The 55,021-nt window shown below is 74.1% G+C and carries 59 protein-coding genes (2 of these 59 running past the window's edge); 29 read left to right on the top strand and 30 right to left on the bottom strand.

Annotated features, from left to right (window positions below; genetic code table 11):
- Positions 1 to 605, top strand: partial view of a phosphotransferase enzyme family protein gene (locus tag AB1207_RS13565; protein ID WP_367638904.1) — the 3' portion only. 163 nt of this gene lie to the left of the window's left edge; only the last 605 of its 768 coding nucleotides appear in the window; its start codon lies beyond the left edge, outside the window; its stop codon occupies positions 603 to 605.
- A gap of 277 nt (positions 606 to 882) precedes the next feature.
- Here AB1207_RS13565 and AB1207_RS13560 read toward each other — a convergent pair whose 3' ends face one another.
- Positions 883 to 1,701 carry an Rv1486c family protein gene (locus AB1207_RS13560; protein WP_367638903.1) on the bottom strand — a complete coding sequence of 273 codons (819 nt, stop codon included), beginning with the start codon at positions 1,699 to 1,701 and terminating at the stop codon, positions 883 to 885.
- A gap of 34 nt (positions 1,702 to 1,735) precedes the next feature.
- On the opposite strand from AB1207_RS13560, the gene AB1207_RS13555 reads away from it, so the two are divergent.
- Complete coding sequence (locus tag AB1207_RS13555; RefSeq protein ID WP_367638902.1) at positions 1,736 to 2,518, top strand: ABC transporter ATP-binding protein; 783 nt, start codon at positions 1,736 to 1,738, stop codon at positions 2,516 to 2,518.
- 466 nt (positions 2,519 to 2,984) lie between these two features.
- Here AB1207_RS13555 and AB1207_RS13550 read toward each other — a convergent pair whose 3' ends face one another.
- Together AB1207_RS13550 and AB1207_RS13545 are read right to left on the bottom strand one after the other, a co-directional pair.
- Positions 2,985 to 3,650, bottom strand: coding sequence for a pyridoxine/pyridoxamine 5'-phosphate oxidase (locus tag AB1207_RS13550; RefSeq protein ID WP_367638901.1), 666 nt, complete (start codon positions 3,648 to 3,650; stop codon positions 2,985 to 2,987).
- An 87-nt stretch (positions 3,651 to 3,737) separates the two neighbouring features.
- Positions 3,738 to 4,514: a phosphotransferase gene (locus AB1207_RS13545; protein WP_367638900.1), complete on the bottom strand. Its 777-nt coding sequence runs from the start codon at positions 4,512 to 4,514 to the stop codon at positions 3,738 to 3,740.
- Positions 4,515 to 4,625: 111 nt separating this feature from the next.
- Between AB1207_RS13545 and AB1207_RS13540 the strand changes: the two genes are divergently transcribed.
- Together AB1207_RS13540 and AB1207_RS13535 are read left to right on the top strand one after the other, a co-directional pair.
- Positions 4,626 to 5,132 carry a sigma-70 family RNA polymerase sigma factor gene (locus AB1207_RS13540; RefSeq protein WP_367638899.1) on the top strand — a complete coding sequence of 169 codons (507 nt, stop codon included), beginning with the start codon at positions 4,626 to 4,628 and terminating at the stop codon, positions 5,130 to 5,132.
- Positions 5,132 to 5,926: an anti-sigma factor family protein gene (locus tag AB1207_RS13535; protein ID WP_367638898.1), complete on the top strand. Its 795-nt coding sequence runs from the start codon at positions 5,132 to 5,134 to the stop codon at positions 5,924 to 5,926. Before AB1207_RS13540 ends, AB1207_RS13535 begins: the two co-directional genes overlap by 1 nt.
- 36 nt (positions 5,927 to 5,962) lie before the next feature.
- On the opposite strand, the gene AB1207_RS13530 is transcribed toward AB1207_RS13535, so the two are convergent.
- Positions 5,963 to 7,150, bottom strand: coding sequence for a lytic transglycosylase domain-containing protein (locus AB1207_RS13530; RefSeq protein ID WP_367638897.1), 1,188 nt, complete (start codon positions 7,148 to 7,150; stop codon positions 5,963 to 5,965).
- Between the two features lie 168 nt (positions 7,151 to 7,318).
- On the opposite strand from AB1207_RS13530, the gene AB1207_RS13525 reads away from it, so the two are divergent.
- Together AB1207_RS13525 and AB1207_RS13520 are read left to right on the top strand one after the other, a co-directional pair.
- A complete protein-coding gene (locus AB1207_RS13525) occupies positions 7,319 to 8,554 on the top strand; it encodes an EAL domain-containing protein (protein WP_367638896.1) in 1,236 nt (411 codons plus the stop codon).
- Positions 8,551 to 8,721, top strand: coding sequence for a DUF1059 domain-containing protein (locus AB1207_RS13520; protein WP_367638895.1), 171 nt, complete (start codon positions 8,551 to 8,553; stop codon positions 8,719 to 8,721). The genes AB1207_RS13525 and AB1207_RS13520 overlap by 4 nt, the downstream gene beginning before the upstream one ends.
- A 4-nt stretch (positions 8,722 to 8,725) precedes the next feature.
- Here the strand turns inward: AB1207_RS13520 and AB1207_RS13515 are convergent, their stop codons facing one another.
- Positions 8,726 to 9,193: a PPOX class F420-dependent oxidoreductase gene (locus AB1207_RS13515; RefSeq protein WP_367638894.1), complete on the bottom strand. Its 468-nt coding sequence runs from the start codon at positions 9,191 to 9,193 to the stop codon at positions 8,726 to 8,728.
- A gap of 60 nt (positions 9,194 to 9,253) precedes the next feature.
- Here AB1207_RS13515 and AB1207_RS13510 point away from each other — a divergent pair, with 60 nt between their 5' ends.
- Genes AB1207_RS13510 through AB1207_RS13495 form a run of 4 tightly spaced genes read left to right on the top strand, consistent with a single transcriptional unit; the run spans position 9,254 to position 13,285 of the window.
- The gene (locus tag AB1207_RS13510) at positions 9,254 to 10,684 is read left to right on the top strand and encodes an amino acid permease (RefSeq protein WP_367638893.1); all 1,431 of its coding nucleotides are present in this window, start codon (positions 9,254 to 9,256) and stop codon (positions 10,682 to 10,684) included.
- 2 nt (positions 10,685 to 10,686) lie between these two features.
- Entirely contained in the window at positions 10,687 to 11,904 is a 1,218-nt protein-coding gene (locus AB1207_RS13505; RefSeq protein WP_367638892.1) for a sensor histidine kinase, read from the top strand.
- Entirely contained in the window at positions 11,901 to 12,611 is a 711-nt protein-coding gene (locus AB1207_RS13500) for a response regulator (protein ID WP_367638891.1), read from the top strand. Before AB1207_RS13505 ends, AB1207_RS13500 begins: the two co-directional genes overlap by 4 nt.
- Complete coding sequence (locus AB1207_RS13495; protein ID WP_367638890.1) at positions 12,608 to 13,285, top strand: response regulator transcription factor; 678 nt, start codon at positions 12,608 to 12,610, stop codon at positions 13,283 to 13,285. The genes AB1207_RS13500 and AB1207_RS13495 overlap by 4 nt, the downstream gene beginning before the upstream one ends.
- Here the strand turns inward: AB1207_RS13495 and AB1207_RS13490 are convergent.
- Complete coding sequence (locus AB1207_RS13490) at positions 13,258 to 14,760, bottom strand: sensor histidine kinase (RefSeq protein WP_367638889.1); 1,503 nt, start codon at positions 14,758 to 14,760, stop codon at positions 13,258 to 13,260. The two genes, AB1207_RS13495 and AB1207_RS13490, sit on opposite strands and share 28 nt — an antisense overlap.
- A gap of 123 nt (positions 14,761 to 14,883) precedes the next feature.
- On the opposite strand from AB1207_RS13490, the gene AB1207_RS13485 reads away from it, so the two are divergent.
- Complete coding sequence (locus AB1207_RS13485; RefSeq protein WP_367638888.1) at positions 14,884 to 16,791, top strand: ABC transporter ATP-binding protein; 1,908 nt, start codon at positions 14,884 to 14,886, stop codon at positions 16,789 to 16,791.
- On the opposite strand, the gene AB1207_RS13480 is transcribed toward AB1207_RS13485, so the two are convergent.
- The gene (locus AB1207_RS13480) at positions 16,781 to 17,290 is read right to left on the bottom strand and encodes a GrpB family protein (protein WP_367638887.1); all 510 of its coding nucleotides are present in this window, start codon (positions 17,288 to 17,290) and stop codon (positions 16,781 to 16,783) included. The genes AB1207_RS13485 and AB1207_RS13480 overlap by 11 nt on opposite strands.
- Positions 17,291 to 17,323: 33 nt before the next feature.
- Here AB1207_RS13480 and AB1207_RS13475 point away from each other — a divergent pair, with 33 nt between their 5' ends.
- The 3 genes from AB1207_RS13475 to AB1207_RS13465 all read left to right on the top strand — a co-directional run bounded on the left by AB1207_RS13475 (position 17,324) and on the right by AB1207_RS13465 (position 19,737).
- Positions 17,324 to 17,983 (top strand): maltokinase N-terminal cap-like domain-containing protein, encoded by a 660-nt coding sequence (locus tag AB1207_RS13475; RefSeq protein ID WP_367638886.1) that lies wholly within the window; start codon positions 17,324 to 17,326, stop codon positions 17,981 to 17,983.
- 71 nt (positions 17,984 to 18,054) lie between these two features.
- Positions 18,055 to 18,843: a DUF4190 domain-containing protein gene (locus AB1207_RS13470; RefSeq protein ID WP_367638885.1), complete on the top strand. Its 789-nt coding sequence runs from the start codon at positions 18,055 to 18,057 to the stop codon at positions 18,841 to 18,843.
- Between the two features lie 102 nt (positions 18,844 to 18,945).
- Positions 18,946 to 19,737, top strand: coding sequence for a DUF4190 domain-containing protein (locus tag AB1207_RS13465; protein WP_367638884.1), 792 nt, complete (start codon positions 18,946 to 18,948; stop codon positions 19,735 to 19,737).
- 1 nt (position 19,738) lies between these two features.
- Here the strand turns inward: AB1207_RS13465 and AB1207_RS13460 are convergent, their stop codons facing one another.
- From AB1207_RS13460 to AB1207_RS13445, 4 genes are all read right to left on the bottom strand, one after another.
- Entirely contained in the window at positions 19,739 to 20,170 is a 432-nt protein-coding gene (locus tag AB1207_RS13460) for a MarR family winged helix-turn-helix transcriptional regulator (protein ID WP_367638883.1), read from the bottom strand.
- The gene (locus AB1207_RS13455) at positions 20,163 to 21,260 is read right to left on the bottom strand and encodes an LLM class flavin-dependent oxidoreductase (RefSeq protein ID WP_367638917.1); all 1,098 of its coding nucleotides are present in this window, start codon (positions 21,258 to 21,260) and stop codon (positions 20,163 to 20,165) included. The genes AB1207_RS13460 and AB1207_RS13455 overlap by 8 nt, the downstream gene beginning before the upstream one ends.
- Positions 21,261 to 21,338: 78 nt before the next feature.
- Positions 21,339 to 22,808: an amino acid permease gene (locus AB1207_RS13450; protein WP_367638882.1), complete on the bottom strand. Its 1,470-nt coding sequence runs from the start codon at positions 22,806 to 22,808 to the stop codon at positions 21,339 to 21,341.
- 20 nt (positions 22,809 to 22,828) lie between these two features.
- Positions 22,829 to 23,101 (bottom strand): DUF5703 family protein, encoded by a 273-nt coding sequence (locus AB1207_RS13445; protein WP_367638881.1) that lies wholly within the window; start codon positions 23,099 to 23,101, stop codon positions 22,829 to 22,831.
- Between the two features lie 56 nt (positions 23,102 to 23,157).
- Between AB1207_RS13445 and AB1207_RS13440 the strand changes: the two genes are divergently transcribed.
- A complete protein-coding gene (locus AB1207_RS13440) occupies positions 23,158 to 23,472 on the top strand; it encodes a primosomal protein (protein ID WP_367638880.1) in 315 nt (104 codons plus the stop codon).
- Positions 23,473 to 23,624: 152 nt separating this feature from the next.
- Complete coding sequence (locus tag AB1207_RS13435; protein ID WP_437178937.1) at positions 23,625 to 24,467, top strand: undecaprenyl-diphosphate phosphatase; 843 nt, start codon at positions 23,625 to 23,627, stop codon at positions 24,465 to 24,467.
- A 22-nt stretch (positions 24,468 to 24,489) separates the two neighbouring features.
- Here AB1207_RS13435 and AB1207_RS13430 read toward each other — a convergent pair whose 3' ends face one another.
- The gene (locus AB1207_RS13430; protein WP_367638878.1) at positions 24,490 to 25,533 is read right to left on the bottom strand and encodes a magnesium and cobalt transport protein CorA; all 1,044 of its coding nucleotides are present in this window, start codon (positions 25,531 to 25,533) and stop codon (positions 24,490 to 24,492) included.
- 141 nt (positions 25,534 to 25,674) lie between these two features.
- Here AB1207_RS13430 and AB1207_RS13425 point away from each other — a divergent pair, with 141 nt between their 5' ends.
- The 4 genes from AB1207_RS13425 to mshC are packed head-to-tail and all read left to right on the top strand — an operon-like array spanning position 25,675 to position 29,084.
- Entirely contained in the window at positions 25,675 to 26,403 is a 729-nt protein-coding gene (locus AB1207_RS13425) for a histidine phosphatase family protein (protein WP_367638877.1), read from the top strand.
- A 10-nt stretch (positions 26,404 to 26,413) separates the two neighbouring features.
- The gene (locus AB1207_RS13420) at positions 26,414 to 26,962 is read left to right on the top strand and encodes a DUF3090 domain-containing protein (protein ID WP_367638876.1); all 549 of its coding nucleotides are present in this window, start codon (positions 26,414 to 26,416) and stop codon (positions 26,960 to 26,962) included.
- Complete coding sequence (locus AB1207_RS13415) at positions 26,890 to 27,807, top strand: SCO1664 family protein (protein ID WP_367638875.1); 918 nt, start codon at positions 26,890 to 26,892, stop codon at positions 27,805 to 27,807. The genes AB1207_RS13420 and AB1207_RS13415 overlap by 73 nt, the downstream gene beginning before the upstream one ends.
- Positions 27,808 to 27,830: 23 nt before the next feature.
- Positions 27,831 to 29,084, top strand: a complete 1,254-nt coding sequence (mshC, locus tag AB1207_RS13410; protein WP_367638874.1) for a cysteine--1-D-myo-inosityl 2-amino-2-deoxy-alpha-D-glucopyranoside ligase — start codon at positions 27,831 to 27,833, stop codon at positions 29,082 to 29,084.
- Here the strand turns inward: mshC and AB1207_RS13405 are convergent.
- The 6 genes from AB1207_RS13405 to AB1207_RS13380 all read right to left on the bottom strand — a co-directional run bounded on the left by AB1207_RS13405 (position 29,081) and on the right by AB1207_RS13380 (position 33,808).
- A complete protein-coding gene (locus tag AB1207_RS13405; RefSeq protein WP_367638873.1) occupies positions 29,081 to 30,097 on the bottom strand; it encodes a dipeptidase in 1,017 nt (338 codons plus the stop codon). The genes mshC and AB1207_RS13405 overlap by 4 nt on opposite strands.
- Positions 30,094 to 30,867 carry an AIM24 family protein gene (locus AB1207_RS13400; protein WP_367638872.1) on the bottom strand — a complete coding sequence of 258 codons (774 nt, stop codon included), beginning with the start codon at positions 30,865 to 30,867 and terminating at the stop codon, positions 30,094 to 30,096. Before AB1207_RS13400 ends, AB1207_RS13405 begins: the two co-directional genes overlap by 4 nt.
- Positions 30,867 to 31,535: an AIM24 family protein gene (locus AB1207_RS13395; RefSeq protein WP_367638871.1), complete on the bottom strand. Its 669-nt coding sequence runs from the start codon at positions 31,533 to 31,535 to the stop codon at positions 30,867 to 30,869. Before AB1207_RS13395 ends, AB1207_RS13400 begins: the two co-directional genes overlap by 1 nt.
- Entirely contained in the window at positions 31,535 to 32,164 is a 630-nt protein-coding gene (locus AB1207_RS13390) for an AIM24 family protein (protein ID WP_367638916.1), read from the bottom strand. The genes AB1207_RS13395 and AB1207_RS13390 overlap by 1 nt, the downstream gene beginning before the upstream one ends.
- A gap of 137 nt (positions 32,165 to 32,301) precedes the next feature.
- Positions 32,302 to 32,814 carry a DUF805 domain-containing protein gene (locus AB1207_RS13385; protein ID WP_367638870.1) on the bottom strand — a complete coding sequence of 171 codons (513 nt, stop codon included), beginning with the start codon at positions 32,812 to 32,814 and terminating at the stop codon, positions 32,302 to 32,304.
- 121 nt (positions 32,815 to 32,935) lie between these two features.
- Entirely contained in the window at positions 32,936 to 33,808 is an 873-nt protein-coding gene (locus AB1207_RS13380; RefSeq protein ID WP_367638869.1) for a PAC2 family protein, read from the bottom strand.
- A 25-nt stretch (positions 33,809 to 33,833) separates the two neighbouring features.
- On the opposite strand from AB1207_RS13380, the gene AB1207_RS13375 reads away from it, so the two are divergent.
- A complete protein-coding gene (locus AB1207_RS13375; RefSeq protein WP_367638868.1) occupies positions 33,834 to 34,568 on the top strand; it encodes an HAD family hydrolase in 735 nt (244 codons plus the stop codon).
- 44 nt (positions 34,569 to 34,612) lie between these two features.
- Positions 34,613 to 35,407 carry an alpha/beta fold hydrolase gene (locus AB1207_RS13370; RefSeq protein ID WP_367638867.1) on the top strand — a complete coding sequence of 265 codons (795 nt, stop codon included), beginning with the start codon at positions 34,613 to 34,615 and terminating at the stop codon, positions 35,405 to 35,407.
- A 28-nt stretch (positions 35,408 to 35,435) separates the two neighbouring features.
- On the opposite strand, the gene AB1207_RS13365 is transcribed toward AB1207_RS13370, so the two are convergent.
- Complete coding sequence (locus AB1207_RS13365) at positions 35,436 to 36,332, bottom strand: RecB family exonuclease (protein ID WP_437178931.1); 897 nt, start codon at positions 36,330 to 36,332, stop codon at positions 35,436 to 35,438.
- A gap of 106 nt (positions 36,333 to 36,438) precedes the next feature.
- Here AB1207_RS13365 and AB1207_RS13360 point away from each other — a divergent pair, with 106 nt between their 5' ends.
- Together AB1207_RS13360 and AB1207_RS13355 are read left to right on the top strand one after the other, a co-directional pair.
- Positions 36,439 to 37,575, top strand: coding sequence for a M50 family metallopeptidase (locus tag AB1207_RS13360; protein WP_367638866.1), 1,137 nt, complete (start codon positions 36,439 to 36,441; stop codon positions 37,573 to 37,575).
- Between the two features lie 25 nt (positions 37,576 to 37,600).
- On the top strand, positions 37,601 to 38,626 hold the full coding sequence (locus tag AB1207_RS13355) for a tRNA (adenine-N1)-methyltransferase (RefSeq protein WP_367638865.1): 1,026 nt from the start codon (positions 37,601 to 37,603) through the stop codon (positions 38,624 to 38,626).
- A gap of 45 nt (positions 38,627 to 38,671) precedes the next feature.
- On the opposite strand, the gene AB1207_RS13350 is transcribed toward AB1207_RS13355, so the two are convergent.
- Positions 38,672 to 39,400 (bottom strand): ThuA domain-containing protein, encoded by a 729-nt coding sequence (locus tag AB1207_RS13350; RefSeq protein WP_367638864.1) that lies wholly within the window; start codon positions 39,398 to 39,400, stop codon positions 38,672 to 38,674.
- Positions 39,397 to 40,482 (bottom strand): Gfo/Idh/MocA family protein, encoded by a 1,086-nt coding sequence (locus AB1207_RS13345; protein ID WP_367638863.1) that lies wholly within the window; start codon positions 40,480 to 40,482, stop codon positions 39,397 to 39,399. Before AB1207_RS13345 ends, AB1207_RS13350 begins: the two co-directional genes overlap by 4 nt.
- A gap of 70 nt (positions 40,483 to 40,552) precedes the next feature.
- Between AB1207_RS13345 and AB1207_RS13340 the strand changes: the two genes are divergently transcribed.
- Positions 40,553 to 41,176, top strand: a complete 624-nt coding sequence (locus AB1207_RS13340) for a histidine phosphatase family protein (protein WP_367638862.1) — start codon at positions 40,553 to 40,555, stop codon at positions 41,174 to 41,176.
- On the opposite strand, the gene AB1207_RS13335 is transcribed toward AB1207_RS13340, so the two are convergent.
- From AB1207_RS13335 to AB1207_RS13325, 3 genes are all read right to left on the bottom strand, one after another.
- Positions 41,061 to 42,329 (bottom strand): HNH endonuclease, encoded by a 1,269-nt coding sequence (locus AB1207_RS13335; protein ID WP_367638861.1) that lies wholly within the window; start codon positions 42,327 to 42,329, stop codon positions 41,061 to 41,063. The two genes, AB1207_RS13340 and AB1207_RS13335, sit on opposite strands and share 116 nt — an antisense overlap.
- A gap of 146 nt (positions 42,330 to 42,475) precedes the next feature.
- A complete protein-coding gene (locus AB1207_RS13330; protein WP_367638860.1) occupies positions 42,476 to 43,324 on the bottom strand; it encodes an aminoglycoside phosphotransferase family protein in 849 nt (282 codons plus the stop codon).
- Positions 43,321 to 44,163, bottom strand: coding sequence for a sulfurtransferase (locus tag AB1207_RS13325; RefSeq protein ID WP_367638859.1), 843 nt, complete (start codon positions 44,161 to 44,163; stop codon positions 43,321 to 43,323). The genes AB1207_RS13330 and AB1207_RS13325 overlap by 4 nt, the downstream gene beginning before the upstream one ends.
- Before the next feature lie 53 nt (positions 44,164 to 44,216).
- Between AB1207_RS13325 and AB1207_RS13320 the strand changes: the two genes are divergently transcribed.
- Positions 44,217 to 45,566, top strand: a complete 1,350-nt coding sequence (locus AB1207_RS13320) for a M20/M25/M40 family metallo-hydrolase (RefSeq protein ID WP_367638858.1) — start codon at positions 44,217 to 44,219, stop codon at positions 45,564 to 45,566.
- A gap of 10 nt (positions 45,567 to 45,576) precedes the next feature.
- Positions 45,577 to 46,563: a bile acid:sodium symporter family protein gene (locus AB1207_RS13315; RefSeq protein ID WP_367638857.1), complete on the top strand. Its 987-nt coding sequence runs from the start codon at positions 45,577 to 45,579 to the stop codon at positions 46,561 to 46,563.
- On the opposite strand, the gene AB1207_RS13310 is transcribed toward AB1207_RS13315, so the two are convergent.
- The 4 genes from AB1207_RS13310 to AB1207_RS13295 all read right to left on the bottom strand — a co-directional run bounded on the left by AB1207_RS13310 (position 46,474) and on the right by AB1207_RS13295 (position 50,819).
- The gene (locus AB1207_RS13310; protein WP_367638856.1) at positions 46,474 to 47,514 is read right to left on the bottom strand and encodes a YihY/virulence factor BrkB family protein; all 1,041 of its coding nucleotides are present in this window, start codon (positions 47,512 to 47,514) and stop codon (positions 46,474 to 46,476) included. The two genes, AB1207_RS13315 and AB1207_RS13310, sit on opposite strands and share 90 nt — an antisense overlap.
- A gap of 76 nt (positions 47,515 to 47,590) precedes the next feature.
- Positions 47,591 to 48,712: an alpha/beta hydrolase gene (locus tag AB1207_RS13305; RefSeq protein ID WP_367638855.1), complete on the bottom strand. Its 1,122-nt coding sequence runs from the start codon at positions 48,710 to 48,712 to the stop codon at positions 47,591 to 47,593.
- The gene (gene kynA, locus AB1207_RS13300) at positions 48,712 to 49,560 is read right to left on the bottom strand and encodes a tryptophan 2,3-dioxygenase (protein ID WP_367638854.1); all 849 of its coding nucleotides are present in this window, start codon (positions 49,558 to 49,560) and stop codon (positions 48,712 to 48,714) included. The genes AB1207_RS13305 and kynA overlap by 1 nt, the downstream gene beginning before the upstream one ends.
- The gene (locus tag AB1207_RS13295; protein WP_367638914.1) at positions 49,557 to 50,819 is read right to left on the bottom strand and encodes a kynureninase; all 1,263 of its coding nucleotides are present in this window, start codon (positions 50,817 to 50,819) and stop codon (positions 49,557 to 49,559) included. Before AB1207_RS13295 ends, kynA begins: the two co-directional genes overlap by 4 nt.
- A 239-nt stretch (positions 50,820 to 51,058) precedes the next feature.
- Between AB1207_RS13295 and arc the strand changes: the two genes are divergently transcribed.
- Positions 51,059 to 52,744: a proteasome ATPase gene (arc, locus tag AB1207_RS13290; RefSeq protein ID WP_367638853.1), complete on the top strand. Its 1,686-nt coding sequence runs from the start codon at positions 51,059 to 51,061 to the stop codon at positions 52,742 to 52,744.
- Here the strand turns inward: arc and AB1207_RS13285 are convergent.
- Both AB1207_RS13285 and AB1207_RS13280 read right to left on the bottom strand, forming a co-directional pair.
- Entirely contained in the window at positions 52,741 to 53,808 is a 1,068-nt protein-coding gene (locus tag AB1207_RS13285) for an acyltransferase family protein (RefSeq protein ID WP_367638852.1), read from the bottom strand. The two genes, arc and AB1207_RS13285, sit on opposite strands and share 4 nt — an antisense overlap.
- Before the next feature lie 38 nt (positions 53,809 to 53,846).
- Positions 53,847 to 54,383 (bottom strand): NUDIX domain-containing protein, encoded by a 537-nt coding sequence (locus tag AB1207_RS13280; RefSeq protein ID WP_367638851.1) that lies wholly within the window; start codon positions 54,381 to 54,383, stop codon positions 53,847 to 53,849.
- Between the two features lie 126 nt (positions 54,384 to 54,509).
- Here AB1207_RS13280 and AB1207_RS13275 point away from each other — a divergent pair, with 126 nt between their 5' ends.
- On the top strand, positions 54,510 to 55,021 hold the 5' portion of the coding sequence (locus tag AB1207_RS13275) for an efflux RND transporter periplasmic adaptor subunit (protein ID WP_367638850.1). Its footprint extends 916 nt past the window's final position; 512 of the gene's 1,428 nt are visible here — the first part of the coding sequence; the start codon lies at positions 54,510 to 54,512; the stop codon falls past the right edge of the window.

Below are 55,021 nucleotides of genomic sequence, written 5' to 3'. Positions count from 1 at the left end.
TCCCGGGCGATGCCGGACAGGACTGCTGGCCCCACCAGCTCGGTCTCGACGGTGTTGCCTCAGCCGGTCACCTGCTGCGCCGCGTGCACGAGGCCACCCGGACGTGGGTGCCACCCGCCGACGCCGTCTGGGCGGTGCCCGAGGAGCCTGCGGTCAGTGGCTCGGAGCGGGTCATCTGTCACGGGGACGCACAACCGGCCAACTTCGCATGGTCCGGCGGGATGGCCGGGGGCCTGTTCGACTGGGACAGCGCCCGGCCTGCACCAGCGTGCAGTGATGTCGCCTACGCCCTGGAGTGGCTGACGCCCTTCGAGGATGACCCGCAGGAACTCGCGCGGCGGGGGTTCGCCGATGTGCCCGACCGTCGAGGGCGCGTTCGGGCCTTCCTTGACGGTTACGGCTGGCAGGAGCCACTGGACGTGGTGGGAGCGGTGGTCCACCGCCAGCAGCTCACCATCGACGAGGTGGTGCATCTCGGGAGGGCTGGGCACGAGCCGCATGCGTCGTGGGTGGCGCAGGGGTGGCCGGCGCGGTGGCGGTCCAAGATGGTCACGACTCGTCGCCTGGCTCGTCAGGTCGGTGACGGGCAGGTCAGTGAGCGGTAGTTCGTGTCTCAGCGAAGGACCGTTGAGGGCACAGTCGCTCTCACCTGAACGGGCCTCACGACGAGCGCGGGTACTGCTCGGCCATCGGCATGACCAAGACGTCCGTGACCGCGTGCGTCGCCGACGCGACCGCGCCGTCCAGAGCTCACCGCCGAGCCCGTGAGACCTGTGCCCGGACGGTCTCCGCACGCCGGCCCCGCCGTGCTCCCGGCCGTGAACGCCCTGCCCTGCAACCGCATCGGCGCGGCGCTCGCGACCGGGCGACAGTACCGAACCCTCAGGGCCGGACGGGCTCGGTGTGCGCGTTGACGGCCGCCACCAGCGCCCGCCGTGCGACCGCACCCACCTCCCGCAGCGCGACCGCCCGCGACGTCGCCTCCAGGCTCGTGATCGCGGCGCCGTCGTCCTCGGTGGCCAGGTCCACGATGGCCAGGACCCGCGCAGCGGTCTGCAGCACCCGCATCGCGCGCGGGGACGTCCCCGGCGGCACTGCGTCGGGCGCGAGCGCGCCGTCGCGCACGGCGGCGATGCGGTCGGCGGCCTCCTCGCGCCAGCGGGCGACGTCCAGGCTCGCCAGGGCCTGCGTCGCGGTGGCCAGGGCGACCCGCAGCTCGCGCTCGGACTCGGCGACGCTGGAGCTCTCCGGCACGCGGCGCGGGGCCGCCGAGTGCGCCGTCCACGACACGAACGCTCCCGGTTCCAGCACCGAGCCGAACTCGGTGACCTCCGGCACGAACGCCCAGCGGCCCTCGTGCCCGTCGACCTCCGCCACGACGCACTCGCCGACCTCGAGGGCGGCGACGTTGACGGCCGCGGGACCGGGCAGCCCGCGCGGGTCGCCGGGCACGGGCAGGGCCAGCAGCAACCGGCCCCCCGGGGACGACGCGCCGCCGGCGCCCTCGGCGAGCGCGGCGAGGAGGGTCGTGACGTCGTCGGGGACCGACCGCACCCCGGGCAGCGGGTCGGCCTCCCAGCGGACGGTGTGGGGTTCGTCGTCGCGCAGGACGGCGGAGACGGCGGCGGCCAGGGGGACGTCGGCGTTCAGCACACCCGTGCCCCAGGCGGCCAACCGCGCGGAGCGGGGCAGGTCCAGCACAGCGGCGAGGATACGACTCGTTAGGGTCGCGACCATGAGCGACGTGCTGGACCTGTCCGCGGTCACCGTCCGGCGGGGGAGCAGCGTGCTGCTCGACGCCGTCGACCTGGCCGTGGGCAGCGGGGAACGCTGGGTCGTCCTGGGGCCCAACGGGGCCGGGAAGTCGACGCTGCTCTCGATCGCCGCCGGCCGCCTGTTCCCGACCTCGGGCACCGTCGGCATCCTCGGCGAGGTCCTCGGCCGCGTCGACGTCTTCGAGCTGCGCCCGCGCATCGGCCTGGCCAGCACCGCCCTGGCCGGCGCCGTGCCCAACCGCGAACGCGTCCGCGACGTCGTGGTCACCGCCGCCTACGGCGTGACGGGCCGCTGGAACGAGGAGTACGACCCCGACGACGAGGCCCGCGCCGCCGACCTGCTCGCCCTCCTCGGCGTCGCGCACCTGGCCGACCGGGCCTTCGGCACGCTCTCGGACGGGGAGCGCAAGCGCACCCAGATCGCCCGCGCCCTCATGACCGACCCCGAGCTTCTCCTGCTCGACGAACCCGCCGGCGGCCTCGACCTCGGCGGCCGCGAGGACCTGCTGCGACGGCTGACGGCGCTCGCGGGCGACCCCGACGCCCCGACGCCGGTCATGGTCACCCACCACGTCGAGGAGATCCCCGTCGGCACCACGCACGCGCTGCTGCTGCGGGCCGGGCAGGTGGTGGCCGCCGGGCCGGTCGAGCAGACGCTCACCTCGACCTCGCTGTCGGACACGTTCGGCCTCGCGTTGGAGGTCAGCGCGCGCCAGGGCCGGTACGCCGCCCGCGCCGTCTGACGAGGCGGGCACCCGGCGCGCCCCGCGGCGTCCTGGGCCGGTCAACGGAGCCGCGGCTCCCGCAGGGCCAGGCGGCTTCCCCGTCCGCGGCGGTGGGGGACGAACCTCACCCCCGGGCGTTCCGTGCGGCCGGGACCGCCTCGAAGGCCGTCGTGTCCCTCCGGTGCCCGACGGCCACACGCTCCTGCTGGCGGCCCTGAACGTCGAGGACCACCTGCAGCTGCGGGGAACGGCCGGTCTGACGCCGAAGAACCGCGAGCAGCCCCGCAGCGTGGCCGCACCCGACCCGGCGTCGCGACGACGGTCCGGGTGCTTCCTCGGCTGCGGGCCGAGCGACCCCGCGTCCGGGATGTCCTGGGGTACGGCCGCGGTGCTGCTGCTGGGCGCGCCGGTCGGGTGGTCGCCCGGGCGCCTCGCCGACGATCGCAACCACCGGACGGTCCCCTGCCCTGACGCGGGTCCCGGCTCAGGGACGCAGGAGCTCGGTCTCCCAGCCGCCGACCTCGTCGCGGGAGTAGCGCAGCCTCAGGTGGTGGCCCTCGGGGTCGGCCTGGAAGAACTCCATCCGCCCGGCGTCCACCCCCCACAACCGCCACGTCGGGGCCGAGGCCGCGCCGGGTTCCTCCAGCTGCAGCAGCTCGCTGGGGTCACCGAGGGCGTCGGACAACCACACCTCGTCGTGCAGGGGACGGCTCTGCCGGTCCTCCAGCGCCTCGGTGCGGGCGTGCGCGGACAACCGCTCGAACGCGGCCGCGGTGCGGGCCTCGTCGGCGGACCGGACCGTCCCGCGCACCCGCACCTGCCGGCCCTGCTGCGGCCAGTGGAAGACGAGCGCGGCGACGGGAACCCGGCCCAGCTGCTTGCCCTTGGGACTGGTCTCGCTGGCCGCCAGCCAGAACGCGTGGTCGTCGACGTCCTCCAGCAGCGTGACGCGCGCGTCGGGGCGGCCGGCGACGTCGACCGTCGCCAGCGTCATGACGTGCGCGGCGGGCACGTCGTGCGCGACGGCCTCCCGCAGCCACAGCTCGAACAGCACCACCGGGTCGGCGGGCGCGGACCCGGGGTCGAACGCGGGCGCCTGCGGACGGGGCCAGGACAGCTCGGCGAGGAACCCGGACAACTCACTGCGCACCCCGCGACGGTAGCCCGTCGCCGACCCCGCCCCGGACGCGGCTCCACCAGCCCGCGGGACGCGGTCCCGCAACGTCGGGGGCGACCCTCAGGGGCCGACGTCCCACAGCGCGCGGTAGTACGCCGTGCGCACCGGGTCCGGGCCCACCCCGTACGCCCGCAGGAACTCCTCCTGCCAGCCCGGCCCGTAGTTCCAGTCCAGGCTCATCGTCGCCACCGCGATGTCGGCCCACCGGTCACCCCGCCCGACCCCCGACAGGTCCACCCACGCCACGGCCTGCCCCGTCGCGTCGTCCAGCAACGTGTTCGGTGCGCACGCGTCGCCGTGGCAGACGACGACGCGGTCCACCGCCGGCGGCTCCCGCAACGCCGACGCGTCCCCCACCGCCCGCTCCAACCGGAACGGCACCGACCAGTCGAACGGGCACTCCTGCACCGGCAGCTCGTCGTGCCACCGGCGCAGCGCCCGCCCCAGGGACGGCACCGCCACCTCCGGGCGCGCGATCCAGTCCGGGTCCACGGCCGAACGGCCCGGCAGCGCCGCCGACACCAGCCACGACCCGTCCCCGTCGGCGCCGGCCTCCAGCACCTCCGGCACCGGCAGCCACCGCCGCGCCCACCCCGCCTTCACGGCCTCACCCGCCAGGTCCAGCGCCACACCGGGCGGAGCCCACTTGCAGAACACCGTGCCCTGCGGCCCCTCGAGCCGGAACGTCGTGCCGCCCAACGCGTTCACCCACGCCGCCGGCAACGCCGCCACGTCCGGCGGGGCGCCCCAGCGGGCCAGGACCGGTCGCAACGCGGCAGGCACCGGCACGGGTCCGTCGGGCACCTGACTGCTCGGACCGCTGATCGGGACGCTCACCCGGACCAACCTAGGGGCGGCGTCGAACCGTTTCCCACGCTGCCTCGTGGTGTCCTCGAGAAGGCGCCACGACGTACGGGGACGCACGAGGACGAACGGGGAGGACCACAGGTGACCGATGCCGACGAGGAGCTCGTGCGTGCCCTGCACGACGAGCACGCCGGCGCCCTGTGGGCGTACGTGGTCTCCCTCACCGGAGACCGCGTCAGCGCCCACGACATCGTGCAGGAGACGCTCCTGCGGGCCTGGCGCCACCCCGAGTCCCTCGACCCCGCCCGCGGGTCCACCCGCGCCTGGCTGTTCACCGTCGCCCGCCGGCTCGTCATCGACGACTGGCGCTCGGCCCGCAACCGCCGCGAGAGCGTCCACGCCGACGTCCCCGACCGCGCCGTCGTCGACGAGTCCGAGCAGGTGCTGCAGCAGTGGGTCGTCGCCCAGGCGCTGACCCGGCTGTCCGCCGAGCACCGCGCCGTCCTGCGCGAGTGCTACTTCGCCGGCCGCTCCGTCGCCGACGCCGCCCGCACCCTCGGCATCCCCGAGGGAACCGTGAAGTCCCGCACCCACTACGCCCTGATGAACCTCAGACTGGCCCTGCAGGAGATGGGGGTGAGCCGCTGATGAACCAGCCGTTCCACCACGAGCACCACGACCACCACGGTGGGGGTCCCGACGCCGACCCGTACGAGACGACCGCCGGCCCGTACGTCCTGGGCGCCCTGTGCCCCTCCGAACGGGCCGACTTCGAACGGCACCTGCGCACCTGCGCGGACTGCCGGCGCAGCGTCGAGGAGCTCGCCGGCCTGCCCGGCCTGCTCGCCCGCACCCCCCGCGAGGTCGTCGACACCCTCACCGAGGACGACCCGCACGCCGCCCTGCGCCAGGGCACCGGCGTCCCCGACACCGTCCTGCCCGGACTGCTGCGCGCCGTCCGCCGACGCCGACTCGTCCGCCGCGCGGCGCTCGCGGGCGGCCTGGTCGCCGCCGCGGGTCTCGTCGCCGCCGTGGTCACCGACGGGCTCAGCGCCGGCACGCCGGCGGGGACGCCCCAGGCCCTGCCCTCGACGTCGGCGTCCGCACCGGCGACCCCGGGGGGCCAGAGCGGGGACCCGTTGCCGATGGACCCGCTGGTGCCCACGCCCATCACCGCCACCGTCGCCCTCACCGAGGTCGGCTGGGGCACCAAGGTCGACCTCGTCTGCGCCTACGCCGACGCCTCGACCTCGCAGTCGTACGAGTACGCCCTCGTCGTCACCGGCACCGACGGCAGGACCCAGGAGATCGGCTACTGGACCGCGGTCCCCGGTCACGACGCCCAGCTCAGCGGGGCCACGTCCTGGTCCCCGGCGCAGATCAGGAGCGTGGAGATCCAGACCACGAGCGGGCTCACCGTCCTGCAACGCCAGGAGACCTGAGCCGCACCCCACGGGGCGGCGCAGGGCCTGCGGAGCTCAGCTCCCGAAGCCCTGCGCCGCCAGCTCGTCGGCCACGCGCTGCACCATCTGCACGTACCAGTCGGCGTGGTTGTAGCGGAACACCGCCGACGCCTCGGCCTCCCGGCCCTTCCCGGCCCCGTTGGCGCACAGGTACGCGGCCGCGGTGAACACCGCGTCCGCCGGGTCCTGCGCGTCGACGTCGCCGTCCCCGTCGCCGTCCACGGCGTACGCCGCGAACGTCGCGGGCATGAACTGCATCGGCCCCACGGCCCCCGCCGAACTCGGCCCGGTGTTCACCCCGTGCCCGCTCTCGACCTGCCCGACCGCGGCCAGCAGCTCCGGCCGCATCCCCGGGCACGTCGCCGCACCCCGCACGTACAGGCCGGCGTAGTCGGCCGGCACGCCGCGCGCGTGGACCGTCGCCGCCCGCCCGGCCGCCGAGGCGTTCAGGGACGCGGCCGCCGCCTGCGCCGCCGCCAGCGCCGCCGCCGCGTCCTCCGCCGCCTGCAGCCGGGCCGCCTCGCCCTGCAACGCCTCCACGCGGGACTGCGCCAGCCGCAACGCGTCGTCCGCGCGGCTCACCTGGGCCGCCACGTCCCGCATCGTCGCCACCGCCGCGGTCGCCCCCGACTGCGCGTCCAGCGCCCGCTGCCGGGCCGCGGACGCCCCGGCCTCCTGCTGCGCCACCCGCTCGCGGTCGGTGCGCCGGACCGCCGCGAACGCCCGCTCGGCCACCGCCGGGTCACCCCCGGACACCGCCGAGGACAGCAGCGCCAGCCCGCGGCGGGCCCCCGCCGTCCCCGCGCCCAGCGCCCCGTCCATGTACAGCGACCGCACCCGCGCCGTCGCGGCGGCCTTCTCCCGCTCGGCCTGCGCCGCGGAGCGGTCCGCCTCCACCTGCGCCTGCACGCTCTGGCTCACCGCCGACCCGACGGCCGCGGTGGACCGGGTCAGCTCGTCCTGGGCCCGCGCGACGGCGGACCCCGCAGCCTGCGCCGCACTCACCGCGGCCGCCGCGTCGGCCCGCGCCTGCGCCGCCGTCCGACCCGGGTCGGCGCTCGCGGGCCCGGCGGCCAGCAGCCCCGCGCCGGAGGCGGCGGCGAGCAGGAGGGCGGCGGTGCGCACGCGGGCCGGTGCTCGGGTCGTCACCGGGAGGGCATCGACAGCGGTGGTGGTCGTCTTGAGGAGGGCCCACGAGATCACGGACGGGCCACCCCGTGAGCAGGGCGTGATCAGGTGGTTACCCGATATGCTCCGCGGCACGACGCTGGATCCTCACACGGTTCTCACGAGGAGGATTCATCGCCGCCGGGGTCGGGAACAGGTACGGGGGAGCGGCCGTGACGGTGTCCCGCGACGAGGGGGTGGGCAATGGGTGCTGCGGGTGACGTGGCGCACCGGGGCAGGTGGCACCGGCGGCTGGACGCCGTCTGCGCCGACCCGGAGGCCCTGAGGCTGGTCCTGCACCCCGTGGTCGACGTCGCCGCCGGTCGCGTCGCCGGGTACGAGGTCCTCAGCCGCTTCGCCTCCGACGTGCCCACCGAGCAGTGGTTCCGCGCCGCCCGCGCCCTGGGCCGGGACGCCGACCTGGACCGGGTCGTCCTGGACGGTGCGCTGCGCCTGCTGCCGGACCTGCCGCCGGGCACCTTCCTCACGGTCAACGCCAGCCCCACCTCGCTGGCCGACCAGCGCGTGCTGGACGTCCTGACCTCCCACGACCTCACCGGCGTGGTGCTGGAGCTGACCGAGCACGCCGACTGCGACCCGGCCCAGCTCACCGACCCGCTGCGGATGCTGCGGGCCCGGGGGGCGCTGGTCGCCCTGGACGACGTGGGCACGGGCCACTCGGGGTTGCTGCGGATGGCCGTCGTGCGTCCGGAGATCCTCAAGGTGGACCTGCAGCTGGTCCGCGACCTGCACCGCGACCTCGTCAAGCGCTCGCTCGTGCAGTTCCTCGGCGAGTGCGCCGGCCGGCTGGACGCCTGGATCATCGCCGAGGGCGTCGAGACGGTCGACGAGCTGGACGTGCTGCGCGGCATGGGCGTCCCGCTCGTCCAGGGGTTCCTGCTGGCCCGGCCGCAGGAGGATTTCGTCCAGCTCGGGGCGGAGGCGCGGCGGCTGCTGGAGGTGCCCCAGGCCGCCCAGAACGCCCACGCCGCCGACGCCTTCGAGGGACCCGAGGGCCACCGCCGGTCCCGCGCGGCGGCGGGGCGCACGCGCCGGGCCCGCGACCTGACCCGGCGCACCAAGACCGACCGGAGCGTCGGGGACGCCCTCCGCTCGGCCACCGAGCAGAGCGCCCCGGTCGTCGTCGTCGACGCCGACGACGTGCCCCGGGTCCTGGTGCTGCCGGCCGAGCGTCCCGGCGCGCTGCCGCGGGTGGAACCGGTGGACGTCACCGTGGCACCCGAGACGGCCGTCACCGACGTCGCCGCCCGCGCCGTGGCGCGCTCGGCCGGGGTCCGCTTCGACCCCCTGGTGTGCACCGACGCCGCCGGTCGCTACGTCGGCGTCGTGGGGGTCGAGGACCTCGTGCTGGACCTGGCGGTCACCTCCGGCGGCGTCGCCGCGCCGCAGGAGGCGGGAGGTTGGAGGATGGGCGCGTGAAGGCCTTCCGCTGCGGGGACGTCGTCCCCGGCTGCGCCCGCGAGTTCACCGGCACCGACCGCCAGGACATCCTCGACCAGGTCGCCGAGCACGCCCGGTCCGACCACCGGGTCGAGGTGGACCTGACGCTCGTCGAGGCCGTGGAGGCGAACCTGCAGGACCGCTGAGCGGTCAGTCGGCCAGGCGCGCGGGGAAACCTCCGGTGGCCACCGGCCCCCAGCGCTCGATCGTCAGCCGCATGAGCGACTTGCCCTGCGTGCGCATGGCCTGGCGGTACTCGTCCCAGTCCGGGTGCTCCCCGGAGATGCAGCGGAAGTACTCCACGAGCGGTTCCACGGCGTCCTCGCCGTCGACGACCTCCCACCGCCCGTCCACCTGCACCCACGCGCCGCCGAAGTCGTCGGACAGCACGAGCACCGAACCCCGCGGGTCGCGGCGGGCGTTGTTCGCCTTGGCGCGGTCGGGGTAGGTCGAGACCACGATCCGGCCCGACTCGTCGACGCCGGCGGTGACGGGGGAGGACTGGGGGAAACCGTCGGCCCGGAACGTGGAGACGACGACGTTGTGGCGGACGCGGACGAAGTCCAGCAGTTCGGGCAGCTCGACGCGACGCGCGGTCGCGATGGTTCGCGGGCTCATGCGACCGGACGCTACTCTGCTCGGCGCCCAGCACCACCCACGAGAACGCGAGGAGGCGTCGTGCACACGGTCGACGGGTCCGACGGCGGCACCAGCGCAGGGCCCGGCAACGGGCTCGGGACGGGGCTCAAACCCCGGCACATCACCATGATCTCCATCGCCGGCGTCATCGGCGCCGGCCTGTTCGTCGGGTCCAAGAACGCGATCGCCGAGGCCGGGCCGGGCGTCCTGCTGTCCTACGCCCTCGCCGGCACCCTCGTGGTGCTCGTGATGCGCATGCTCGGCGAGATGGCCACCGCCCAGCCGGACACGGGGTCCTTCTCCACCTACGCCGACCGCGCCCTCGGCCCCTGGGCGGGGTTCAGCGTGGGCTGGCTGTACTGGTGGTTCTGGGTCCTCGTCATCCCCGTCGAGGCGACGGCCGCCGCGGACATCCTGTCCAGCTGGCTGGGCGCGCCGCAGTGGGTGTGGGCGCTGGCGGTGACGTTGCTGCTGACGGCGACGAACCTGGCCAGCGTCGGGAACTACGGCGAGTTCGAGTTCTGGTTCGCCGGCATCAAGGTCGTCGCGATCGTCGGGTTCATCGTCGTCGGGATCCTGGCCATCACCGGTGTGCTCCCCGGTTCCGACGTCCGCGGCACGCCCGGGTTGTCCCTCGAGGGCGGGTTCCTGCCGAACGGTTTCTCGGCCGTCCTCGCCGGGATGCTGCTGACGATGTTCAGCTTCATGGGCACCGAGATCGTGACGATCGCGGCGGCGGAGTCCCCGGACCCGCAGAAGGGCGTGCGCCGGGCGGTGAACTCCGTCATCGGTCGCATCGCGGTGTTCTACCTGCTGTCGATCTTCGTCGTGGTGGCCCTGGTGCCGTGGAACTCCCCGGACCTGGAACGCGACGGGTCCTTCCAGACGACGCTGCAGACGATCGGCATCCCCGGTGCCGCGACCATCATGGACATCGTCATCCTCACCGCCGTCGCCAGCTGCCTGAACTCCGCGCTGTACACGGCCTCGCGGATGGTGTTCTCGCTCTCCCGGCGCGGGGACGGCCCGGCGTGGCTGTCGCACGTCTCCGGTCGCGGCGTGCCGTACCCGGCGATCCTGGCCTCCACCGTCGTCGGTTTCGTCGCGGTCGTGGGGAACTACCTGCTGCCGGAGCGGATCTTCAGCATGCTGCTGGCCACCAGCGGCGCCCTGGCCCTGGTGATCTACGCCATCATCGCGCTGTCGCAGCTGTCGATGCGCCGCCGGCTCGACGCCGACGGGGTGCAGCCGGCGGTGCGGATGTGGCTGTTCCCGTGGCTGACGTACGCGGCGCTGGCGTTCATCGTCGTCGTGCTCGTCCTCATGGTGGTCCTGCCCGGACAGCGCCTGGAACTCGTCCTGTCCCTGGTGCTGACGGCGGCGGTCGTCCTCGTCGGCGTCCGCCACCAGCGCTCGGCGTCCGCGCGCTCGGTCGACGTCAGCGGCCGGGACGTCACGGCCGAACGCTGACCGTGTCCGGGCCCGTCCTGCGGACCCTGCAGCCCCACCGCGGCGCCGTCCTGGCCGCGGTGGGGTTCGCCGTCGTCGGCGTGGCCCTGCACCTGCTGGGCGTCACCGGCGGGCGTGGTCCGGCGGTGCTGCTGCCGTTGCTCGTCGTGTGCACCGCCCACCTGACCCTCGCGCGCGCCCCGGTGGCCACCGCCGTCCTGGCCACGGCCGCGGGCGCGGCCTCCCTCACCGTCGGTCCGCTCGGGGCCGGCGACAGCCCCGCGGACGGGCCCGGCGACCCCGTCGTCCTGTTCGCCCTCGGCAACGTCCTGCACGGGGCGTGGACGGCGGCCACGCCGGCGCGCCGGGCGTGGCTGGAGGCCGGGGGCGCGGTCCTCGTCGTGGTCGGCGCCGGCTGGGCCCTGACCGTCGAGGGCCCGGGCACGGCGCTGGGTGTGGCCTGCGGGCTCGCCGCGCTCCTGCTGCTGCCGCAGTGGTGGGCCCGCGACGTCGACCGCGGCGCGCAACTGGCCCGCGAGCGGGCCGCGCGCGAACGTCAGGCCGAGCGGCTGGCGACGGCCCGCGACCTGCACGACGTGGTCGCCGGGCACCTGTCCGGCATCGCCCTGCAGACCGAGGCCGCCCTCGTCGCCGCCCGCGCCGGCGGTGCCGACACGACCGTCCTGGCCGGGGTCCGCACCGCCAGCGTCGAGGCGCTGCAGCAGATGCGGGTCCTCGTCGACGTCCTGCGCACCGACGACCCGGCGCGCCCGGTGGACGGGCCCGTGCCCACCCTGGCCGCGGCCGTCGAGCTGGCGCGCGCCGCGGGGCTGCAGGTGCGCACGGACTGGCCCGCGGACCTGGCCGCCGGCACCGACCCCCGGCTGCCCGCGGGTGCGCCGAGCCCCGCCCCGGTCGCGGTGGTGGCCCACCGCGTGCTCACCGAGGCCCTCACGAACGCCCGCAAGCACGCCGCGGCCGGCCCCGTGACCGTCCAGGCGAGCTGGACCGCCGACCTGCTGCTGCTGCGCGTGGACTCACCCCTCGCCCCGCGGCGCACGGCGGGACCGGCCGGCGAGGGGGCGGGCCTGAGAGGTGTGCGCGAACGCGTCGCGGCCGTCGGCGGCACCGTCCGCGCCGGCGCGGACGCCGCCGACCCGGCGCTGTGGCGGCTGGAGGCCCGGCTGCCCGCCTCCGCGCCCGTCTCGGCGGTCACCGTCTCGCCGGTGGGCGCCCGGTGAGCGACGGGGCCACGGTCCGGGTCCTGCTCGCCGACGACCACACGGCCGTGCGGGCCGGTCTGCGCGCGGTCCTGGGCACCGCCGGCACCGACGGCGGCACCGCGGTCGAGGTCGTCGGGGAGGCCGCCGACGGCGCGACCGCGCTCGCCCAGGCCCGTGTCCTGCGTCCCGACGTCGTCGTCATGGACCTGCGGATGCCCGGCACCGACGGCGTCGCCGCCACGGCCACCGTCGTGGCCGAGGGGCTCGCAGAGGTGCTGGTGCTGACGACGTTCGACGACGACGAGCTCGTCCTGGCCGCCCTGCGCGCCGGGGCGGCCGGCTTCCTGCTGAAGACCGCCGACGCCCCGACCCTGCTGGACGCCGTCCGCCGGGTGGCGGCCGGGGAGGGCGTCGTCGCCCCCGAGGTGACCCGCACGCTCCTGGCGGCCCTCGACCGTGCCCCCGCCGCCGCACCCGCCGGACCGGACCTGTCCGCGCTCGTCGGTCGCCTCACCGACCGCGAGGTCGACGTCCTGCGCCACCTCGGCCACGGCCGCAGCAACGCCGACCTGGCCACCGCCCTCGGCATCTCACCCCTGACGGCCAAGACCCACGTCTCCCGCCTGCTCGGCAAGCTCGGCCTGACCTCCCGCACCCAGGCGGCGCTGCTGGCGCGGGACGCGGGCCTGACCGGACCGCCTCCGCCCGGCACACTGGGGGCGTGAAGGTCCTGCTCGTCGAGGACGAGGTCCGCCTCGCCGACACCGTCCGGCGCGGTCTGGTCGCCGAGGGCGTCACCGTGGACGTCGCCCACGACGGGGGCACCGGGTACGAGCGGGCCCTGCACGGCTCCCACGACGTCCTCGTCCTGGACCTCATGCTCCCGGGCCGCAACGGGTACGAGGTGTGCCGGGACCTGCGCGCGGCGGGCGTGTGGACGCCCGTCCTGGTGCTGACCGCCAAGGACGGGGAGTACGACCAGGTCGACGCGTTCGACCTCGGCGCCGACGACTACCTGACGAAGCCGTTCTCCTTCCCCGTCCTGCTGGCCCGGTTGCGGGCCCTGCACCGGCGCGGTGCGCCCGAACGGCCCGTCGTCCTCACCGCCGGCGACCTCGTCCTGGACCCCGGCAGCCACCGCGTCGAGCGCGCGGGGGAGCCGGTCACGCTGACGGCCCGCGAGTTCGCCCTCCTGGAACTGCTGCTGCGCCGCCGCGACGAGGTGCTGTCCAAGACCGAGATCCTGCGGGCCGTGTGGGACCCGGTGGTGGACCACGACCCCAACGTGGTGGAGGTCTACGTCCGGTACCTGCGCAAGAAGATCGACATCCCCTTCGGGCGCAACGCCCTGCAGACCGTCCGCGGTGCCGGCTACCGGCTCGCCGCCGACGGGGGCTGACCGCCCTCCCCGACCCCGTCGTCCAGCCCGTCGTCCAGCCCGTCGTCCAGCCCGTCGTCCAGCCCGTCGTCCAGGGGCAGCGTCAGCCGCACGCACGCCCCGCCCCCGGGACGCTCCCCGACGCGCACCGTCCCGCCGTGCGCGGCGACGACCTCCGCGACGATGGCCAGCCCCAGACCCGTGCCGCCCGCGCCGCGCTGGCGGCTCTCGTCCAGGCGCACGAACCGTTCCAGGACCCGCTCGCGGTCCGCCTCCGGCACCCCCGGGCCGTCGTCGGCGACCGAGACCACCGCCACGGGACCGTCCGGCCCCGGCTCCCGCGCCACCGACAGCTCCACGAGCTGCCCGGCGTGCCGGGTGGCGTTGTCGACGAGGTTGCGCACCGACCGCGCCAGCGCGCCCGCGTCCCCCCGCACCCGAGCCGGCACCGTCGTCACCTGCACCCGCAGCGCCGCACCTCCGGGCCGGTCCCCGCCCAGGGTCCGCGCCCGCACGGCCTCGGCCTCCACGACCTCGTCGAGGTCCACCTCCGCGGGCGTCGCCGGCACCAGCCGCCCCTCGTCGGCGCGGGCCAGCAGCAGCAGGTCACCCACGAGCCCCTCCAGCCGGCCGCTCTCGGACGCCACCAGGTCCGCGAACTCGGGGTCGACCTGCCCGCGCCACACGTGCGCCGCCGCCCGCAACGTCGCCACCGGTGACCGCAGCTCGTGGCTGGCGTCGGCCACGAACCGCCGCTGCGAACGCTGCGAGGCCTCCAGCCGCGCCAGCATCGAGTTCATCGTCACCGCCAACCGCGACACCTCGTCGTCCCCGGCCGGCACCGGCACGCGCCCGTCCAGCCCCGTGGCCGTGATGCCCTGCACCGTGGACCGGATGGCCTCCACCGGCCGCAACGACCGCCCCACGAACGTCCACGTCGCCACCGCGATCGCCCCCAGCAGCACCGGCGTCCCCACCGCCAGCAACGCGGCCGCCACGCGCAGGACCCGCTCGGCGTCCTGCGTGCTCTCCGCCGCCACCACCCAGAACCGCTGGTCGTCCACCTCGGCGCCCAGCACCGTCACCACCCAGGGTGCCGACCCGTCCAGCTGCGGCAGGTCCGCCGTCTCGCGCTCGACCCCCGCCTCACCGGGCCGCAGCCCCGTCAGCGCCGGCTGCCCCTGCAACGCGACGCTCGAGACCACCACCCGCCCGTCGGCGCGCACCACCTGCACGTGCGAACCGCGGTCGGCGTCCGCGCCGACCACCGAGCGCAGCTGCTCGCCGACGTCCCCGCGGTCCAGCGCCTCCGGCGTCACCGCCAACCGCACCAGCCGTGCCTGCAGCAGACCCGTCTCGGCGTCCGCCGTCGTCAGCGCGTGCCGGACGACGGCCAGCCCCACGAAGGCGCCGGAGACGACGAGCACCGCCAGCAGCCCCGTCGCCGCCACCGTCGAGCGGACCCGCACCCCCGCCCCGCGCCACCACCCGATCACCGCACCAGCATGCCGTTCCAGCACGGCCCCCACGTCCCGTTGAGCTGCAGCGCGCTGCAGCACCTAGCGTCGGGACATGCAGTCCCCCCTCCGCCCGTCCCACTCGTGCACGGAGTCCCACTCGTGAGCATGGAGAACGTCGCCCACACGGCGCTGTGGAAGGCGATGAGCGCCCCCGACGGCACACCCGAGGGCCGGCCCTTCCGGCCCACGACGCCCCGCCGCGTCCTGGCCATGGCCCGCGAACGGTCCCGGCTGCTCACCCTCTTCGTCGTCGGCAGCGTCGTCCTGGCCGTCCTCGCCGTCGCCACCCCCGTCCTGGCCGGCCGCGCCGTGGAGGCCGTCGGCACCGGCGACCGCCCCCGCGTCGTCACCCTCGCGCTGCTCATCGCCGCCGTCGCGCTCGCCGAGTCCGCCCTCGGCCTCGTCGTGCGCTGGCTGTCCGCCACCCTCGGCGAGGACCTCATCCTCGACCTGCGCACCCGCGTCTTCGACCACGTCCAGCGGATGCCCGTCGCCTTCTTCACCCGCACCCGCACCGGCGCCCTCGTCAGCCGCCTCAACAACGACGTCCTCGGCGCCCAGCGCGCCTTCAGCGACACCCTCTCGGGCATCGTCAGCAACGTCGTCGCCGTCGCCCTCACCGCCGTGGTCATGATCGGCATCTCCTGGCAGATCACCGTCCTGGCCCTGGTCCTGCTGCCGGTCTTCCTGCTGCCCGCCCGCCGCTTCGGCCGGTCCCTGGCCCTGCTCGCCCGCCGCGCCGCCCACCTCAACGCCGCGATGATCAACCAGACGACCGAACGCTTCTCCGCCCCCGGCGCCACCCTCGTCAAGCTCTTCGGCCGCCCCCAGGAGGAGTCCCGCTCCTTCGCCGCCGCCGCCCGCGCCGTCCGCGACATCGGCGTCACCACCGCCGTGCGGCGCAGCGTCTTCGTCACCGCCCTCACCCTCGTCTCCGCGCTCGCCCTCGCCGTCGTCTACGGCGTCGGCGGGGTCGCCGCCATCGCCGGCACCCTCGACGCCGGCAGCATCGTCACCCTCGCCCTCCTGCTCACCCGCCTCTACGCCCCCCTCACGGCGCTCGCCAGCGCCCGCGCCGACGTCACCAGCGCCCTCGTCAGCTTCGACCGCGTCTTCGAGGTCCTCGACCTCGTCCCGCTCGTGCGCGAACGTCCCGACGCCCTCGCCCTGCCCGACGGCCCCGTCGCCGTGGAGTTCGACCACGTCGGCTTCGGCTACCCCGCCGCCTCCGACGTCTCCCTCGCCTCCCTGGAGGACGTCGCCACCCTCGACACCCGCGGCGGCGTCCCCGTCCTGCACGACGTGTCCTTCCGCGTCGAAGCCGGCCAGGTCTTCGCCCTCGTCGGCTCCTCCGGGGCCGGGAAGTCCACCCTCGCCCAGCTGCTCGCGCGCCTGTACGACGTCGACTCCGGCGCCGTCCGCGTCGGCGGGCGCGACGTCCGCGACCTCACCGCGGAGTCGTTGCGCCGCACCGTCGGCGTCGTCACCCAGGACGGGCACCTCTTCCACGAGTCCCTGCGCTCCAACCTGCAGCTGGCCCGCCCCGAAGCCACCGACGCCGACATCCTCGACGCCCTGCACCGCGCCCGCCTCGCCGACCTCGTCGCCGCCCTTCCCGAGGGCCTGGACACCGTCGTGGGGGAGCGCGGGTACCGCTTCTCCGGTGGGGAGCGGCAACGGCTCACCATCGCCCGCCTGCTGCTGGCCCACCCGCGCATCGTCGTCCTCGACGAGGCCACCGCCCACCTCGACAACGCCTCCGAGGTCGCCGTCCAGGCCGCCCTCGACGAAGCCCTCGAAGGCCGCACCGCCATCGTCATCGCCCACCGGCTCTCCACCGTCCGCAACGCCGACCAGATCCTCGTCCTCGAGGCCGGGCGCATCGTCGAACGCGGCACCCACCGCGAACTGCTCGCCCTCGGCGGCCGCTACGCCGAACTGCAACGGCACGGAGGGGAGCAGCGGGAGGACGAGGAGGAGACACCCTCCGTGGGCCTCACCCCCTGAGCACCCGCTCCACGAACCCCGCCTTCGCCGCCGTGTACGCCGCCCGGTCCGCGCCGTGCGCGGCGGCGAGCGCGGACTTCAGCGCCGTGTACTCCGCCCGCAGGGACGCGCTGCCGCGCAACGCCTCCCGGAAGCCCAGGTAGGCCCGCCACCGGGGACCCTCGTCCACGACGACGTGGAGGAGGTGGGTGCGGAACCCCCGCGCGCGGCCGAAGACGAGGTCGTCGGGAATGCCCACGTCCCCGGGGAAGTCGTACCCCAACCCCGCCATCGACGGCGCCAGCGCCTCCGCGTCCGCCAGGTCCCGCACCGCCACCGCCAGGTCCACCACCGGCTTGGCCGCCAACCCCGGCACCGCCGTGCTGCCCACGTGCTCCACCCGCAGCACCCACGGCGCCCCCGCCGCCAGCACCCGCGCCGCCTCCCGCCGGCCCTCCCGCGCCCAGCCCTCCTCGTGCAGGACCACCCGCACCTCACCGTCCCGCAGCCCCAGGTCCACGAGTCGAGGGTGCCAGCTGCCACACTCCGGGACGTGGCCGTCCACCACCCCGCGACCATCGCGCCCACCAAGCGCGAACTGCTGCAGGCCTGGGTGCCCCGCCAGCCGTGGACCGGGGGAGGCGACCTCACAGAGCTCACCCCCGTCGGCTCCTACCGCTTCGACGACCCCGACGGCGAGGTCGGCATGGAGACCCACCTCCTCGCCACCCCCGACGGCCGCGTCCTGCAGGTGCCCCTGACGTACCGCGGAACCCCCGGACCGCCCGACACCCTCGTCACCACCATGACCCACACCACCCTCGGCGACCGGTGGATCCACGACGGCTGCCACGACCCCGTCCTGCTCACCGCCCTCGCCACCACCGTCCTGCACGGCGGACGCGAAGCCGACCTGGACGAAGCCACCCCCGACGGGCTCACCCTCCTGCCCGCCACCACCCACGTCCGCGGCGACGGCCCCACCCCCGGCGCCCCCACGCACCCCGGCGACTGGACCCACCCGCACGTCGAGCACACCGGCACCACCACCGTCGTCCGCGCCCCCCGCCACAACCACGGCCTGCGCCTCGTCCTGCCCCGCGTCGTGCACCCCGTCCCCGTACCAGGCGCCACGCTGCGCGGCACCTGGCCCGGCCAGGACACCCCCGTCGTCCTCGCCGTCCTCACCCCCGACCCACCCCCGACCCCCTGACGATCACCCGCCCGGGCGGTCCTGCCCCCGAGCACCCACCCCCACCCACCCCGGGGTGGTGCAATGAACGGGTGTCCTGGCACCACCCGTCCCCGCCACCCGGCCCGCCCACCGCGCCGTACGGCCCCCCGCCCCACCGGGCCGCGCCCTCCCCGGCGCTCGCGATCGTCGGCCTCTGCACCGGCATCGCCTCCCTCGCCCTCGTGCCCCTCCTCGGCCCCTTCGCCATCGCCCTCGGCATCGCCGGCGTCGTCACCGGCGGCATCGCCCTCGGCCGCCGCCTGCCCGGCCGCGGCATGGCGCTCGCGGGCGTCATCACGGGAGCGGTCGGTACGGTCGTCGCGATCGTCGTCACCGTGGTGATCTTCGTGACCTACGGCGCGCTCTTCCTCGCCGTGGCGCTGTCGCCCTCCGGATGGGACACGGGAGGTACGACCGCCCCCGACGAGGGGCAGTCGGCGGGGGAGCACGCCTTCGGCGAGACCGCCGAGCTCGACGAGTACACCGTGAGCGTCGACGGGGTCAGCACCCGCGGGGACGTCGTCTTCGCCGACCTCACGGTCCAGTTCACCGGCAGCGGTTCCGGCGACTCCTACGAGGACCTCTACGGCTACCTCTACGACGTCGACGGCTACGAGTACGACGCGACGGACTGCATCCAGACGCTCTCACCCGACGCCGCCGACCTGCCGGACCTGGACCCGGGGCAGAGCGCCACGTTCCAGATGTGCTTCGAAGGCGTCCAGGACCCGACCGGCCTCTGGATCGAGGTGGAGGACGAGGCGCAGAGGACCTACGCGGGCTGGACGGACCCCGCCACGCTCGAGGGCTCCTCCGCGGGTGCTGGAGGGATGGTCTGACGTCTGGGCGGCAGATCTTCGGAAACGGTCACCGAAAAGCGTGACGACTGCTTGACTGGCTGTGATCCAACGAGATCACAACAGATGCACAGGAGTCTCCGCATGTCGCAGTTCGTCGCCCCACCGCCGCCGCAGTCCGTCCCCACCCGGGGCAAGGGGCTCGCGGTGGCCGCCCTCGTCCTCGGCATCGTCGCCGCGGCGGGATGCCTCGTACCCCTCCTCAACATCGGCAGCATCGTGCTGGCCGTCGTGGGGCTCGTGCTGGGCATCATCGCCCTGGCCCGCCGCGCCGACGGCAAGGGGCTGTCGATCGCCGGCGTGGTCCTGTCCGCTGCCGCGATCGTGGTCGCGATCGCGGTCAACGTCGCAGCCGGGGCGGCGCTCACCGCGGTCGACGAGGCGGTGGACCAGGCGTCGGCCGACGCGACCAACGGGTACAGCACGGTGGAACCGGAGGCTGCCGAGGAGGCCGCCGCGTCCGCGCTCGCCCTGGGTGCGCCGGCCGAGGTCGGCGACTACTCCGTGACCGTCACCGCGGTGAACCAGGACGCCACCCAGGTCATCGCCGACGCCAACTCCTTCAACGAGGCGGCCGACGGGCGGTACGTCCTCGTCGACCTGACCGCGACCTACAACGGTGACCAGCCCGAAGCGAACCCGTGGATCGACCTCACGACCGGTTTCCAGGGCACGGACGCCCGCAACTACTCGACGACGTCCTGCGACGCCGTCGTCCCGAACTCCGCTGTCGAGCAGCCCGGTCTGCGGGCAGGGGGGACGGCGTCGTACCAGGTGTGCTTCGACGTCCCCGTCGAGGCCATCGCCGGCGGTCTGGTGTCGGTCGAGCAGTTCGCGAACTTCCAGGACGACCAGGTGGCGTGGAAGCTCGGCTGAGCTAGTCCCCGAGGACCTTCCGGCACAGCCGTTCCAGCTCGGCCAGCTCGTCGGCCGAGAGCGCCGAGAATTCCCGGGCGATGCCGGCCGCGTGCCGGCCACCGATCTCGCGCTGCGCTGCGGCGCCGTCGTCGGTCAGCACGACGACGACGCCGCGGCCGTCGTGCGGGTCGGGTTCGCGGGTCAGCAGACCGCGCGCGGCGAGACGGTCGACGAGCCGGCTCAGCGAGGGTTGCGGGAGGTAGACCTCCTCCGACAACCCCCCGAGCCGGCACCGTCCGCCGGAGCGGGCGAGCGTGTAGAGCACGTCGTACTCCCGCACGCTCAGCCCGCCCCACACGTCCTGCGTGTCGAACCGCCGCAGCAGCGTCGCCTGCAACCGGAACACCTGCTCCCAGGCCCCGACCGCGGCCCGGGTCCGGCCGTCAGGCACCGGGCGCGGCGAGGGCCGCCTTCGCCGCGGCGCGGGACGCGTGCGAGGGCGGGTCGCTCGGCACGCCCGCCGGCCGACGGGCCTCGAACTCCTTGCGCAGCGCGGGGACCACGTGCTCACCGAGCATGTCGAGCTGCTCCAGGACCGTCTTCAGCGGCAACCCGGCGTGGTCCATGAGGAACATCTGGCGCTGGTAGTCGCCGAAGAACTCCTGGAACGTCAGCGTCTTCTCGACGACCTGGTCGGGCGTGCCCACGGTGAGCGGGGTCTGCCGGGTGAACTCCTCCAGCGACGGCCCGTTGCCGTAGACCGGGGCGTTGTCGAAGTAGGGGCGGAACTCGCGCACCGCGTCCTGGGAGTTCTTCGCCATGAACACCTGCCCGCCGAGCCCGACGATCGCCTGCTCCGGCGTGCCGTGCCCGTAGTGGGCGTAGCGCTCCCGGTAGAGGGTGATGAGCCGGATGTAGTGCTCCTTGGGCCAGAAGATGTTGTTGGCGAAGTAGCCGTCCCCGAAGTACGCGGCGATCTCGGCGACCTGCGGGGTCCGGATCGACCCGTGCCAGACGAACGGCGGCACACCGTCCAGCGGGCGCGGGGTCGAGGTGAAACCCTGCAGCGGGGTCCGGAACTCGCCCTGCCAGTCGACGACCTCCTCGTCCCACAGGCGGCGCAGCAGCTGGTAGTTCTCGACCGTCAGCTCGACCCCGCGGCGGGGGTCCTGCCCGAACCAGGGGTAGAGCCGGCCGTCGTTCCCGCGGCCGAGGACCAGGTCGACGCGGCCCTCGCTGAGGTGCTGGAGCATCGCGTAGTCCTCGGCCATCCGCACCGGGTCGTTGGTGGTGATGTGCGCGATGGACGTCGAGACGGTCAGCCGGGTGGTGCGCGCGGCGATCCACCCCAACAGGGTCGTCATGGCGGACGGCACGAACGGGGGGTTGTGGTGCTCACCGACCGCGAAGACGTCCAGGCCCACCTGCTCGGCGTGCTCGGCCATCGTCACCAGCGCCTTGATGCGCTCGTGCTCGGTCGGCGCACGGCCGGTGGTGGGGTCGGGCGTGATGTCGCCGACGCTGAAGATCCCGAACTGCATGTCGCGCTCCTCGTCGAAGTCCATGCATCTGCATGTATCTCGTTGAAGACTACACGACTTGGATCTGTTCCCGGCGGGTCAGCCTCGCCGGGCGAGCCGGGACTTGCGGTAGCCGTAGGCGAGGTAGACGGCCAGGCCGAGCAGCATCCAGATCCCCAGCCGGATCCAGCTCAGGCCCGGCAGGAAGCCCATGAGCACCAGGGCCAGGACCGCGGAGACGATCGGCAGCACCGGGACCCAGGGCATCCGGAAGGCCCGCGGCAGGTCCGGCCGCGTGCGGCGCAGGACGACGACCCCGATCGAGACGAGGACGAAGGCGAAGAGCGTGCCGATGTTGACCATCTCCGCCAGGTCGGAGATCGGCGTCACGGCGGCGACGACGGCCACGACGACCCCGGTGACGGCCGTGATGCGCAGCGGCACCCCGGTGCGCCCGTCGACCTTGGAGAACCACGACGGGATGAGCCGGTCCCGCGCCATCGCGAAGAGCACCCGGTTCTGGCCGAGCATCAGCACCATCATGACCGTCAGCAGGCCGACGACCGAGCCCACGCTGATGAGCGTGGCGACGACGTCGGCGCCGACGGCCCGGAACGCGTTGGCCAGCGGCGCGTCGACGGAGATCCGGTCGTACTTGACCATCCCGGTCACGACGAGGGAGACGAGGACGTAGAGGACCGTGCAGATCGCCAGCGACCCGAAGATGCCCCGCGGGACGTCCCGCTGCGGGTTCTTCGTCTCCTCCGCCGCCGTCGCCACGATGTCGAAGCCGATGAAGGCGAAGAACACCAGCGCCGCAGCCGTGAGGACACCGCCCACGCCGAACGTCCCCAGCGGGACGCCGAGGTCCTGCCAGAGCGAGGGGTCGGGCGGGGTGCTCGCGGCACCGCGGGAACCGGACGGCGGCACGAACGGCGACCAGTTCGACACCTTGACGAAGAACAGGCCCGCGACGATCACGATGCCCACGACGGTGAGCTTGACCGCCACGACGACCGCGTTGACCCGCGCCGAGGCCTTGGTCCCCACGCACAGCACCGCGGTGAGCACGAGGATGACGGCCGCGGCGATGAGGTTCGGCTGGGTGGGGGAGGGCGACGTCGAGTAAAGCCACTCCGGCACCTGCAGCCCCAGGGTCTGGCTCAGCAGGTCCGCCGCGTAGCTGGACCACCCGACCGCGACGGTCGCCGCGCCCAGGGCCAGTTCGAGGATGAGGTCCCAGCCGATGATCCACGCCACCACCTCGCCGAGGCTCGCGTAGGAGAACGTGTAAGCGGACCCCGCGACGGGGACGGTGGAGGCGAACTCGGCATAGCACAGCGCCGCCAGCGCGCAGACGACGCCGGCGACGACGAACGACAGCGTCACGGCCGGCCCCGCACGGGTGCCGGCTGCCTCACCGGTCAGGACGAAGATGCCCGTCCCGATGATGACGCCCACACCGAAGACGGTGAGGTCCCAGGCGCCCAGCGTCTTCTTCAGCCGGTGCTCGGGTTCGTCCGTCGTCGCGATCGCGTCCTCGACGCTCTTCGTCCGGAAGATGCCCACGGACGGCGACGGTAGGCCGGTCACGCCGTGCGTGCGACCCGGATGATCTTGCGACGGAGCCAGACCTTGCGGCTGCCCCCCATGTAGAGGCGGACCCGGGCCAACTCCCAGCGCCCGTACTCGGCGTGCTCGGTGAGCAGGCGCCGCGCGTCACCGCGGGAGGTCTCCCGGGGGAGCGTCAGCACCCGGTACTCGTACTCCTCCGGCGTTCCCGGACCCGACGTCCGGCCCGTGCTCCGGCCGTCCCGGCGACCGGTCGACCGTTCGGGCGTGTTCCCCTCGTGCGCAGCCATCGGGACCATGATGCACCCGGTGAGGCGGGCGCACCCGTTCCCGGTACGGTCGGACCATGACGCCCGACCCGCGCGCGGCCCTGGCCCGACTCGTGGCCGCCCTCGAGGACCACCTCGCCGCCGCCGCCAACCGGCGCGGTGAGACCGACCCCGCCGTCGCCGACGCCTACCAGCGTGTGGCGGACGCCTTCGAGGTGTACGAGGAGGCGATCTACGACGCCTACGACGAGGTCACGCCCTTCGTGCTCTACGACGACGTCGAGGACGAACGCGACGACGACGACGAAGACGACGAAGACGACGACGACGACGAAGAGGACGAGGACACCGACGACGAGGCGGACGAGGACGAGGCCCCCAAGCCCCTCTGACCGTCCCGTGTGAGGGTTCGGTGCGTCCCCGGTGACGCACCGGCCCTGCGCACGACGACGCCCCCGGCCGCCCGATAGCGTTCGGCCGTGCCCACCCCCAGTTCGAGCGTCGTCACCTGCTGCCCGCGGACGGGGGGAGTCCCGGCATGAGCATGGGTGTCCTCGAGGGTGCGTTCCTCGGTCTGGTCCAGGGCCTGACCGAGTTCCTGCCCATCTCCTCCAGCGGCCACCTCGCGATCGTCGGCACCCTCATCGGGGCCGAGGACCCCGGGGCGGCCTTCACCGCGATCTGCCAGCTCGGCACCGAGGCCGCGGTCATCCTCTACTTCCGCAAGGACATCGCGCGGATCATCGGCCAGTGGGTCCGGTCCCTGACCGGGCGCGTGCCGCGGAACGACCCCGACGCGCGGATGGGCTGGCTCGTCATCCTGGGGACCATCCCCATCGGCCTGCTCGGCCTGCTCTTCCAGGACGCGATCGAGACGACGCTGCGCGGGTTCGTCGTCATCGCCACCACGCTCTGGGTGTTCGCGCTGGTCCTCGGGGCGGCCGACCGGTTCGGCCGCAAGGAACGGACGCTGGACCAGCTGACCTGGAAGCACGGTGTGCTCTTCGGCCTGGCCCAGGCGATGGCGCTCATCCCGGGGGTCTCCCGGTCCGGCGGCACCATCACGATGGGCCTGCTGCTCGGGTACACGCGCGAGGCCGCCGCGCGGTACTCGTTCCTCCTGGCCATCCCGGCCGTCGTGCTGTCGGGCTTCTACCAGCTGTACGACGAGGTCAGCACGGGCGCCGCCATCGCGTGGGCGCCGACCGCGGTGGCCACCGTCGTGGCGTTCGCCGTCGGGTTCGTCGTCATCGCCTGGCTCATGCGGTTCATCACCACCCACAGCTACAAGGGCTTCGTCGTCTACCGCATCGCCCTGGCCGTCGTGGTCTACGCGCTGGTCCTCGCGAACGTCCTGCCGGCCTGGAACGGCACCAGCTTCGGCTGAGGGGCCCCTCGCGAGCTCCGGCTCACAGCCATCCCGACCGCTTGAAGAGGCGGTAGAGGACGACGCAGATCCCGACCATCGCGAGGACGCACAGCGGGTACCCGTAGCGCCAGCCCAGCTCTGGCATGTGCTGGAAGTTCATGCCGTAGACGCCCGCGATGAGCGTCGGGACGGCGGCGATGGCCGCCCAGGCCGAGATCTTGCGCATGTCGTCGTTCTGCCGGACCGACACCTGCGCGAGGTGCGCGTTGAGGATGTCGGTGAGCAGCCGGTCGTACGTCTCGACGTGCTCGACGGTGCGCACGAGCGTGTCGAGCACGTCGCGCAGGACGAACAGCGCCTGCGCGTCCACGGGGTGGTGGGGCACCTCCGGGTGGGGCGCTGGGTGGTCGCTCGTGCCGGCCTCGACGAGCCGCTTCAGCGGTGCGACGAGCGGGAAGGCGCCGCGGCGCACCTCGAGGACCTCGCGTTTGAGGGAGTAGATGCGCTGGGCGTCGGAGCTGCGGCTGGGGGAGAAGACCTGCTCCTCCATGTCCTCCACGTCCTGCTCGAGCTCCCCGTCGATGGTCGCGTACCCGGCGACGACGTGCTCCATCACCGCGTGCAGGACGCCCTTCGGGCCGCGAGCGAGCCGCCGCTGGTCCCGTTCGACGGCGGAACGGACCGTGGTGAGCGCGCCCACGGCACCCCGGCGGACGGTGACGACGAACCGGCGGCCGACGAACAGCATGATCTCGCCGGTCTCGACGCTGGAGGTGTCGTCGAAGTACTCCAGCACCTTCAGGACGACGAAGACGGTGTCGCCGAACCACTCGATCTTCGGTCGCTGGTGCCCCGCCACGGCCGCCTCGACGGCGAGCCGGTGCAGGTGCAGCGACGAGGCGACGTCCTCGAACTCCGCCGCCGTGGGGTCCTTCAGCCCCAGCCACAGGAACTCCTCCTGCGCCGCGTCGCCGGGAGCGGGGGAGGCCCCGTCCGCGTCCACGCGGCAGGCCCGCAGGGTGGCGGCGAGGTCGGGGACCTCGTGACGGCGGCCGTCGCGGTAGGTCGCCACGTCGACGATCACTGAGCAATCACGGCGACATCGTGCCCTGGCTTCCTGTGCCGCGCGATGACAACGGAAGTTCAGTTACCGGAATTAATGAGCTGCCTCCACCGTGACCGGTCGCCGAAGCTACGGGCCAACCACGCCCCTACAGTGGGGGCCGTGCCGACCCTCCTGCTCGTCCGCCACGGCCGCAGCACCGCCAACACCGCCGCCGTCCTCGCCGGGTGGACACCGGGGGTGCACCTCGACGACACCGGTCGGGCCCAGGCGGAGGCGCTGGCGCGACGGCTGGCGCCGGTGCCGGTCGCCGACGTCGTCGTCTCGCCGTTGGAACGCTGCCAGGAGACGGCGGAGGCGCTGCGCGCCGTCGACGGCCCGACCGGAGCGCGGCCCCCGGTGCGCACCGAGGACCGGCTGGGGGAGTGCAAGTACGGCGACTGGACGGGCAAGGCGCTGAAGGACCTCGCCAAGGAACCGCTGTGGCGGACCGTGCAGTCGCACCCGTCGGCAGCCGTCTTCCCCGGCGAGGGTGGCGAGGGCCTCGCGACGATGCAGCACCGGGCGCTGGAGGCCGTGCGGGAGCACGACGCCCGTGTCGCGGCCGAGCACGGGGACGACGCGGTGTGGGTGGCCGTGAGCCACGGGGACGTCATCAAGGCGGTCCTCGCCGACGCCCTCGGCATGCACCTCGACCTCTTCCAGCGGCTGTCCGTCGACCCGTGCTCGGTGTCGGTCGTGCGCTACGCGCCGCTGCGTCCCTTCGTCCTGCGGATGAACGACTCCGGCGGGGACCTCGCGGGCTTCGCGCCGGCGAAGAAGAAGCGCCGCTCGACGCGCCGCCCCGCGAGCAGTGACGCGGTCGTCGGCGGCAGCACGGGCGCGGCGTAGGGTCGGAGCCATGCCCGTGCACGAGTACGACCCGCCCGAGCGCTTCGTCGCGGGCACCGTCGGTCAACCGGGTCAGCGCACGTTCTTCCTGCAGGCCAGGGCCGGTGCACGTCTGACGTCCGTGGCGCTGGAGAAGACGCAGGTCTCCGCCCTGGCCGAACGCGTCGGCGAGCTCCTCGACGAGATCGTCCGCCGCTCGGGCGGTGCCGCGCCCGTCCCCGCGATGCCCCCCGCGGGCACCGAGGACACCGCGCCGCTCGACCTGCCCATCGAGGAGGAGTTCCGCGTCGGGACGATGAGCCTGGCGTGGGACGGCGAACGCGACGTCGTGGTCATCGAGTGCTTCGAGGTCAGCGAGGAGGAGGTGGACCCGGAGCAGCCCGAACCCGCGCCGCACCAGAACCTCCTGCGCGTGTCCCTCGACGGGGCCGCCGCCCGCGCGTTCGCGGCGCGGGCGCTGGCGCTCGTGGCGGCCGGCCGTCCGCCGTGCCCGTTCTGCGCCGGCCCGCTGGACCCGGCCGGTCACGTCTGCCCGCGCGCGAACGGGTACCGGCGCTGAGCGCGACGTTCGCCGGAGTCGACGAGCAGGAGGCCCTCGTCCGGCTCGCCGCGGGGGAGCTGCAGATCCGCGGCCGGCTCGCGGACGCGTCGAACGCCACGCTGTACGCCACCGTCACGACGGACGAGGGCGAGCTCGCGTGCGTCTACAAGCCCGTCTCCGGGGAACGCCCCCTGTGGGACTTCCCGGACGACACCCTCGCCCGCCGCGAGGTGGCCTCCTACGCGGTCTCGGCGACGACGGGGTGGAACGTGGTGCCGCCCACCGTCTTCCGCGACGGGCCGCTCGGGCCGGGGTCGGTGCAGCTGTGGTTGCAGCAGGACGGCGCGGACCCGGCCGACGCCGCCGAGGTCGTGCTGCCGTCCCCGGGCGCGGGGCTGGTGGACATCCTGCCGCCGCGCCAGGTCGAACCCGGCTGGCTGACGGTGCTGGAGGCGGAGGACGGCGCGGGCCGTCCCGTCTCGCTCGTGCACGCCGACGACCTGCGGCTGCGGCGGATGGCCGTCCTGGACGTCGTCCTGAACAACGCCGACCGCAAGGGCGGGCACGTCCTGCCGGGGTGGTCCGGCGCGGTGCACGGCGTGGACCACGGGCTGACCTTCCACGAGGAACCCAAGCTGCGGACGGTGCTGTGGGGGTTCGGCGGGACGCGGCTGCTGGCCGAGGAGCGCGAGGTCCTCAGCGTCCTCGTCGCCGACCTCGACGGCCCGCTCGGGGACCTGCTGGGCGAGCTGCTCGTCGTCGAGGAGGTCGTCGCGACGCTGGAACGGACCGCCAAGCTGCTGACGGCGGACCGGCTGCCCCGGCCCCGCGGGCACCGGACCATCCCGTGGCCGCCCTTCTGACGAGCGCCAGGTAGGTTCGGCCCGTGCGTTCCTGGCCCGTCCCCGCCGTCCCGTCCCTGCCCGGTCGGGGGCCTCGCGTCCACCTCCACGACACCTCGCTCGGCGAGGTCGTCCCGGTCGGCCCGGAGGAGGGCACCGCGACGCTCTACGTCTGCGGCATCACCCCGTACGACGCGACGCACCTGGGCCACGCCAACACCTACGTCGCCTTCGACCTCCTGGGCCGCGCCTGGCGCGACGCGGGTCTCGACGTGCGCTACGTGCAGAACGTCACCGACGTCGACGACCCGCTGCTCGAGCGTGCGACCGCCACGGGAGTCGACTGGCGCGACCTCGCGGCGTCCCAGATCGACCTGTTCCGCGCCGACATGGAGGCGCTGTCCGTCGTCCCGCCCCAGGAGTACCTCGGCGTCGTCGAGGCCGTCGACCTCGTGTCCGCGGCCGTGCGGGACCTGCTCGCCGCTGGTGCGGCCTACCGGGTGCCGGGCGTCGACGGCGGGCCGGACGGCGACGTGTACTTCCCGGTCGCCTCCGACGTGGCGTTCGGCGAGGTCGGCGGCTACGACCGCGAGACGATGCTCGCGCTGTCCGCAGAGCGCGGCGGCGACCCGCAGCGTCCCGGCAAGCGCGACCCGCTGGACCCGTTGCTGTGGCGGGTCGAGCGCGAGGGCGAACCCGCGTGGGACGCCGGTGACCTCGGCCGCGGCCGCCCGGGCTGGCACGTGGAGTGCACGGCGATCGCCCTGGAGCACCTGGGGATGCCCATCGACGTGCAGGCCGGTGGCTCGGACCTGGTCTTCCCGCACCACGAGATGGGTGCCTCGCACGCGCACCTGCTGCGACCGGAGTCCCGTCCGTTCGCCCGCGCCTACGCGCACTCGGGCATGGTCGCCTTCGACGGCGAGAAGATGAGCAAGTCCAAGGGCAACCTCGTGCTCGTCTCCAAGCTCCGGGCGGCCGGGGTCGAGCCCGGCGCCGTCCGGCTCGCGATCGTCGCGCACCACTGGCGCAGCGAGTGGGAGTGGACCGACGAGGTCCTCGCCACGGCGCGCGAGCGGTTCGCGGCGTGGAGCGCCGCCGTCGCCCGCCCGTCCGGTCCGCCCGCGGACGAGCTGCTGGCGACGGTGCGCGAACGCCTCGCCGACGACCTCGACGCCCCCGGGGCCGTCGCAGCCGTCGACGCCTGGGTGGCGGCGGGCGACGGCGACGAGACCGGGTCCCCGGCCCTGGTCCGCGACCTGGTCGCCGCGCTGCTCGGGGTGGAACTCGCCCGCTAGTCGACGGACGTGCCGTCCTGCGCCTCCTCCAGGACGCGCAGGGCGTTGCCGGACGTGAGGGCCCGCAGGTCCGCGGCCGACCAACCGCGGTCGGCGAGGGCCTGCAGCAGCGCGGGGTAGCAGGACACGTCCTGCAGTCCGTCGGGGAACGCGTCGGTGCCGTCGTAGTCGCCGCCGAGGCCCACGTGCTCGACGCCCACGACCTCGCGGGCGTGCTCGAGGTGGCGGACGACGTCCTCCAGCCGCGCCCGGTCGGCGCCGGGGGCCGCCACGAAGGCCGGGACGAACGTCACCATGAGGACGCCTCCGTTGTGCGGCAGGCGTTCCAGGACGCCGTCCGGCACGTTGCGGGGGTGGTCGGTGACCGCCCGGCACGAGGAGTGCGAGAACAGGACGGGCCGCGTCGTCGTGTCGAGCGCGTCGTGCATGGTGCGCTCGTGGACGTGGGAGAGGTCCACGAGCACGCCGGTCCGGTTCATCTCGCGGACGACGTCGTGGCCGAAGTCCGTCAGACCGTGGTCGACGGGCTCACCCGTCGCCGAGGCCGCCCACGGGGTGTTGTCGTTGTGCGTCAGCGTCATGTACGCCAGGCCGGCGCGACGCAGTTCCCGCAGGACACCCAGCGACCCGGCGATGGAGTGCCCGCCCTCGGCGCCGACGAGGGAGGCGATGCGTCCGGCGGCCACCGCCTCACGCACGGCCGCCGCCGTGGGCGTCCACCCGAAGACGTCCGGGTGCGCGGTGACGACGCGGCGCACCACGTCGACCTGTTCCAGCACCGCGACGGTCGCCGCCGCCGGGTCCCAGGTCGAGGGCACGTACACCGACCAGAACTGCGCCCCGACGCCCCCGGCGCGCAGCCGGGGGACGTCGGTGTGCAGGGTCGGCTGGTCGAGCAGCCCGGCCGCGACGGGGTCGGACCCGAACCGCTCGCGCACTTCCCAGGCCAGGTCGTTGTGCCCGTCGAACACCGGGTGGGTGGCGAGCACCTCGCGCCACAGGTCCACGGTCACTGCTGGTGCTGGGTGAGCTGCTGCTGGATGACCCCGGCCAGGTGCCGCAACTGGTTGGGCCCCAGCTGGTGCACCTCGCCCTCGAGCCGCCGCACGACCTGCGGGTCCTCCAGCATCCGTTCCGAGCTCTGCAGCAGGACGGTGCCGGCGCCGGTGAAGTCGTACTGGCGCTCCTCCCCGGACCGCGTCCCGAAGAGTGCGCCACGGGCCGCGCCGAGGAAGTGCCCCATCCAGCCCGCGTCGAAGTGCTGGGAGGGTGCGGGGCAGTCCGCCCAGCCGACGAGCGCCTCCGGATCCACCCGGACCGGAGGTTCGACGAAGATGACCGGCCCCGAGGAGCTCGCGAGGAACTTCCCCGTCCCGATGAGGGTGAGGAACCCCGGGATGATCGACTCCTTCAGCTCCAGGCTCGCGTCGAACGCCAGCAGGTTCGCGGCGCGGACGGTGAGGTTCCCGTCGTCGAGGTCGTAGGAGTTGATGTCGTACCCGCGGTCGCCGAGCAGGACGTGGCCCTGACCGTTCGCCACGACCCAGTCCCGGCTGTAGAGCGGGGAGGAGAACTTCGAGGCGACCATGGCCGTCATCGACGTCGCCGTCAGCGGTTCGAACCGGATCGTCCCGCCGCCGGCGGGGTAGTAGGCGATCATCCGTCCGGTCTGCATGAACAGCGGTCCGGTGAGCCGCACGCAGTAGGCGTACGGGTTGTCCGGCAGGTTGTCGTGGTCCGGCAGCGTCTGCGGGTCGAGGGGCTGGGGGCTGGTGGAGGCCATCAGAGCTTCTCCTCGCTCGCCTGGACGTAGACGGTGCCCTCGCCGGACACCTTGAGCTGCACGCCTTCCCCGGACCCGCGGCCCACGGCGTCGCGCCACGACAGCGCCGTCGCCACGTCGAGGCGGAGGTTCCCGACGTGCGCGACGTACGCCTGCGGGTCGACGACGACCTGGCGGTTCCCGCCGACCTGCAGGGCGAAGGTGCCGCCGTGGGACAGGACCGCGACGGTGCCGCGGCCGGACAGCTGGGTGGTGAACAGGCCCTGGCCCGTCACCGCTCCCCGCACCGCGCCGCGCAGCCCGCCCTGCTGGCCGAGGAACACCACGGAGCTGGACATGTTCGCGTCGTGGGCGAGCAACCGGTCGGCCTCGACCGACATCGGCTGGGAGCCGTCGAGGTCGATGACGGTGACGTGGTGGCCGCGGAAGCCGTAGTGCACCGTGCCGTTGCCCTCGGCGACCATGAGCGGGACCGCCTCGCCCTGCATGCCGCGTGCGAGCGCCGAGGCGATGCCGCCGCCGTAGGCGCCGCCGCCGGGCCCGCCGACGACGGGGGAGAAGGCGATCTGGCCGCTGGTGGCGAGCATCGCGCCGCGGCGGGCGAGGACCTCGGCGCCGGGACGGACCTCGGCCAGGACGACCTTGGAGGTGACCTTGGTGAACGCCATCACCGCTCCTCGGGCTGGATGTAGACGACGCCCTGGCCCTCGAACCGCAACGAGAACGCCTCGCCGGAGCTCTCGCCGATGAGGTTGCGCCAGGAGACGTCGGTGACGAAGGACTGCGACAGGTTCCCGACGGCGCCGATGTAGGCGTCGGGGTCGACGACGAGCGGGGTCTGCGGGGTGACGCGCAGGGCGATGGGCGGCCCGCCGAGGGAGAGCAGCGCGACCTGGCCGTGGCCGGTGACGGTCGTGGTGAACAGGCCCTGGCCGCTGGAGGCGCCCTGCAGCCCGGTGAAGGTGACGTCCGTCTTCAGGCTGTCCTGCAGGCACAGCAGGCCCTCGGACTCGGCCTTGAGGGTGTCGCCGGCGAGGTCGAGGACGAGGACGTAGCCGGCGTCGACGGCGAAGTGGACGGTGCCGCGGCCGGTGACCTCCATGAGGGACAGGGACTCGCCGGTGACGCGCTGCTTGAAGGCGGCGCGCAGACCCCCTCCACCGCCCATCCCGGCGTTCTTGAACTGGACGTCGCCCTCGTAGGCGACCATCGAGCCGGTCTGGGCGCGCACGGCGCTGCCCTTGGACCCGTCGAGGTCGACGACGAGGACGCGCGGTGTTTCGAGCCGCCAGGACACGAGTTCCTCCTCGGTGTTCGGCACGGTCGGGGAGCACTGCGGGACTGCTGTCAGCCCATCATGGCGTGGGCCGGTCCGGGAACGCCGCGGGGGCGGTCACGTGTCGTGACCGCCCCCTCGGCGTGGTGCTGGACGGCTCAGAACTGGCCGGGCTGCTGGCCGTACTGGCCGGGCTGGCCGTACTGGTTCGGCCCGCCGAACTGGGGCGGCTGGCCGTACCCGCCGCCGACGCCCTTGGGGTTGGGGCCGTGCTCGTTCGGGCCGGGGGTGGAGTCCATGGCGCAGAACACGATCAGGACGATCCCACCGAAGGGCACCAGTTCGAGGAGGATCCACCACGCCGACTTGCCGGTGTCGTGCAGACGGCGTGCCTCGGCCGCGAGGCTGGGCAGCAGCACGGCGAGGCTCACGGCGAAGACGAGCAGGTACAGGAAGATGATGGCGATGCCGCCGCCGGCCGAGACGGAGTCGGAGCCGCTGGCCCCGGCGGCCCCGGCGATGGCCCCGGCCACGACGGCGAAGACGATGCCGAGCACGAGGCCGAGCAGGCCGAGGAACAGCCGGAAGTACCAGTACTCCGAGCGGCGGGCGCGGCCCGAGAACACGGCGTACTTCCGCAGGCAGGTCTTGACTGCGTCGGCGAAACCCACGAGGACCCCTCCTCCACGCGTGCACGGACCCTCCGTGCAGCACGTGCCATGGTGGCGCAGATGATCACTCGGAGTGACGTGAACCGGGAAGATCGCCTGATCTGGTCACCGCGGGTCAGCCTCAGCCGCGGCGCGGCGGGTCGTCCCGTCGGCGCAGGTAGCGCTCGAACTCCCGCGCGATGGCCTCGCCGGAGGCCTCGGGGAGCTCGGCGGTGTCCTTGGCCTCCTCGAGCTGCTGGACGTACTCGGCGATCTCGGCGTCCTCCCCGGCGAGCTCGTCGACGCCGCGCTCCCAGGCGCGGGCGTCCTCGGGCAGCTCGTCGAGCGGGATCGAGAGGTCGAGCATCTCCTCGATGCGGCGCAGCAGGGCGAGCGTCCCCTTGGGCGACGGCGGCTGGCCCACGTAGTGGGGGATGGCGGCCCACAGGGACACCGACGGGATGCCCGCGGCGGTGACGGCGTCCTGCACGACGCCGACGATCCCGGTGGGGCCCTCGTAGCGGGAGGGCTCGATGTCGAGCTTCTCGATGAGCTCGGGGTCCTCGGAGCTGGACGTGACCGGCAGGGGCCGGGTGTGCGGGACGTCGGCGAGGAGGGCGCCGAGGGTCAGCACGAGGGAGGCGTGGTGGGTGCGGGCGACGTCGACGAGTTCCTGGGCGTACGTGCGCCAGCGCATCGAGGGCTCGATGCCGCGCACGAGGATCACGTCGCGGGGGCCGTCGGGCAGCTGGACCGCGGAGATGCGGGTCGTGGGCCAGGTGAGGCGGCGGCGACCGTCGTCGTCGAAGTGGACGGTCGGCCGGTTGACCTGGAAGTCGTGGTAGAGCTCGGGGTCGAACTCGGTGAGCTCGGTGGCGTCCCAGACGTCGTGCAGGTGCGCGACGGCCTGGCTGGCGGACTCGCCCGCGTCGTTCCACCCCTCGAAGGCCGCGATGACGACGGGGTTGCGCAGGACGAGGTCGTCCGTCGTGGGGTCGGCAGGCTGCTCTGGCACGTCTCAACCCTAGACTCCGGGGCTGATGAGTCCCCACGAAGCGCCCACCGGACACACCTCCGAGACACCCGTCCAGCTCCCCGCGGCAGTGCTGTGGGACATGGACGGCACGCTGGTCGACACCGAACCGCACTGGATCGCCGCCGAGACGGCGCTGCTGGGCCGGTACGGGGCGACGTGGAGCCACGACCAGGCCCTGCAGCTGGTGGGCAGCGCCCTGCCGGACTCCGGACGGGTCCTGGCCGAGCACGTCGAGCGGACGACCGGCACGCGGCTGGACGCGGCCGCCGTCGTCGACGAGCTCATCGCGGCGGTCATCACGCAGGTGAGCGCGGCCGTCGTGTGGCGACCGGGTGCACTGGAGTTGCTGCGTGCCCTCGGTGCGGCCGGGGTGCCGTGCGCGCTGGTCACGATGTCCTACCGCAGCCTCGCCGGGACGGTCGCGGCGATGGTGCCGGGCGCCTTCTCCGTCGTGGTCGCCGGGGACGAGGTGGAGCGCGGCAAGCCGGCGCCGGACCCGTACCTGCGGGCGGCCGAGCTGCTGGGCGTGGACCCGGCGGACTGCGTGGTCGTGGAGGACTCCCCGACGGGCGTGGCGTCGGGGGAGGCGGCCGGGGCGCACGTCCTGGCGTGCCCGCACATGGTGCCGATCCCCGCCGCCCCGGGGCGCAGCCGCGTCGTGTCGCTGGCCGAGGTGGACGTCGCGGCGCTGGGCCGCATCGCCGCGGGCCGGCCGCTGGACACCCTCCCGGAGGTCTGAGCAGCGCGCCGATGACTTCGGGGTCCGGGCGGGGTCAGCGGGGCATGACGACACTCCAGGTGCAGACCGGCCACGGCGACACGGTGGTGCTGGACCGCTACGGGTCCGGGCCGGCGGTCGTGTTCATCGCCGGGGCCGGGCCCTACCGGGCGATCGACGAGGAGACGACGCAGACCGCGCAGGCGCTGGCCGAGCGCGGGTTCACGACGACCGTCCACGACCGGGTGGGACGGGGCGAGAGCGTGGCCTCCGGCGACATCACGCTGGAGCGCGAGCTCGCGGCCGTCGCCGCCGTCGTGGAGGCGGCCGGTGGCGGGCCGGCGGTCCTCGTCGGGCACTCCTCGGGGTGTTCCATCGCGCTGGCGGCGGCGGCCCGCGGTGTCCCGGCGGCGGGTCTGGTGCTGTGGGAGGCGCCGCTGGAGGAGCAGTCGGAACTGCCCGCCGTCCGCTCGTGGGTGGCGAACGTGACCGACCGCCTCGACGCGGGGGACCTCGCCGGGGCCGCGGCGGAGTACATGCGCGACATGCCCGCTGAGTTCCGGGAAGGCCTGGCGGACATGCCGTTCCACGACCGCTTCATCGCGCAGGCCCCGGCGTACCGGGCGGACGGGGAGTCCCTCGTGTGGGCGGCGAGCGGTCCGCTCGGCGACCTGCTCGGCCGCGCGGTGCCGGTGCTGGCGGTATTCGGGGAGCAGACGTTCCCCGGCATGCCGGAGGCCGCGGCGCGCGTGGCCCGTGAGGTGCCGGGCGCGGTGTCGGAGGTGCTGGCCGGCGCGTGGCACTCCTGGGACGTCCCGGCGGCGGTCGACCGCTTCGCCGCCTTCGCGCGCGCCGTGTAGCCGGAGCGCGTCTGACGGCTCGGGGGCCTCAGACCTCGGGCAGCGGCGGTGGGGTGCCGCCGAAGCTGGGGCACAGCGCCTTGTGGTCGCACCACGTGCACGTGCGACCGGGCTTCGGACGCCAGTCGCCCGTGGCCCGGTTGCGCTCGATGGCGTCGGACAGTGCGCGGACCTTGCGTTCGGTCGCGAGCAGGTCGGCCTCGTCGGGGGCGTAGCGCAGGACGTCCCCGGACCCGAGGTAGACGAGCTGCAGGAGCCGGGGGACCTCACCGCGCAGCCGCCACAGGACGAGGGCGTAGAAGCGCATCTGGAACAGCGCCTTGGACTCGAACAGCTCCGAGGGTGCCCGGCCCGTCTTGTAGTCCACGACGCGCATCGCCCCGCCCGGGGCCACGTCGAGGCGGTCGACGATCCCGCGCAGGTGCAACCCGTCGGTGAGGTCGATCTCGACGGGCATCTCGCGCGCGGCCGGCTCCAGCCGCGTCGGGTCCTCCAGGTCGAAGTAGCGCTGCAGGAGGCGACGCGCCCCCGCCAGCCACGTGGCCAGACCCTCGGCGGTGCCCGGACCGGTGGTCTCCTCGGGGAACAGCCCACCGACGCGGGGTTCGCGGTCGAGCAACTCCCGCCACTGGTCCTCCACCATCGAGCAGGCGCGTTCGGCGGTCCGCTCGTGCGCCGGCAGGTCGAAGAGGCGTTCCAGCACGGCGTGGACGACGGTGCCGCGGACGGCGGCCGGGGTGGGCACCTCCGGGAGCCGGTCGATGGTGCGGAAGCGGAAGAGCAGCGGGCACTGCATGAAGTCCGAGGCCCGCGAGGGGGACAACGGGCGCCGCGTGCTGAGCGGCACGGTGACCGGGTCCGTGACCTGCGCGGCGGCGGGAGGCACGACCAGGGCGCTCTCGAGCTGCGGCACGCCGGTGGTCACTCCGGCACTCTACGGCGACCGGGGGTGCTGCCCGCGGGGAACGCGCGAGCGCCGCCTACGATCGGTGGATGCACGTGGTCTCGTCCCGGGTCGTCGGCGGAGTCTCGTGAGGGGCGGCATCTCCCTCGGGCGCCCGTTCGGGGTGCCGCTGCTGCTGGCCCCCTCCTGGTTCCTCTTCGCCGCGCTCATCGTCGTCGTCTTCTCCCCGGTCGTGCAGCTGCGCGTCCCGGGCCCGACGTCGTACGTCGTGGCGTTCGGGTACGCGGTGCTGCTGCTCGTCTCGGTGCTGCTGCACGAGGTCGCGCACGCCGTGGCCGCGAAGGCCACGGGGCAGCGGGTCACGGGGATCGTGCTGAACGTGTGGGGCGGTTACACCTCCCACGAGGGCCGCACGACGCCGGGCAGCAGCGCGCTCATCGCGGTCGTGGGGCCGGTCGTCAACGGGGTCATCGCGGTCCTCGCGTGGCGGCTGCGGGACGGTCTGGCCGACCAGCCGGGCGGTGGCGGCGTCGTGGAGCTGCTGCTCGGCGCGCTCATGCTGTCCAACGCCCTGCTCGCGGTGTTCAACCTGCTGCCGGGGCTGCCGCTGGACGGGGGGCACGCGCTCGAGGCGGCCGTGTGGAAGCTGCGGGGGAACCGCGCGGCCGGGACGGTCGCCGCGGGGTGGGTGGGGCGTGTCCTGGCCGTCCTCGTCTTCCTCGGGGGCCTGCTCGTGCCGCGGCTGCTGGGCTGGGGCTCGTCCATCACCGACGTCGTCTGGGCCGGGCTCGTGGGTGCGCTGCTGTGGCAGGGGGCGTCGGAGGCGCTGAAGTTCGCGTCCCTGCAGCGGCGGGTGCCGGCCCTGTCCGTGCGGGCGCTGCAGCGTCCGGCGATCGCCGTCAACGCGCGGGCGACCGTCGAGGAGGTCGTGCGCACGGCGCGGGCGGCCATCGACGGCGGGGCGACCGTCGGGTCCGCGCGTGACCTCGAGGTCGTCCTCGTCACCGACGACGGGGTGCCGGTGGCGGTCGTGGACACCGCGGCGCTGCGGCAGGTGCCGGAGGAGCGGCGCACGTCCCTGGGGGCCGGGGCGACGGCGCGGGCGCTGCCGCCGCGGTCGTGGCTGCCGGAGGACCTCACGGGTGAGGAGCTGCTGGAGGCCGTCCAGGTGCGTCCGGGGGAGCACGTCGTGGTGGACACTGCTGGGCGGGTCCGTGGACTGCTGCACACCGGTGACGTGATCGCGGCGGTCACGGCCCGCTGAGACGGACGAACGGAAGAGGAACCCTGTGATCGACCCTGCCCACCCGCCGACGGGTGCCACCACCCGCCGTGGACCGCTGCGCGAGGGCGAGCGGGTGCAGCTGACCGACCCCCGGGGGCGGATGCACACGATCACCCTGACCGCGGGCAAGGAGTTCCACACCCACCGCGGCAAGTTCCTGCACGACGAGCTCATCGGCCGCCCCGACGGCACGACCATCGTCAACACCGCGATGATCGAGTACCTCGTGATGCGGCCGCTGCTGACGGACTTCGTGCTGTCGATGCCGCGCGGCGCCGCGGTCGTGTACCCCAAGGACGCCGGGCAGATCGTGCAGATGGCGGACGTGTTCCCCGGGGCCACGGTCATCGAGGCCGGGGTCGGCTCGGGCGCGTTGTCGATGTCGCTGCTGCGCGCGGTGGGCGACCAGGGGCAGGTGCACTCCTTCGAGCGCCGCCAGGACTTCGCCGACGTCGCCCGGGGGAACGTCGAGACGTTCTTCGGGGGCCCCCACCCGGCGTGGACGGTGCGGGTGGGCGACCTCGTCGAGACGCTGCCGACGACGGACGTGCTCGCCGACCGGGCCGTGCTCGACATGCTCGCCCCGTGGGAGTGCCTGGACGCGGTGGCCGACCACCTCGCCCCCGGCGGCGTGCTCATCTGCTACGTGGCGACGGCGACCCAGCTGTCGCGCGTGGCCGAGGCGATGCGGGCGTCGGGCCGCTGGACCGAGCCCGAGGCGTGGGAGTCCATGGTGCGCGGGTGGCACCTGGAGGGGCTCGCGGTCCGTCCGCAGCACCGGATGATCGGGCACACGGGTTTCCTCATCACCTCCCGCCGCCTCGCCGACGGGTTCACGCCGCCGCTGCGCAAGCGACGCCCGGCCCCCGGTGCCTACCCCGTGGACGGGGAGGGCGCCGACGTCGAGGTCGTCGAGGGCACCGAGTACGGCGACCGTCCCATCTCCGACCGCAAGGTGCGGCGCGCGGCGCGTGAGGCCGCCCGCGGCGCCGAGGCGTCGGCCGGCACGGACGAGTTGCTCGAGGACTGACCGTCGTGGGGTGGGGCCCTCGCGGGGCCCCACCCCACGCTCAGGTCAGAGCACCCACTGCCGCGGCGGGTTCGTGACGTCCGGGGCGGCCCGCCGGTCCGTGGTGGGCGCGGCCCAGCGGACGCCGTTGGCCAGCACCTGCTGGATCTCGGCCTGCTGGTAGACGGGGTACTCCTGGTCGCCGGGGGAGAAGTAGAAGATCTTCCCCTGACCGCGGGTGAACGTGACGCCCGAGCGGAACACCTCACCGCCCGCGAACGAGCTGATGAACACGAGGTCGTCGGGGTCGGGGATGTCGAACAGCTCCCCGTACATCTCCTGGCGGGGGATCACGATCGGGTGCGGGATCCCCTGGGCGATGGGGTGCGACGGCTTGACCGTCCAGACCAGTTCCTGTTCGCCCTCGTTGCGCCACGCCAGCGAGCAGGTGGTGCCGAGCAGTTCCCGGAAGATCTTCGAGAAGTGCCCCGAGTGCAGGACCAGCAGACCCATCCCACCGAGGACGTGCTGCTTCACCCGCGCCACCACCGCGTCGTCGACCTGGTCGTGGGCGGCGTGCCCCCACCAGAGCAGGACGTCGGTCCGGTCCAGGACGTCCGCGTTCAGACCGTGCTCGGGGTCGGCGAGCGTCGCGGTGGACACCTCGGCCTGCGGCAGGAGCCGCCGCAGTCCCGCGGCGATCGCGCCGTGCATGCCCTCGGGGTAGTACTCGCCGATGTCGGGGGGCGAGCTGTTCGCCTCGTGGACGCCTTCGTTCCAGACCAGGACCCTCATGCGACCGTGCCTCCGAGCTGTTCCACGGGTTCCACCTTCCCGGACGCCGCCGACCGGGCGGCGGCCTCCATGAGCGCGACGCTGCCGAGGTTGGAGCGGCCCGTGACGTCGGGCGCCCCGCCGCCGCGGATGGCCCGCGCGAACTGCCGCAGCCCCGCGGACCGGCCCCAGACGTCCACCGCCGGCAGCTCGACGGCTTCGGCGACCCCGCCCGCCAGTCCGACGCGCACCTCGTCGTCGGCGGGGCCGGAGTTGCCGCGGCCGGCGAGGGTGACGTAGCCGTCCTGGCCCTCGAACACCCACTCCCCGTCCCAGTGCGTCTCCGGGGCGCGGGAGACCCAGCTGCCGCGGTAGCTGCAGACGAGCCCGCCCTCGAGCTCGATGACGAGGACCGCCGCGGCCTCCTCGGTGTACTTGCTCCACGAGGGGTCGGTGACCTTGGCGTAGACGCTCACCGCCTCGCGACCGGTCGTCATGCGCAGCAGGTCGAAGTGGTGGATCGCCATGTCGTAGATGAGCGGGTGCGGGAACTGGTAGTGCCGGTACGTCTCGACGGGGGCGTCGTGGTCCCAGCGCCGGAAGTCGACGTGGACGACGGACAGGTCGCCGACCGTGCCCGCGGCCAGCAGCTCGCGGACCTTCTGCGGGCCGGGGTAGAAGCGGTAGTTCTGGCTGACCTGCAGGACGAGGCCGAGCTCCTCGGCGCGTTCCACCGCGGTCCGGGCCTCGGCGACCGTGCCGGCGAACGGCTTCTCGACGAGGACGTGGAGTCCGGCCTCCAGCGCCTCCAGGGCGACGGGCACGTGGAAGTCCATCGGGGCGGTGACGACGACGCCCTCGGCGGGGACCGCCTCCGCCGCTGCGGTGAGGGAGGTGAAGCACATGTCGTCGGGCAGGTCGAGCTTCTCCTGGGCGGCGCGCAGGGTCGGCTCGTGGGCGTCGACGATGGCGACCCGGTCGACCTCGGTCACCGGGGGGATGGCGTTGCGTTCCCAGTCACCTCCCCAGCCGCCGAGCCCGACGTGGATGATCCTCGTCCGGGAGGTCTTGGTCTGGTCCGGGGTGATGTCAGCAGCGACCACGATCTCGACGCTACACGCTGGCCGGTGGGCCGGGGAGGGGGTGGGGGACGTGGTCTGGGATCGTTCCCGGGTGCGCACGCTCGACGTACGACGGCACAGCCTCACGAAGAAGGGTCCCGGCCGTGGTCGGGGGTCGCAGCTGTCCCAGGCCGGCGTCGAGCTCGCCGCCACGTGGTCGGGCGGCCCGTACGCGCGGGTGGTGACGAGCCACGTCCCCCGCGGGGTGGAGACCGCCCTGGCGATGGGGTGCGCCGTCGACGAGACGGTCGAGTTCCCGGACTGGTACCGGGAACCAGGCTTTCCCCGGCACGCCCAGTGGGCGTGGCCGGACCCCTTCGCGCAGCTGGGCCGGCTCGTGCGCGCCGACGCCGAGTTGCGGGCGGTCGCGGAGGCGCACCTCGGCGTCTGGACCGCGACGGTCCAGGCGTGCGCCGACGGCGAGGAGGCGCTCCTCGTGGGCCACGGCGGCGCCGTCGAACTGGCGCTGGTGGCGGCGCTGCCGCACGCGTCCACCGCGGGCTGGGGTCCGCCGCTCGCGCACGGCGAGGGGGTCCGCCCCGAGTTCCGGGACGGCGCCGTCACGGCACTGCGCTTCCTGAGCGCCGACGGTCGCGTCGACGTCGTTCGGACAGGGTGGGGTGCCCCAGGACCGGGGGTGGTTCTCTCCGGTACCGGTGCCCCGTTCTCGTGGTGAGTGTCGTCCTGCCCAGGTCGTCGCTGGTTGTGCTGAACCCGGGCAGGTCCTTGGTGTAGTTGCACGAGCGGCACAGCCCCTGCCCGTTCGCGATGCTCGTCGTCCCTCCACGGGACCAGGGGGTGACGTGGTCGACGTGCCGGATCGGCGCCTCGCACCACGGCGTCGCACACCGCTGATCCCGTCTTCTGAGGAAGCGGGCCAGGGCCGGTGGGAACAGCCGGGACTTCGCGTCCATCGCGACCAGCTCGTCGGTTCCTGGCCTGCGGTACAGCCGCCGGACCCAGGTCCGCTCCCTCTCGGCGGCGTCCAGAACCATCTCCCGCGCCTGCTGCGCGGGGATCGGGCCGCCGTCGATGCCCTCGCACCAGACCCGCGCCGAGGTGGTCCCCTCCCGCAGCAGTGCCGCCTCGTCCATGACCAGCTCCACGGTGACCGGGACCTGCCCGGTGATGCTGCCGGTGACGATCTCGGTGCCGGTGACGCGGGCGAACAGGACGTCGTACATCGCCTGGTCCTCGCTCCGCTGGTCACTCGGGTCAGCGCGCAACTGCTCGGTGGCCGCGTGGCGCAGGGTGGTGAGCAGGGTGAGGTTGGCGGCCGGGGTGCCCACGGCGGTGAAGAACGTCATGTGGTCGGCGCCGGGGCGGACGGTGCAGCGGCGAGTGCCCTCGGCTCGACGGTTCCTCTCGACCGCCGCGGCCGGGTCGGCGGCGTCGGCCAGGGCGCGGGCGGCGCCGGCGAGGTAGCGAGGCCCGACGCCGGGTCGGCGGTACTCCCGCCGCATCCGCGCGTCGATGAGGGCGCGGTCGGCGGCGCTGACGTGGGTGGTGGCGGTGACCACGTCGCGGGCGGCGCGTTCGGTGATGAGCCCCTCGGCCAGCGCGGCCAAGGTGATGGGCATGTCCTGGACCAGCACCGTGGCGGCCGCGACGAGTGCGGTGCCGGTGGAGGGGGACACCTGCCGGGCCAGGGCGATCTCGCGGGTGGTGGCGCTGTCCCCGCCGGCGCGTCCGGTCATGAGCTGGGCGTAGCGGGCGGTGGCCTGGACCTGGCGGGCCAGCAGGGCGCGGACCTGTCGTTCGGTGTCGGTGATGACGTCGATCAGCTGCGCGGGAGTCATCTGCTCCAGGGGTGCAGCCGCAGGTGTCATGGCGTGAGAGTACGCCAGGGCCGCGACGCTGGCAAGGCTGAACACGTTGTGCTGCAACGGTTCCCGTAGATCCAGCCTGCCCCGTCCCAGTTGTACCAGCCACTTCCGACACGGTGTGGTCCACCGTCCACAGGCTCGGAGGAACCTCACTCCGGGTCGTCGAGCAGTTCCCGCAACCTCCAGACCCGGTGCCGCACCTGCGGGTGGTCGTCGGACAGTTCGCGCAGCGGACCCAACCACCGGCAGAGCTGCCGCAGCCCGAGGAGGGCGGCACTGCGCCGCAGTGCGTCCTCACCCACGGTCGGTCCGTACCCCCGCAGGAGGTGCGGCAGCAGGCCGGCGGGCAGGGTTTCGCCGTCGTGCAGCAGGAAGTGTGCGAGGTCGAACCACGGTTCGGCGCCGCGGGCCTCACCGAAGTCGATGAACCCGGTGAACTGCGCTCCGACGCAGAACACGGGAGTCACGTCCAAGTCCCCGTGCACCAGCGTCGGGGGGACGTCGAGTGCCACCTGGTCCTCGACGAACCCAGCGAGCCGGTCCAGCTCGTCCACGGAGAACAACGCGCCCAACCGTCCCGGCCAGGGATGCGGCAGGTGCGACCGGACGAAATCCTCGTGCGTGGTGAACTCACCCCGCAGGGGCCACCCCGGACCCCGGCGCCGGACGAACCCGAAACCGTCGACCGGGAACGAGTTCACCGTCCGCAGGTGTCGTCCCGCCACCTCCAGCACCGCGGGGGCGTGCCGCACGTCCGTGAGCGGTCCGCCGGGCACCTCGGTCGTCAGGCCTGCCGACCGGTCCGCGTCCGGCACCCACGCGACGGCGACGAAGCGCGGTACGGGAACTCCGGCCGCGAGCAGGCGCGCGTGCAGTTCCGCGTCGGTCCAGAGGTCGTCCTCGGGTTCCTCGCCGAACCGGAGGTACCACGTCCGCCCGCGGGTCCGGACGCGGTGGACGACGGTCGAGACGCCGTCGGCCACCCGCTCGACGATCACCCCGGGTCGGCGCCCGTCGCGACCGGCCGGGCGGGGTCGGCGACCCACTCCGACCACGACCCCGGGTAGAGGGTTCCGGAGAACCCGGCGGCCTCCAGCGCGAGGAGCGTGTGCGCCGCCGTCACCCCGGACCCGCAGTACACGCCGACGGGAGCTCCGGAACCGACGCCCGCGGCCGCGAACCGGGAACGCAGGTCGGCCGGGGACAGGAAGGTGCCGTCCGTCGAGACGTTCGCCGTCGTGGGGGAGTTCACCGCACCGGGGACGTGCCCGGCCACGGGGTCCACGGGTTCGACGTCACCGCGGTAGCGCTCGGCCGCCCGGGCGTCGAGCACCAGGCCGGTCCGGGCGAGGTCGCCGACCTGCCCCGCGTCGAGCACCGCCAGCGCGCCGGGGACGACCTCGACGTCGCCGGGCTCGGGCAGCGGCACCGCGGTGGCCACCTCGAACCCGGCGGCCGTCCACGCCGCCAGCCCGCCGTCGAGCACCCGCACGTCCTGCAGCCCCGCCCAGCGCAGGACCCACCAGCCCCGGGCCGCGCTCGTCGACGCGGCGGCGTCGTACACGACCACCCGGGAACCGGTACGGACCCCGGCGTCCCGCAGCACCTCCTGCAGCGCGACGGGATCGGGCAGCGGATGCCGTCCCTCGCCGGCGCGGCGAGGACGCGACAGCTGCGTGTCGAGGTCGACGTAGACCGCCCCCGGCAGGTGGCCGGCGGCGTACTCCGACGCGCCGTCGGGACCGCCGAGCGCCCAGCGCACGTCGAGCAGGACGGGCGGGTCCTCGCCGGCGAGCTCGTGCTGCAGCGCGTGGACGTCGATCAGCGGACCGGTCATGGCGCCACTGTGCCGCACGCCTGCCTCCGCGACGAGGCCCGTAGCCTGCGCGCGTGCTCCCCGAGGACCTGCGCCTGGCCGCCGACACCTACGTCACCGGTGGGGAGTTCGAGGCCGACCTGGCCCGTGCGGTGGCCCACCGCACGGTCAGCAGCGACCCGTCCGGCCGGCCGCACGTCCTCGCCTACCTGACCGACCAGCTCGGACCGACGCTGCGGGACAGCGGGTTCCAGGTCGCGGTGCACGAGACGGCGGCGCCGTTCCTCCTCGCCACGCGTCGGGAGGACCCGGACCTGGCGACGGTCCTGCTGTACGGCCACGCCGACGTCGTGGACGTCTCGATCCCCTGGCGCGCCGACCTCGACCCGTGGACGCTCACGCGGGAGGGGGACCGCTGGTACGGCCGGGGCAGTGCCGACAACAAGGGGCAGCACCTGCTGAACCTGGCGGCGCTGCGGCTGCTGCTGGCCCACCGCGGCCGGCTGGGGTTCAACGTCACCGTCCTCGTGGAATCGGCGGAAGAGGTCGGGTCGCCCGGCCTCGCGGAGTTCGCAGCCGCCCACCGCGACGACCTGCGGGCCGACGTCCTCGTCGCCTCGGACGGCCCGCGGGTGGCCGCCGACCGTCCCACCCTGTTCCTCGGCACCCGCGCGGCCGCGCAGGTCCAGCTCGACGTCGACCTGCGCCCGGACGCCCGGCACTCCGGCAACTGGGGCGGCGTCCTGCGCAACCCGGCGACGACGCTCGCCGCGGCCGTGGCCTCCTTGGTCGACGGGGACGGCCGCCTGCAGGTCCCGGCGCTGCAGGCCCCGCCGGTCGACGACGAGGTCCGCGCCGCGCTGCGAGCGGTCCCCGAGCCCGAGAACTCCCCGGGCTGGGGCGATCCGGACCGCACACCCGCCGAACGCCTGCACGCCGGGAACACCCTCGAGGTCCTCGCCCTCGGCGCCGGCGACGTCGACCACCCCGTCGGTGCGATCCCCGGCCGGGCGCGGGCCGTCCTGCAGTTCCGCCACGTCGCCGGCACGGACGTCGGCCGACTCGAGGAGGTCCTGCGCGAGCACCTCGACGCGCACGGGTTCGCCGAGGTCACCGTCCGCGCCCACGGCGAACCGGCCAGCCGCACGCCGCTGTCCGACCCGTGGGTGCGGTGGGCGCGCTCGGTCCTGGAGCCGGCCACCGACGGCCGGCTCGTCGTCCTGCCGAGCCTCGGCGGCACGCTGCCCAACGGCGTCTTCACCGACGTCCTCGGCCTGCCGACGCTGTGGGTCCCGCACTCCTACCCGGGCTGCGGTCAGCACGCAGCCGACGAGCCCCTGCCCGTCGAGGTCGCCCGCGACGGGCTGCGCACGGTGCTCTCCCTGTTCACGGCCCTGGGCAACGGCTCCGGCCCCCGGCAGTAGGGTTCCGCGCGTGCGCCGCTGGTCCGAGGTCCCCGTCCTGCGCCGCGTCGAACCCTTCGTGGTCGCCATCCTGACGGCCGTCCTCGTCGCCGCCCTGCTGCCGGCCGGTGGCGTCGTCGCCACCGGGTTCTCCTGGGGCACGACGGTCGGTGTCGGCATCCTCTTCTTCGTCTACGGCGCCCGCATGGCCCCGGCCGAAGCCGTCGCCGGCCTGCGGAACTGGCGGTTGCAGGGCGCCGTCGGCGCGACGACGTTCCTGCTGTTCCCGCTGCTGGGGCTGCTCATGGCGTTCGTGGTCGGCGGGTTGCTCGACGACGGTCTGGTGGCGGGGCTGCTGTTCCTCTCGGCGCTGCCCTCGACGGTCCAGTCGTGCGTCGTGTTCACCGCCATGGCCCACGGGAACGTGCCGGGGGCCGTCGTCAGCGCCACCGTCTCCAACCTCGCCGGGATCGGGCTCACCCCGCTGCTGGCCGCGGTGCTCCTCGGGTCCAGCGGCGCCGGCCCGGACGCGGGCGCGGTGGGCCGGATCCTGCTGCAGCTCCTCGTGCCGTTCCTCGTCGGCCTCGTCGCGGGCCGCTGGATCGGGGACTGGGTGCGCGCCCACAAGCGCAGGCTGACCCTGCTGGACCGCGGCGTCATCGTCGCCGTGGTCTACGCCGCGTTCAGCCGCGGGGTCCGGCAGGGGGTCTGGCAGGAGGTCACGGTCGCCGAGGTCGTCGTCGTCGTGCTGTGCGCGGCCGCGTTCCTGGCCGCCGTCCTCGCCGTGGCGTGGTGGGTTCCGCGGCTGTGGCGGGCGAACCGCGCGGACCGGGTCACCATCGCGTTCTGCGGGTCGAACAAGTCGCTGGCGACGGGGCTGCCGATGGCGACGGTGCTGTTCGACCCTCACGTCGTGGGTCTGGTGGCCCTACCGGTCATCCTCTACCACCCGCTCCAGATCACCGTCTGCTCGTTCCTCGCCGGCCGCCTCGGCCGCACGCCGCTGCTCGAGGGGTGACTCCCCGAACTCGACGTGGACCTTCTCGAACCCCTTGTGCCGCTGCGCCTTGGCGATGCGGGTGTAGGCGCGCTGGTCGCCCGCGGTGAGTTCGACGGCGTCGGTGAAGGGGGTGAGCAGCGCCCGCGGGTACAGGCGACGACTGCGCACGACGTCGATCTCGACGCACAGGACGACGCAGACGGAGGTGACGAACAAGAACGCGATGAGGCCGAGGACCGCGGTGAAGACCTGGTTGGACACACTGCTGCGTTCCCCGACCAGGGTGACCAGACCGAGACCGAAGATCTGCAGCAGTTGCCACAGGACAGCCATGAGGACGGCCCCCGGCAGGATGGTGCGGAACGGAGGGCGGTGCGCCGCGGCGAGCCAGAAGGCGAAGGTGAAACCCACCCCGGCGAGGACTGTGTAGCCGAGCCGACTCGCCATGGAGGCCAGGGTCCCGGTGAACAGGTCCGACAGGACCGCGTTGAGCACCGTCGTCCCGACGACGAACAACCCCGCCGTCACCATGAGCAGCAAGCTCCGCAACCGCGCCTTGAACGGGTTGGGGCGTTCGTTGCGCGGGATGCCCCACGCGGTGTTCACGGCGTTCTGCACCGCCAGCCCCACCCCGAGGGACCCGTAGAGGGCGCCGACGATGCCGATGGCCAACCCGACGCCACCTCCGCCGACGGCCCCGGGGTCACCGATCTCCTTGCCGATGACCGGGATCTGCGAGACCGCGGAGTTGACGATGGCGTCCTGCGCGCCCGGGTTCCCCGCCAGGACGAACCCGAGGATCGTCGACAGCAGCAGGAGCAGCGGCACGAGGCTCAGCAGCCCGTAGTACGTGATGATGACGGCGAGGTAGGCGCCCTGGTCCTCGAAGAACTTGTAGACGACCGCCAGGGGGTAGCCGACGACGGGGTGCCGACGCTGGAACCCGTCGATCCTCGAGACCGACGACATCGACCTGTTCCCGCCCTCCGCCGCCCGGTGCCCGACCGTGACCTCGACCGTGCGGGACGAGGGTACGGGGGACCTCTCAGCCCCGCACCTCGTCCACCAGCAGCTGCACGACCTGCGCCCACACGGCACTGCCCGGGTCGACGACGGAGAAGTGGTCGCCCTCGTCCTCCACGTCGTGCACCTCGTCACCAGCGGCCCGCGCGGCGTCGGCGAACCGTCGCGAGGCGTCCAGCAGGTCCGGGTCGTCCCCACGGCAGCACACGACCGCCACGGGCGCTCCGAGCGGCAGCCGGGTGAGCGGGGACGACGCCGCGTAGAGGTCCGGCAGCTCCTCCGGCGTCCCGCCGAGCGCGCCCGCCACCGCGTGCTCGGACAGGGCCCGCGCGTGGATCGAGTGCAGGTCCAGGCACCCCGCGAGCGACACCGTCAGCGCGGGTTTGGCGCCCACCGGCAGGTCGGCCGTCAGCCGGCCGACGAGCTGGCCGCCGGCGGAGTGCCCCAGCGTCACCACGCGGTTCAGGTCGAGCGGAGCCTCGACCTGAGCCAGCGCCGCGTACCCGGCCGCGACGTCGGCGGTGGTGGCGTCCCAGCCGTGCCGGTCGGGGCGGCGGTACTCGAGGTTCCAGGTGGCGAACCCGCGGGCGGTGAGGTCGGTGGCGGCGGCGTGCAGGGTGTCGTTCTCCCAGCGCGAGCGCCAGTAGCCGCCGTGGACGAGGACGGCGACGGGGTGCGGTCCGGGGCCGTGGACGGCCGGGTCGGGCAGGCGCAGGTGGGCGTACTGGTCGGGGTCGGGTCCGTAGGGGACGCGCTGGGCGGGGGAGGTGCGCTCGAAGTACCAGTCCTCGACGGCGAACCGCAGCCCGGCGGTGCCGCGCCACCGGACGTGCCGGCGGACGCGGGGGGAGGGGTCGAGGTCGCGGGCGTCGACGTCGACGCGGACCACCGTGGTGTCGAGGTCGCCGAGGAGGCTGTCGGCGGGGGTGTCGTCGCCGGTGACGAGGAGGAACTCCCCGGTGCCGGCGGCGGTGGTCAGGGCGGCGCGGAACTCGTCGGCGTCGGTGGTGAGGACGAGGGAGCCGTGCAGGCCGCGGGCCCGCAGGGCGGCGTCGAAGACCTCGCGAGCGGTGCGGGACCCGGCGAGGACGCCGGGCGCGGCGACCGCGACGAGACCGGGGAGAGGGCCCGGGAGGGGGGTCATCAGGACCCGATCTCGGTGCGGACGGCGTACAGCTCGGGGAAGAACGTGAGGTCGAGGGCGCGGGCGAGGAAGTCGACGCCGGAGGACCCGCCGGTGCCGCGCTTGAAGCCGATGGTGCGTTCGACGGTCTTGAGGTGGCGGAACCGCCAGAGCTGGAAGTTCTCCTCGAGGTCGACGAGTTCCTCGCAGGCCTCGTACTCGGTCCAGTGCGTCTGCGCGTCCTCGTAGATTCGCCGGAAGACGGGGACGAGGTCGGGGGCCATGACGTGGGCGCGGGTGACGTCGCGCTCGAGCAGGGCGGTCGGGACGGGGTGCCCGCGACGGGCGAGGAACCGCAGGAACTCGTCGTACAGGCTGGGGGCGTGCAGCAGTTCGGCGAGCTCGGCGTGGCGCGGTGCGTCGTGGGCGAAGACGTCGAGCATGGCGGCGTTCTTGTTGCCCAGCACGAACTCCACGGCGCGGTACTGGTGGGACTGGAATCCCGAGGAGTTCGCGAGGAAGCCGCGGAACTGGGCGTACTCGGTGGGGGTGAGGGTGGCCAGGACGGACCACTGCTCGGTGAGGGTGCGCTGGATGTGCTTGACGCGGGCGATGTTCTTGAGCGCGGTCTTGAGGTCGTCGGCGCCGATGGCGCGGACGGCGGAGCGCAGTTCGTGCAGCACGAGCTTGAGCCACAGCTCCGACGTCTGGTGCTGGACGATGAAGAGCAGTTCGTCGTGGTGCTCGGGGACGGACAGGGGGTGCTGGGCGGCGAGGAGTTCGTCGAGGTGGAGGTACTCGCCGTAGGACATGTCCCGGGTGAAGTCGGTGACGACGCCGGACTCCACGGCCCGGGTGTTCTCGCTCACGCCGACCGGACCAGGCGTTCGAGGGCGACGACCCCGTCGAGGACCTCGCCGAAGCTGGTGGACAGGGGGGCCAGGCCGAGGCGGATCCCGTCGGGGGTGCGGAAGTCGGGGACGACGCCGTCGGCCCACAGCCGCTGCGTGACGTCGCGGAAGTCGGCGCCGCTGCTGCCGGAGCGGACGGTGACGTGCCCGCCGCGGCTGGCCGGGTCGCGGGGGGTGACGACCTCGACGCCGTGCGGGGCGAGGAGGGCGTCGGCGAGCTCGACGGCGAACCCGGTGAGCAGCAGGGACTTCTCGCGGACGGCGTGGATGCCGGCCCGTTCGAGCTGCTCGACGCCGACGCGCACGGGGACCATCCCCAGGATGGGCGGGGTCCCGGAGACGAGCTGCCGGACGCCGGGTCCGGGCTGGTAGCCCTGGCCCATGTCGAAGGGGTCGGCGTGGCCCATCCAGCCCTGCACGGGCTGGTGCAGCACGCCGTGGTGGCGCGCGGCGAGGTAGGCGAACGCGGGGGCGCCGGGGCCGCCGTTGAGGTACTTGTACGTGCAGCCGACGGCGAGGTCGACGCCCCAGGCGTCCAGCTCGAGGGGGACGGAGCCGGCGGAGTGGGACAGGTCCCACAGGACGAGGGCGCCGGCGTCGTGGACGGCGCGGGTGATGGCCTGGGCGTCGGCGAGGTGGCCGGAACGGTAGGCGACGTGGCTGAAGGTCGCGAGCGCCGTGCGGGGCCCGACGGCGGCGCGGACCTGCTCGAGGGTGACGCCGGCGGCGGGGTCGGTCTCGATCCAGCGCAGGGTGAGGCCGCGTTCGGCGGCGACGCCTTCGAGGACGAAGCGGTCGGTGGGGAAGTTGTCGGTGTCGCAGACGACCTCGTCGCGGCCCTCGCGCAGGCCGTGGTCCGCGGCGGCGCGGACGAGCTTGTAGAAGAGGACGGTGGTGGAGTCGGCGACGACGGTCTGCCCGGCGGCGGCACCGAGGGCGGCGTGGCCGACGCGGTCGCCGAGGTCGAGCGGCCAGTCCATCCAGCCGCCGTCGGGGACGTGGGTGTCGCCGCTCCAGCCCTGGATGAGCCGGCCGCCCCACTCGTGGTGGACGAAGCGGTCGACGGCGTCGGCGGTGGCCTTGAGGGGGCGGCCGAGGGAGTTGCCGTCGAGGTAGGCGGAGACGGCGGGGGCGGCGTCGAGGAGGAACTCGTCGCGGTGGCCGGCGAGGGGGTCGGCGGCGTCGAGGGCGGCGGCGCGGGCGGCCCAGTCCGCCAGGTCCCCCGTCAGCTCCTGCTCGGTCGCGGTCACGGTTGTCCTCCAGGTCGACGCGGCGGGTGGTGCGCGACCAGTGTCCCCGACGGGCCCTGCGAGCGGGGGACGTGTCCGGCACGTTGCGGGGAGGTCACGTTCTGCTGCACGGGGCCACCGGGCGTGACGCGCCGACCCGATACCGCCGCGCGATCCGCAGGGTGCGGGTTAGGGTCGAATGCACCACCCAGGACGGGAGATGCGCCATGACGGAGCCCACACGCCGCTTCGGCGGTGGCGGTGAGCGGGACGCCCGCCACCTCGCTGCCCTCGAGGAACAGCTCGGGGCGGCCCGCACCCGACTCGCCCAGGTCAGCGCCCAGAACGACCGGCTGGCCTCCACGTTGCGCGAGGCCCGCGACCAGATCGTCGCGCTGAAGTCCGAGGTCGACCGGCTCGGTCAGCCGCCGGCCCAGTTCGCCACCTTCCTGCAGGTCGGCGGCGAGGACGGGACGGCGGACATCATGTCGGCCGGCCGGCGGATGCGCGTGGCGGTCAGCCCCGCCGTCGACCTGGACTCGCTGCAGCCCGGTCAGGACGTCATGGTCAACGAGGCGATGAACGTCGTCGCCGCGTTCGAGTACGAGCGCACGGGTGAGCTGGCGTCGGTCAAGGAGGTCCTGGCGGACGGGCGGGCGCTCGTGCTGGCCCGCGCCGACGAGGAGCGCGTGGTGCGGTTGGCGGGCCCGCTGCTGGACGGCCCGCTGCGGGTCGGGGACTCCCTGACCATCGACACCCGGTCGGGGTTCGCCTTCGAGCGCATCCCCAAGGCCGAGGTCGAGGAGCTGGTCCTGGAGGAGGTGCCCGACATCGACTACGAGGACATCGGTGGTCTGGGCCCGCAGATCGAGGCCATCCGCGACGCGGTGGAGCTGCCGTTCCTGCACGCGGACCTGTTCCGGGAGCACGGGTTGCGGCCTCCGAAGGGGATCCTGCTGTACGGCCCGCCCGGCTGCGGGAAGACGCTCATCGCCAAGGCGGTCGCGAACTCGCTGGCGAAGAAGGCCGCGGAGCTGCGCGGGCAGACCCAGGCCAACGCCTACTTCCTCAACATCAAGGGCCCGGAGCTGCTCAACAAGTACGTCGGGGAGACCGAGCGGCACATCCGGCTGATCTTCGCCCGGGCGCGGGAGAAGGCCAGCGGCGGCACGCCCGTCGTCGTCTTCTTCGACGAGATGGAGTCGTTGTTCCGCACCCGCGGGTCGGGGGTCTCCTCGGACGTGGAGACGACGATCGTGCCGCAGCTGCTCTCGGAGCTGGACGGGGTGGAGCGGCTGGAGAACGTCATCGTCATCGGGGCCTCGAACCGCGAGGACATGATCGACCCCGCGATCCTGCGGCCCGGGCGCCTGGACGTGAAGATCAAGATCGAACGTCCGGACGCCGAGAGCGCCGGGCAGATCTTCTCCAAGTACCTGACGCCGGACCTGCCGCTGCACGCCGACGACCTGGCCGTCAACGGCGGGGACGCGCAGGCGACGGTGGACGCGATGATCCAGGCGACGGTGGAGCGCATGTACACCGACACCCCGGAGAACGAGTTCCTGGAGGTCACCTACGCCGGCGGCGACAAGGAGGTCCTCTACTTCAAGGACTTCAACTCCGGCGCCATGATCCAGAACATCGTCGACCGCGCCAAGAAGATGGCCATCAAGGACCTGCTGACCTCCCAGCAGCGGGGTCTGCGGGTCGAGCACTTCATGAGCGCGTGCATCGACGAGTTCAAGGAGAACGAGGACCTGCCGAACACGACGAACCCGGACGACTGGGCGCGCATCTCGGGCAAGAAGGGAGAGCGGATCGTCTTCATCCGCACCCTCATGCAGGGCAAGAAGGGCACCGAGGCGGGCCGGTCGATCGACACGGTCGCCAACACGGGGCAGTACCTCTAGACGCCCACCCGTTCCGCCGTGGGCCGCACCCGGGGTTGCCGGGGTGCGGCCCACGGCGCGTGCAGGAGCCACGGCACCCGGGTCAGCGGCGTCCGCAGGGGCAGGCAGACCGCGAGCGCCGCGGCGACGAGGAGCGCCGGGGCGACCAGCGACAGCGGTGCGGCCAGCGCGGTGCCGGCGGCCGGGGCGAGGGCGAGCACGAGGACGCCCAGGACGAGCTCGTGGGTGACGTAGACGGGCAGCGTGCGGCGGCCGACGTCGGCCAGGGCGCGCCCGGTGCGGGTGGGGGCCAGGCGGACGGCGACGGCGCAGCCGGCCACGACGGCGGCGGCGCCGACCAGGAGGCGGACGCCGGGGACCTGGGTGAGGCCGAGCCCGGTGACGGCGAGCGCGAGGGCCGCGGTGGCGCCCGCGCCTGCGACGACGGGCACCGGACCGGGGACGCGTGCGCTGGACCGCAGGGCGAGGTCGCGCAGCCGCAGCCCGGCGACGAAGAAGACGAAGAGCGTGGCGACGTCACTCCAGACGAAGGAGTACCGGACGAGCTGACCGGGGCCGAAGGCGGCGGCCAGGACCGCGGCGGCCGGGAGGAGGACGGCGGTGGGGACGGCCCGCAGCAGCCGTCCGGCCGGCAGGTACAGGGCGAGGGCGAGGAGGTACCAGGCGCCGTTGCCGGGCAGCAGGACGGTGTCGTCGAGCCAGCCACGGGCGCCGGTGGGCAGGTCGTCGCGGGCGTAGGGCATCGCGGTGAAGGCGAGGAAGGCGGCGGTGGCCCACAGCAGGTAGACCCACAGGTCGTTGCCGACCCGGCGGCGCAGCAGGTCCGCCCAGGGCCGGTGGACGGCGCGGACGGCGAGGAGGCCTGAGAGGAAGAAGAACAGCGGCATCCGCAGGAGGCGGAGGGTCTCGTCGAACGCGGTCCACGCGGGGTGGCCGAGTCCCTCGGCGGTGGCGAAGAGGACGGCGTGGTGGGTGGCGACGAGGACGATGGCGGCGCCGCGGGCCGTGTCGACCCAGTCCAGACGAACGGTCGTGGGGCCGGTCGGGCGGGGGCTGGGGGTCACGGGTCTCCGTCACGGTGGCTCGCGACCCCACAGCGGGATCACGGTTCGGTCACAGGGCGGGCCGGATCCTGCCACCACCGCGGCCAGTGGTCCAAGAGCCGGCGGGTGTCAGGCACAAAAGGCCACGTGGGGTCGTCCAGGCGTCGACGGAGCGTGGCCGGATCGTCCCACCAGGCGTCGGTGACCTCGCTGGGCTGCAGGGTGAGCGGCGTGCCGTCCCAGCGGGCCTCGTAGACGAACGCCAGGTAGTGGGTCGCCTCGTCGCGGTACCAGCGCCTCAGGACGGGGGTCAGGGGGAGGTCCAGGCCGAGCTCCTCGCGCAGCTCGCGACGGGCCGCCTGCGGGGGTGCCTCCTCGGCGTCGACGACGCCGCCGGCGAAGCAGTCGTGGGCGCCGGGGTTGACGTCCTTGGTGTCGGTGCGGCGGTGGACCAGGACGCGACCGTCGGGGTGGCGCAGCAGGACGCCGGTCGCGGCGTGCGGGAGGTTGCGGGCGCGGACCTCGCTGCGCGGTGCGGTCCCGGTGACGCGCCCGGCGGCGTCGGAGGGGTCGTAGAGGTCGACGATCTCACTCACCGTTGCGAGGGTACGACAGCGCGTCGGAGGTCGCGGGGGTCGTGCGACCCAGGGTGGACGTGCGGTGCCCTGCACCCACGCCCTGCGGGGGACTCCGCGGGCCGGAGCACGGCTTAGTGTGACCGCGTGCGAGCCCTCACCCGTCCCGGATCCGCCCCCGGCCCCCGACGTTCCGCGGCCCGGGGCCTGTCGGTCGCCGCCGTCGGCACGGCCGCCGCGCTGGTCGTGGCGGGGTGCAGCTCGGGGGACGACGCCGCCCGGATCGGGACGGGCGAGGTGACCCGCGGTGACGTGCAGCAGGTCGTCGACGCCGCCGGCCAGGTCCAGCCGCGGGCGTCCTCGGTCCTGACCGCTCCCGCGTCCGGGTCGGTGGCGACGCTGGCGGTGACCGACGGCCAGGAGGTCCAGGCCGGTCAGGTGCTCATGACGATCGACTCACCCTCGGCCGTGCAGGCGCTGGAGCAGGCGAAGTCCGCCGACGCCGAGGCGGCCAAGAGCGGGTCGGGCTCGGGTTCGGGCTCGGCGATGACGCCCTCGCAGCTGTCGGCGGCCCAGCGCTCGGCCCAGCGCGACGCCGAGGCCCGGTTCGCCGAGGCCGAGACGCAGGCGCGCACGATCGCCGACCCGGCGGCCCAGGC

It is taken from the genome of Kineococcus endophyticus, from assembly GCF_040796495.1.
GTDB classification, from domain to species: domain Bacteria; phylum Actinomycetota; class Actinomycetes; order Actinomycetales; family Kineococcaceae; genus Kineococcus; species Kineococcus endophyticus.
Note: the sequence above shows the minus strand (reverse complement) of the source record. Positions and strands in the feature narration are given on the sequence as shown.

What these genes read in the sequence shown, in the direction of transcription:
- AB1207_RS13395 (WP_367638871.1), bottom strand. Translation starts at nt 31,535, where the DNA reads ATGGCGTTCACCAAGGTCACCTCCAAGGTCGTCCTGGCCGAGGTCCGT.
- AB1207_RS13525 (WP_367638896.1), top strand. Translation starts at nt 7,319, where the DNA reads ATGGGTGCTGCGGGTGACGTGGCGCACCGGGGCAGGTGGCACCGGCGG.
- AB1207_RS13420 (WP_367638876.1), top strand. Translation starts at nt 26,414, where the DNA reads ATGCCCGTGCACGAGTACGACCCGCCCGAGCGCTTCGTCGCGGGCACC.
- AB1207_RS13375 (WP_367638868.1), top strand. Translation starts at nt 33,834, where the DNA reads ATGAGTCCCCACGAAGCGCCCACCGGACACACCTCCGAGACACCCGTC.
- AB1207_RS13440 (WP_367638880.1), top strand. Translation starts at nt 23,158, where the DNA reads ATGACGCCCGACCCGCGCGCGGCCCTGGCCCGACTCGTGGCCGCCCTC.
- AB1207_RS13435 (WP_437178937.1), top strand. Translation starts at nt 23,625, where the DNA reads ATGGGTGTCCTCGAGGGTGCGTTCCTCGGTCTGGTCCAGGGCCTGACC.
- AB1207_RS13555 (WP_367638902.1), top strand. Translation starts at nt 1,736, where the DNA reads ATGAGCGACGTGCTGGACCTGTCCGCGGTCACCGTCCGGCGGGGGAGC.
- arc (WP_367638853.1), top strand. Translation starts at nt 51,059, where the DNA reads ATGACGGAGCCCACACGCCGCTTCGGCGGTGGCGGTGAGCGGGACGCC.
- AB1207_RS13350 (WP_367638864.1), bottom strand. Translation starts at nt 39,400, where the DNA reads ATGAGGGTCCTGGTCTGGAACGAAGGCGTCCACGAGGCGAACAGCTCG.
- AB1207_RS13305 (WP_367638855.1), bottom strand. Translation starts at nt 48,712, where the DNA reads ATGACCCCCCTCCCGGGCCCTCTCCCCGGTCTCGTCGCGGTCGCCGCG.
- AB1207_RS13465 (WP_367638884.1), top strand. Translation starts at nt 18,946, where the DNA reads ATGTCGCAGTTCGTCGCCCCACCGCCGCCGCAGTCCGTCCCCACCCGG.
- AB1207_RS13325 (WP_367638859.1), bottom strand. Translation starts at nt 44,163, where the DNA reads ATGACCGGTCCGCTGATCGACGTCCACGCGCTGCAGCACGAGCTCGCC.
- AB1207_RS13310 (WP_367638856.1), bottom strand. Translation starts at nt 47,514, where the DNA reads ATGTCGTCGGTCTCGAGGATCGACGGGTTCCAGCGTCGGCACCCCGTC.
- AB1207_RS13515 (WP_367638894.1), bottom strand. Translation starts at nt 9,193, where the DNA reads ATGAGCCCGCGAACCATCGCGACCGCGCGTCGCGTCGAGCTGCCCGAA.
- AB1207_RS13535 (WP_367638898.1), top strand. Translation starts at nt 5,132, where the DNA reads ATGAACCAGCCGTTCCACCACGAGCACCACGACCACCACGGTGGGGGT.
- AB1207_RS13445 (WP_367638881.1), bottom strand. Translation starts at nt 23,101, where the DNA reads ATGGCTGCGCACGAGGGGAACACGCCCGAACGGTCGACCGGTCGCCGG.
- AB1207_RS13335 (WP_367638861.1), bottom strand. Translation starts at nt 42,329, where the DNA reads ATGACACCTGCGGCTGCACCCCTGGAGCAGATGACTCCCGCGCAGCTG.
- AB1207_RS13400 (WP_367638872.1), bottom strand. Translation starts at nt 30,867, where the DNA reads ATGGCCTCCACCAGCCCCCAGCCCCTCGACCCGCAGACGCTGCCGGAC.
- AB1207_RS13370 (WP_367638867.1), top strand. Translation starts at nt 34,613, where the DNA reads ATGACGACACTCCAGGTGCAGACCGGCCACGGCGACACGGTGGTGCTG.
- AB1207_RS13455 (WP_367638917.1), bottom strand. Translation starts at nt 21,260, where the DNA reads ATGCAGTTCGGGATCTTCAGCGTCGGCGACATCACGCCCGACCCCACC.